At 42.6% G+C, this 57,671-nt stretch carries 51 protein-coding genes and 4 tRNA genes (2 of these 55 cut by a window edge); 37 read left to right on the top strand and 18 right to left on the bottom strand.

Annotated elements, in window-relative coordinates:
* Nucleotides 1-239, top strand: partial view of a DNA helicase Rep gene (gene rep / locus J6836_RS16155; RefSeq protein ID WP_219244978.1) — the final stretch only. Its footprint begins 1,786 nt before the window's first position; 239 of the gene's 2,025 nt are visible here — the last part of the coding sequence; the start codon falls outside the window, past its left edge; it ends in the stop codon at nt 237-239.
* A gap of 49 nt (nt 240-288) precedes the next feature.
* Here rep and gppA read toward each other — a convergent pair whose 3' ends face one another.
* Both gppA and rhlB read right to left on the bottom strand, forming a co-directional pair.
* Nucleotides 289-1,794 carry a guanosine-5'-triphosphate,3'-diphosphate diphosphatase gene (gene gppA / locus J6836_RS16150; RefSeq protein WP_219244977.1) on the bottom strand — a complete coding sequence of 502 codons (1,506 nt, stop codon included), beginning with the start codon at nt 1,792-1,794 and terminating at the stop codon, nt 289-291.
* A gap of 11 nt (nt 1,795-1,805) precedes the next feature.
* On the bottom strand, nt 1,806-3,092 hold the full coding sequence (gene rhlB / locus J6836_RS16145) for an ATP-dependent RNA helicase RhlB (RefSeq protein WP_219244976.1): 1,287 nt from the start codon (nt 3,090-3,092) through the stop codon (nt 1,806-1,808).
* Nucleotides 3,093-3,210: 118 nt separating this feature from the next.
* On the opposite strand from rhlB, the gene trxA reads away from it, so the two are divergent.
* From trxA to J6836_RS16050, 19 genes are all read left to right on the top strand, one after another.
* A complete protein-coding gene (gene trxA / locus J6836_RS16140; protein ID WP_219244975.1) occupies nt 3,211-3,537 on the top strand; it encodes a thioredoxin TrxA in 327 nt (108 codons plus the stop codon).
* A gap of 703 nt (nt 3,538-4,240) precedes the next feature.
* The gene (gene rho, locus J6836_RS16135) at nt 4,241-5,500 is read left to right on the top strand and encodes a transcription termination factor Rho (RefSeq protein WP_219244974.1); all 1,260 of its coding nucleotides are present in this window, start codon (nt 4,241-4,243) and stop codon (nt 5,498-5,500) included.
* Nucleotides 5,501-5,869: 369 nt separating this feature from the next.
* Entirely contained in the window at nt 5,870-6,898 is a 1,029-nt protein-coding gene (wecA, locus tag J6836_RS16130; protein ID WP_255586245.1) for a UDP-N-acetylglucosamine--undecaprenyl-phosphate N-acetylglucosaminephosphotransferase, read from the top strand.
* 29 nt (nt 6,899-6,927) lie between these two features.
* A complete protein-coding gene (wzzE, locus tag J6836_RS16125) occupies nt 6,928-7,986 on the top strand; it encodes an ECA polysaccharide chain length modulation protein (RefSeq protein WP_219244972.1) in 1,059 nt (352 codons plus the stop codon).
* Between the two features lie 98 nt (nt 7,987-8,084).
* The gene (gene wecB / locus J6836_RS16120) at nt 8,085-9,215 is read left to right on the top strand and encodes a non-hydrolyzing UDP-N-acetylglucosamine 2-epimerase (RefSeq protein ID WP_219244971.1); all 1,131 of its coding nucleotides are present in this window, start codon (nt 8,085-8,087) and stop codon (nt 9,213-9,215) included.
* Nucleotides 9,212-10,474, top strand: a complete 1,263-nt coding sequence (wecC, locus tag J6836_RS16115; RefSeq protein ID WP_219244970.1) for a UDP-N-acetyl-D-mannosamine dehydrogenase — start codon at nt 9,212-9,214, stop codon at nt 10,472-10,474. The genes wecB and wecC overlap by 4 nt, the downstream gene beginning before the upstream one ends.
* A complete protein-coding gene (gene rffG, locus J6836_RS16110; RefSeq protein ID WP_219244969.1) occupies nt 10,471-11,538 on the top strand; it encodes a dTDP-glucose 4,6-dehydratase in 1,068 nt (355 codons plus the stop codon). The genes wecC and rffG overlap by 4 nt, the downstream gene beginning before the upstream one ends.
* A gap of 8 nt (nt 11,539-11,546) precedes the next feature.
* A complete protein-coding gene (rfbA, locus tag J6836_RS16105; protein WP_219244968.1) occupies nt 11,547-12,428 on the top strand; it encodes a glucose-1-phosphate thymidylyltransferase RfbA in 882 nt (293 codons plus the stop codon).
* Nucleotides 12,406-13,146, top strand: coding sequence for a dTDP-4-amino-4,6-dideoxy-D-galactose acyltransferase (gene rffC / locus J6836_RS16100; protein ID WP_219244967.1), 741 nt, complete (start codon nt 12,406-12,408; stop codon nt 13,144-13,146). Before rfbA ends, rffC begins: the two co-directional genes overlap by 23 nt.
* Entirely contained in the window at nt 13,133-14,263 is a 1,131-nt protein-coding gene (gene rffA / locus J6836_RS16095; protein WP_219244966.1) for a dTDP-4-amino-4,6-dideoxygalactose transaminase, read from the top strand. The genes rffC and rffA overlap by 14 nt, the downstream gene beginning before the upstream one ends.
* Nucleotides 14,263-15,513 (top strand): lipid III flippase WzxE, encoded by a 1,251-nt coding sequence (wzxE, locus tag J6836_RS16090; protein WP_219244965.1) that lies wholly within the window; start codon nt 14,263-14,265, stop codon nt 15,511-15,513. Before rffA ends, wzxE begins: the two co-directional genes overlap by 1 nt.
* Nucleotides 15,510-16,592, top strand: coding sequence for a TDP-N-acetylfucosamine:lipid II N-acetylfucosaminyltransferase (locus J6836_RS16085; RefSeq protein ID WP_219244964.1), 1,083 nt, complete (start codon nt 15,510-15,512; stop codon nt 16,590-16,592). The genes wzxE and J6836_RS16085 overlap by 4 nt, the downstream gene beginning before the upstream one ends.
* Nucleotides 16,589-17,944 carry an ECA oligosaccharide polymerase gene (gene wzyE / locus J6836_RS16080; RefSeq protein ID WP_219244963.1) on the top strand — a complete coding sequence of 452 codons (1,356 nt, stop codon included), beginning with the start codon at nt 16,589-16,591 and terminating at the stop codon, nt 17,942-17,944. The genes J6836_RS16085 and wzyE overlap by 4 nt, the downstream gene beginning before the upstream one ends.
* 9 nt (nt 17,945-17,953) lie before the next feature.
* The gene (gene wecG / locus J6836_RS16075) at nt 17,954-18,706 is read left to right on the top strand and encodes a lipopolysaccharide N-acetylmannosaminouronosyltransferase (protein WP_219244962.1); all 753 of its coding nucleotides are present in this window, start codon (nt 17,954-17,956) and stop codon (nt 18,704-18,706) included.
* A gap of 312 nt (nt 18,707-19,018) precedes the next feature.
* Nucleotides 19,019-20,395, top strand: coding sequence for a bifunctional threonine/serine APC transporter ThrP (gene thrP / locus J6836_RS16070; protein ID WP_219244961.1), 1,377 nt, complete (start codon nt 19,019-19,021; stop codon nt 20,393-20,395).
* A gap of 167 nt (nt 20,396-20,562) precedes the next feature.
* A tRNA-Arg gene (locus J6836_RS16065) sits at nt 20,563-20,639 on the top strand.
* A 79-nt stretch (nt 20,640-20,718) separates the two neighbouring features.
* Nucleotides 20,719-20,794: transfer RNA gene (locus J6836_RS16060), tRNA-His, on the top strand.
* 16 nt (nt 20,795-20,810) lie between these two features.
* Nucleotides 20,811-20,896, top strand: a tRNA-Leu gene (locus J6836_RS16055).
* A gap of 30 nt (nt 20,897-20,926) precedes the next feature.
* Nucleotides 20,927-21,003 (top strand) — tRNA-Pro (locus tag J6836_RS16050).
* 734 nt (nt 21,004-21,737) lie between these two features.
* Here the strand turns inward: J6836_RS16050 and J6836_RS16045 are convergent.
* From J6836_RS16045 to hemC, 5 genes are all read right to left on the bottom strand, one after another.
* The gene (locus J6836_RS16045) at nt 21,738-21,965 is read right to left on the bottom strand and encodes a hypothetical protein (protein ID WP_219244960.1); all 228 of its coding nucleotides are present in this window, start codon (nt 21,963-21,965) and stop codon (nt 21,738-21,740) included.
* A gap of 302 nt (nt 21,966-22,267) precedes the next feature.
* Nucleotides 22,268-23,461 (bottom strand): protoheme IX biogenesis protein HemY, encoded by a 1,194-nt coding sequence (gene hemY / locus J6836_RS16040; protein ID WP_219249537.1) that lies wholly within the window; start codon nt 23,459-23,461, stop codon nt 22,268-22,270.
* Nucleotides 23,462-23,463: 2 nt separating this feature from the next.
* Nucleotides 23,464-24,708 carry a uroporphyrinogen-III C-methyltransferase gene (hemX, locus tag J6836_RS16035; RefSeq protein WP_219244959.1) on the bottom strand — a complete coding sequence of 415 codons (1,245 nt, stop codon included), beginning with the start codon at nt 24,706-24,708 and terminating at the stop codon, nt 23,464-23,466.
* A gap of 3 nt (nt 24,709-24,711) precedes the next feature.
* Complete coding sequence (locus tag J6836_RS16030; protein ID WP_219244958.1) at nt 24,712-25,467, bottom strand: uroporphyrinogen-III synthase; 756 nt, start codon at nt 25,465-25,467, stop codon at nt 24,712-24,714.
* The gene (gene hemC, locus J6836_RS16025) at nt 25,464-26,408 is read right to left on the bottom strand and encodes a hydroxymethylbilane synthase (RefSeq protein WP_219244957.1); all 945 of its coding nucleotides are present in this window, start codon (nt 26,406-26,408) and stop codon (nt 25,464-25,466) included. Before hemC ends, J6836_RS16030 begins: the two co-directional genes overlap by 4 nt.
* Before the next feature lie 594 nt (nt 26,409-27,002).
* Here hemC and J6836_RS16020 point away from each other — a divergent pair.
* Nucleotides 27,003-29,579, top strand: a complete 2,577-nt coding sequence (locus J6836_RS16020; RefSeq protein WP_219244956.1) for a class I adenylate cyclase — start codon at nt 27,003-27,005, stop codon at nt 29,577-29,579.
* Between the two features lie 48 nt (nt 29,580-29,627).
* Here J6836_RS16020 and cyaY read toward each other — a convergent pair whose 3' ends face one another.
* Nucleotides 29,628-29,945, bottom strand: coding sequence for an iron donor protein CyaY (gene cyaY, locus J6836_RS16015; RefSeq protein WP_219244955.1), 318 nt, complete (start codon nt 29,943-29,945; stop codon nt 29,628-29,630).
* Between the two features lie 225 nt (nt 29,946-30,170).
* On the opposite strand from cyaY, the gene lptM reads away from it, so the two are divergent.
* The 9 genes from lptM to J6836_RS15970 all read left to right on the top strand — a co-directional run bounded on the left by lptM (nt 30,171) and on the right by J6836_RS15970 (nt 38,110).
* Entirely contained in the window at nt 30,171-30,353 is a 183-nt protein-coding gene (gene lptM, locus J6836_RS16010; protein WP_219244954.1) for an LPS translocon maturation chaperone LptM, read from the top strand.
* A gap of 21 nt (nt 30,354-30,374) precedes the next feature.
* A complete protein-coding gene (gene dapF / locus J6836_RS16005) occupies nt 30,375-31,199 on the top strand; it encodes a diaminopimelate epimerase (protein ID WP_219244953.1) in 825 nt (274 codons plus the stop codon).
* A gap of 24 nt (nt 31,200-31,223) precedes the next feature.
* Nucleotides 31,224-31,928 (top strand): DUF484 domain-containing protein, encoded by a 705-nt coding sequence (locus J6836_RS16000; RefSeq protein ID WP_219244952.1) that lies wholly within the window; start codon nt 31,224-31,226, stop codon nt 31,926-31,928.
* Nucleotides 31,910-32,839, top strand: a complete 930-nt coding sequence (gene xerC / locus J6836_RS15995; RefSeq protein ID WP_219244951.1) for a tyrosine recombinase XerC — start codon at nt 31,910-31,912, stop codon at nt 32,837-32,839. The genes J6836_RS16000 and xerC overlap by 19 nt, the downstream gene beginning before the upstream one ends.
* Complete coding sequence (gene yigB / locus J6836_RS15990) at nt 32,839-33,555, top strand: 5-amino-6-(5-phospho-D-ribitylamino)uracil phosphatase YigB (RefSeq protein WP_219244950.1); 717 nt, start codon at nt 32,839-32,841, stop codon at nt 33,553-33,555. Before xerC ends, yigB begins: the two co-directional genes overlap by 1 nt.
* A 59-nt stretch (nt 33,556-33,614) precedes the next feature.
* Complete coding sequence (gene uvrD / locus J6836_RS15985; RefSeq protein ID WP_219244949.1) at nt 33,615-35,777, top strand: DNA helicase II; 2,163 nt, start codon at nt 33,615-33,617, stop codon at nt 35,775-35,777.
* 152 nt (nt 35,778-35,929) lie between these two features.
* A complete protein-coding gene (locus tag J6836_RS15980) occupies nt 35,930-36,673 on the top strand; it encodes a hypothetical protein (RefSeq protein WP_219244948.1) in 744 nt (247 codons plus the stop codon).
* 243 nt (nt 36,674-36,916) lie between these two features.
* Nucleotides 36,917-37,501, top strand: a complete 585-nt coding sequence (locus tag J6836_RS15975; RefSeq protein ID WP_219244947.1) for a 2OG-Fe(II) oxygenase — start codon at nt 36,917-36,919, stop codon at nt 37,499-37,501.
* A gap of 180 nt (nt 37,502-37,681) precedes the next feature.
* On the top strand, nt 37,682-38,110 hold the full coding sequence (locus J6836_RS15970) for a hypothetical protein (protein WP_219244946.1): 429 nt from the start codon (nt 37,682-37,684) through the stop codon (nt 38,108-38,110).
* Between the two features lie 52 nt (nt 38,111-38,162).
* Here the strand turns inward: J6836_RS15970 and prfH are convergent, their stop codons facing one another.
* Complete coding sequence (gene prfH / locus J6836_RS15965; RefSeq protein WP_219249536.1) at nt 38,163-38,774, bottom strand: peptide chain release factor H; 612 nt, start codon at nt 38,772-38,774, stop codon at nt 38,163-38,165.
* Nucleotides 38,774-39,907, bottom strand: a complete 1,134-nt coding sequence (locus J6836_RS15960) for an RNA ligase RtcB family protein (RefSeq protein WP_219244945.1) — start codon at nt 39,905-39,907, stop codon at nt 38,774-38,776. The genes prfH and J6836_RS15960 overlap by 1 nt, the downstream gene beginning before the upstream one ends.
* A gap of 519 nt (nt 39,908-40,426) precedes the next feature.
* Between J6836_RS15960 and J6836_RS23365 the strand changes: the two genes are divergently transcribed.
* Together J6836_RS23365 and J6836_RS15950 are read left to right on the top strand one after the other, a co-directional pair.
* Entirely contained in the window at nt 40,427-40,603 is a 177-nt protein-coding gene (locus J6836_RS23365) for a Hok/Gef family protein (protein ID WP_219244944.1), read from the top strand.
* A gap of 297 nt (nt 40,604-40,900) precedes the next feature.
* Nucleotides 40,901-41,044, top strand: coding sequence for a Hok/Gef family protein (locus tag J6836_RS15950; protein WP_219244943.1), 144 nt, complete (start codon nt 40,901-40,903; stop codon nt 41,042-41,044).
* Nucleotides 41,045-41,206: 162 nt separating this feature from the next.
* Here J6836_RS15950 and J6836_RS15945 read toward each other — a convergent pair whose 3' ends face one another.
* The 4 genes from J6836_RS15945 to J6836_RS15930 all read right to left on the bottom strand — a co-directional run bounded on the left by J6836_RS15945 (nt 41,207) and on the right by J6836_RS15930 (nt 46,970).
* Nucleotides 41,207-42,925, bottom strand: a complete 1,719-nt coding sequence (locus J6836_RS15945) for an amidohydrolase (RefSeq protein ID WP_219244942.1) — start codon at nt 42,923-42,925, stop codon at nt 41,207-41,209.
* Nucleotides 42,926-43,032: 107 nt separating this feature from the next.
* Nucleotides 43,033-44,385 (bottom strand): APC family permease, encoded by a 1,353-nt coding sequence (locus J6836_RS15940; protein WP_219244941.1) that lies wholly within the window; start codon nt 44,383-44,385, stop codon nt 43,033-43,035.
* A 1,050-nt stretch (nt 44,386-45,435) separates the two neighbouring features.
* On the bottom strand, nt 45,436-46,329 hold the full coding sequence (gene rarD, locus J6836_RS15935) for an EamA family transporter RarD (protein WP_219244940.1): 894 nt from the start codon (nt 46,327-46,329) through the stop codon (nt 45,436-45,438).
* A gap of 170 nt (nt 46,330-46,499) precedes the next feature.
* Nucleotides 46,500-46,970, bottom strand: coding sequence for a thioesterase family protein (locus J6836_RS15930; RefSeq protein ID WP_219244939.1), 471 nt, complete (start codon nt 46,968-46,970; stop codon nt 46,500-46,502).
* Between the two features lie 156 nt (nt 46,971-47,126).
* On the opposite strand from J6836_RS15930, the gene pldA reads away from it, so the two are divergent.
* The 5 genes from pldA (at nt 47,127) to J6836_RS15905 (ending at nt 52,852) form a co-directional block, all read left to right on the top strand.
* Nucleotides 47,127-48,020 carry a phospholipase A gene (gene pldA, locus J6836_RS15925; RefSeq protein WP_219244938.1) on the top strand — a complete coding sequence of 298 codons (894 nt, stop codon included), beginning with the start codon at nt 47,127-47,129 and terminating at the stop codon, nt 48,018-48,020.
* 111 nt (nt 48,021-48,131) lie between these two features.
* A complete protein-coding gene (recQ, locus tag J6836_RS15920) occupies nt 48,132-49,958 on the top strand; it encodes an ATP-dependent DNA helicase RecQ (protein ID WP_219244937.1) in 1,827 nt (608 codons plus the stop codon).
* A 19-nt stretch (nt 49,959-49,977) separates the two neighbouring features.
* Nucleotides 49,978-50,973, top strand: a complete 996-nt coding sequence (gene pldB, locus J6836_RS15915) for a lysophospholipase L2 (protein ID WP_219244936.1) — start codon at nt 49,978-49,980, stop codon at nt 50,971-50,973.
* A 13-nt stretch (nt 50,974-50,986) separates the two neighbouring features.
* Complete coding sequence (gene yigL, locus J6836_RS15910; RefSeq protein WP_219244935.1) at nt 50,987-51,796, top strand: sugar/pyridoxal phosphate phosphatase YigL; 810 nt, start codon at nt 50,987-50,989, stop codon at nt 51,794-51,796.
* 252 nt (nt 51,797-52,048) lie between these two features.
* Complete coding sequence (locus J6836_RS15905) at nt 52,049-52,852, top strand: tetratricopeptide repeat protein (protein ID WP_219244934.1); 804 nt, start codon at nt 52,049-52,051, stop codon at nt 52,850-52,852.
* 11 nt (nt 52,853-52,863) lie between these two features.
* On the opposite strand, the gene J6836_RS15900 is transcribed toward J6836_RS15905, so the two are convergent.
* The 4 genes from J6836_RS15900 to rsgA form a co-directional block, all read right to left on the bottom strand.
* Entirely contained in the window at nt 52,864-53,193 is a 330-nt protein-coding gene (locus J6836_RS15900; RefSeq protein WP_219244933.1) for a hypothetical protein, read from the bottom strand.
* Nucleotides 53,194-53,201: 8 nt separating this feature from the next.
* Entirely contained in the window at nt 53,202-56,543 is a 3,342-nt protein-coding gene (gene mscM, locus J6836_RS15895; RefSeq protein WP_219244932.1) for a miniconductance mechanosensitive channel MscM, read from the bottom strand.
* Between the two features lie 33 nt (nt 56,544-56,576).
* Nucleotides 56,577-57,473 carry an archaetidylserine decarboxylase gene (gene asd, locus J6836_RS15890; RefSeq protein WP_219244931.1) on the bottom strand — a complete coding sequence of 299 codons (897 nt, stop codon included), beginning with the start codon at nt 57,471-57,473 and terminating at the stop codon, nt 56,577-56,579.
* A gap of 182 nt (nt 57,474-57,655) precedes the next feature.
* Nucleotides 57,656-57,671, bottom strand: partial view of a small ribosomal subunit biogenesis GTPase RsgA gene (rsgA, locus tag J6836_RS15885; protein ID WP_219244930.1) — the 3' portion only. It continues 1,037 nt past the right edge of the window; only the last 16 of its 1,053 coding nucleotides appear in the window; the start codon falls outside the window, past its right edge — the gene reads right to left on this strand; its stop codon occupies nt 57,656-57,658.

The raw sequence follows: 57,671 nt of genomic DNA, 5'->3' as shown, positions 1-57,671 counted from the left end.
CGTATGTGGGGATCACTCGAGCACAAAGAGAGTTATTTTTCACGCATTGCCGCGAACGTCGTCAATATGGAGAGTTAATTCGCCCTGAGCTGAGTCGCTTCTTGCTTGAGTTGCCGCAAGATGACCTTGAATGGGAGCAACAGCGAAAAGTGGTTAGCGCCGAAGAGCGCATGCAAAAAGGGCAATCTGCACTCGCTGATATTAAAGCGCGGCTAGGGTTAAGTAAGAAAAGTGATTGATAACAATTAGTTGAATTTCCACACTAGAATGGCTCTAGTGTGGAATAGCTTAGCAATTCGAACTGTTACGTTCTTCTAGCTCTAATACCCAGTTCACATAACCTTGCCATTGAACTTCCTGCTGCAAGTTTTCTGCGCGCAGTGGATGCTCAGATAACCAGTGGTATGGCAGCATAATGGTGAGTCTGTCTGTGCTGACATTTAGCCTTAAGGCCGGTAATGTATCATCACGTCGGCGGCTTGCAAAAATAATGGCTAATCGAAGCAAACGACACAAATAGTAGGCTTGTTGCACAGGCAGAGCATTTTGTTGGCTGAGAGGCGCTAAATCGACAGGGCCTTGCTGATTTTTTAACAACGCCGCCAATAACCGTTTTTGAGCTGGTGTATAGCCAGGTAAATCCAAGTGAGTGATCAAGTAGCTGGCGTGCTCAGGGCCCCTACGAAAATCGACACTCAGGCCAATTTCATGCAATGCACAGGCGCTTGATAATAAATCGCGGCAACGAGTATCTAATTGCCAATCTTTTGCAACTTGCAGGTAAAAATATTCAGCTAATTGGCGAACACGGCTAGCTTGTTCGATATCCACTTGGAAACGGCGCTGGATATTGCGTACGGTGCGAGCACGAATATCTTGCTCAATCGGCAATTCCAGCATGCCATAAACCAAACCTTCTCGCAGAGCACCGCCAGCAAGTGTCATGTTATCGATATTTAACGCTTCAAATATGGCAATTAAAATCGATAAGCCACTCGGGAAAACCAGTGCCCGTTCAAACGTTAAGCCTTCAATTTCAAGCTCTTCAAGTTTTTGGCACAAAATGGCTTTGCGTTTTAGCTGCTGCAATTTAGGTAAGGTGATAAGTTCATCCATGCCTTGTGCAATCATGATTTCTTGGATTGCTTGCACAGTACCTGACGCGCCAACACAGATTTTCCAACCGTGAGTTTTTAAGGCTTCAGCAACAGGCTCGATCACTTTTTTTGCGGCGGCTTGGGCGGCTGAGAAATTTTCTTCCGTTAAGCTTCTATCACTAAAGTAGCGCTCAAGCCACGTGACACAACCCATTTCAAGGCTGTAGAGTTGCTCCGCTTTTGCGCCAGTTCCTGTCACAAGCTCGGTACTCCCTCCACCAATATCCACCACCAAGCGTTGGTCGGGGCCACCTGTCGTATGTGCGACGCCTTGGTAAATTAAGCGAGCTTCTTCTTCCCCTTGAATGACTTTAACGGAGTTTCCTAGGATTTTACTGGCTTTTTCGATGAAAATGTCAGCATTTTTTGCTAAACGCAGTGTTGCAGTCGCGACAACACGAATTTGTGTGTTCGGAATATCTTGTAGATGTTCCGAAAAAAGTCGTAAGCATTGCCAACCACGTTCCATTGCTTGCTCAGAAAGAAGGTTATTTTTATCTAACCCAGCAGCAAGGCGAACTTTCCGCTTAACCCTAGAAATAACCTGTATGCTGCCAGCTGTTTCACGTACAACAAGCATGTGAAAACTGTTTGAGCCTAAATCGATAGCAGCATAGAGAGAAGAAGATTTCAGCATAGCGTTTTTACTCAGCCTGGACGTTTATGGTTATTACGCGGACCATTGTGGCGACGCGGTGCATTTGAATTGCGACGCTGGCCTCCAGGGCGTGGGCGATGACGGCGTTTAGGTGCTGGTAAGTCACTCAATAACGCATCGCTGTTATATTTGCTCACAGGGATCGAATGTTGAATGTACTCTTCGATAGCAGGCAAGTTAAGCGCATATTCTTCACAAGCCAGACTAATTGAGTTACCACTTTCCCCAGCACGGCCAGTTCGGCCAATACGGTGAACGTAATCTTCACAGTCGTCAGGTAAGTCATAGTTAAAGACGTGAGTCACAGATGGAATGTGTAATCCACGTGCTGCAACGTCAGTAGCGACTAAAATGTCCAGCTCGCCTTGTGTGAATTGCTCTAAAATACGTAAACGTTTTTTCTGTGCAACATCACCTGTCAATAAGCCAACACGGTGACCGTCAGCCGCTAAATGCGCCCAAACATCATCACAGCGGTGCTTCGTGTTAGCAAAAATAATGCAGCGCTCAGGCCACTCTTCTTCGAGTAGGGTCTGTAGCAAACGCATTTTTTCTTCGTTAGAAGGGTAAAATAACTCTTCTTTAATACGATGGCCGGTTTTTTGTAGAGGCTCGACCTCAACATATTCAGGGTTATTCATTTGCTCAAAGGCAAGTTCTCTTACGCGATAAGACAACGTCGCAGAGAATAGCAGGTTCAGTCTGTCCGCAGCCCCTGGCATACGACGGAATAACCAACGAATATCTTTAATAAAACCAAGGTCGTACATACGGTCAGCTTCATCAAGCACGACGACTTGAATCGCAGCTAAGTCCACATGGCCTTGTTTTGCATAATCAATAAGGCGGCCTGTCGTTCCAATAAGGATGTCGACACCGTTTTGTAACACTTTTAGCTGCTCATCATAGCCATCACCGCCATAAGCGAGACCCATTTTCAGACCCGTGTATTCTGCCAATTCTTTGGCATCAGAGTAGATCTGAACAGCTAATTCACGAGTCGGCGCCATCATGAGTGCACGCGGCTGATTCGCTTTTTTCCCTTCGATAGCAGGGTGGGTTAATAGATAATGAAACGTTGACGTTAAGAATGCTAACGTTTTACCTGTACCTGTTTGCGCTTGTCCCGCAACGTCTTTGCCTTCGACAGTGAAAGGCAACGTTGACGCCTGTATTGGCGTGCAATAATTGAAGCCTTTCTTGTTCAGAGCTTCAATGACTTTAGGGTGCAATGCGAAGTCGGAAAACTTCTTTTCTGTCAAGTGTGCTTTACTCATAGTATGTTAGAATATCAGTTAACGGTTGGTTTACGAAAGTGTATCTTTTGAAATAAAGCATACTGCTGCCAATAATGTTACACTTAGTCTGCAAAAAGATGATTCTTTGGAGTACAACATGAGCGACAAAATTATACATATAACTGATACAAGCTTTGAAACTGCAGTTCTGAAATCAAATTCACCTGTTCTCGTCGATTTTTGGGCTGCATGGTGTGGTCCTTGTAAAATGATCGCGCCTATCCTTGATGAAGTTGCTGACGAATATACAGGCAAATTGACCATCGCAAAACTGAATATTGATGATAATCCGGCTACCGCACCAAAATACGGAATTCGTGGTATCCCGACACTGTTATTATTCAAAAATGGTAGTGTTGCAGCAACAAAAGTTGGCGCATTATCTAAAACGCAACTGAAAGAATTTCTAGACGAAAATCTGTAAGTTATCGTTATATGTGATCTAAAACGTTTAGCGGTGTATCTATTTTATCAAGAGAGCCGCTAGACGTCCTCATCTAAGCATGATAAGTTATCACTATTCCTCGTGTAGCACCCGTATGAATTACTCTGTATTCCATTGCTCTTATCTTAATATATCAAGCAAGTTAGTTCAGTATTATCATGATTTTCAACGATAAAAACTAATGGCGCAATGATTTTAAATATGAAAACTGAAAACATAGGCATTGAGTTAAGCACCTGCTAGATTCAGTATTGTTGTTTCACATAAATTTTTCATATACCTTAAAGATAGCGCATAAGCAGCAGTAATGACATAAAACGTCTCTAGATCTTCGGATGTAAAAACGTATCGGGAAAATTTAGCATTCAGTAAAATGTGTTTTTAAATGCGAAACTGAAACTAAACTTGCGATATTGGGATAAATGTTGTCCTAAATGTACAAAAAACTATTGCTAATGTTGTGTGTGTTTCTAATAATATGCTGTACATCGTTCAGATGAGTCATGGTCATATGTTAAAACAAGCTTAGCAGTGGCTAGCACAAATTTTATGCGTTGTTGTTGGCTTTTATTAAGTTGGCTACCAACAGGGCAGTTAAGTTAAACTGGCACTTAATAAAATAAGTTGCCGTCAATTAACGTTCATAGTTCGAGAATTACCCCGAGTTAAAGAACCCACCATTATGAATCTTACCGAATTAAAGAATACGCCAGTATCAGAATTGATTACGTTAGGCGAAAATATGGGGCTAGAAAATTTAGCCCGTATGAGAAAGCAGGATATTATTTTTTCCATTTTGAAGCAGCATGCGAAAAGTGGTGAAGATATTTTCGGCGATGGCGTACTGGAAATATTGCAGGATGGATTTGGTTTCCTCCGTTCCGCAGACAGTTCTTACCTCGCAGGTCCTGATGATATCTACGTTTCTCCTAGTCAAATCCGCCGTTTTAACCTACGCACAGGTGACACCATTTCAGGGAAAATTCGCCCACCTAAAGAAGGTGAACGTTATTTTGCTCTCCTGAAAGTCAATGAAGTCAACTTCGACAAACCTGAAAACGCACGTAGCAAAATCCTTTTCGAAAACTTAACCCCATTACATGCAAATAATCGTCTGCGTATGGAACGTGGTAACGGTTCAACAGAAGATTTAACGGCTCGTGTTTTGGACTTAGCTGCACCAATTGGTCGTGGCCAACGTGGTCTGATTGTTGCTCCGCCAAAAGCGGGTAAAACGATGTTGCTGCAAAATATTGCCGCTAACATTGCACACAATTATCCAGATTGCGTTCTGATGGTTCTGTTGATTGATGAGCGTCCTGAAGAGGTAACGGAAATGCAGCGCTTAGTTAAAGGTGAAGTTATCGCTTCTACTTTTGATGAGCCAGCTGCGCGTCACGTTCAAGTAGCAGAAATGGTTATCGAAAAAGCAAAACGTCTGGTTGAGCATAAAAAAGACGTTATTATTTTACTCGACTCCATTACGCGTCTTGCTCGTGCGTATAACACCGTAGTTCCTTCATCTGGTAAAGTTTTAACGGGTGGTGTGGATGCTAACGCCTTACATCGTCCTAAACGTTTCTTCGGTGCTGCACGTAATGTCGAAGAAGGCGGAAGTCTGACAATCATTGCAACCGCACTGGTTGATACAGGTTCGAAAATGGATGAAGTTATTTACGAAGAGTTTAAAGGTACAGGTAATATGGAACTGCATCTTTCTCGTAAAATTGCCGAAAAACGTGTCTTCCCAGCGATTGATTACAACCGTTCAGGTACACGTAAAGAAGAATTACTCACATCTCAAGATGAGCTACAAAAAATGTGGATCCTGCGCAAAATTATCCACCCAATGGGTGAGATTGACGCAATGGAATTCCTCATTAGCAAACTTGCGATGGCAAAAACCAACGAAGAGTTCTTTGACTTTATGAAGAGAGCTTAGTTGGGTAGGTAAAATAACTACTTATATTATCGAAAAAGGCCACTTTCTTAATTGAAGTGGCCTTTTGTTTATCTAGCAGGTTTTGTGCTATGTCTTATACTTAAATTATTTCTTAATAAACATTATTTTCTTAAGCATTAATCAAGATATTTTTAAACATACTTGTTTTTAACTCTGGTTGGCATGGATATTGCTTATTTTTAATTACATGATAATAGCTGAATGAAGCTATTCATTATTGGCGTAGTTTATTTTAAGTAACACACAAGAGCATTGATGTGTAATTCAAATAGAATAATGAGAGAGTGACTTGTGGATAGAGCACATTTTTTTACTAATCTTCTTTACGTATTGATATTTACGTTTTGTATGATTTTTATTGCTCGACTTGTAACAGCAAAAATTGGTTTGGTTGATAAACCGAATTTCAGGAAAAAACATGAAGGTTTAGTACCACTCGTTGGTGGAATTTCTATTTTTATAGGGATATGCTTTGCATTTTTCATCACAAATGAGTATATCCCACATAAGTGGTTGTATTTACTATGTGCAGGTACCTTGGTATTTGTTGGTGCTTTGGATGACCGTTTTGACATCAGCGTTAAATTTAGAGCTTTCGTGCAAGCTTTTGTCGCCGTTTTGATGATGACTGCGGCGGGACTTAAGTTAAATTCACTGGGGCATGCATTTGGTCCTTGGGAGCTCGTTCTTGGGCCATTTTCATACATAGTGACATTATTTGCAGTATGGACGGCAATAAATTCTTTCAATATGATTGATGGAATTGATGGCCTATTAGGTGGCGTTGCGAGCGTTGCCTTCGGTGCATTAGGGCTTTTATTATATTTGAATGGTAATATGGCGTTAGCATTTTGGTGCTTTGCTTTTATTGCTGCGATTATCCCATACCTTGTTTTGAATCTTGAATTATTAGGCCGTCGGTTTAAGGTTTTCATGGGGGATGCGGGAAGCACTTTAATCGGGTTCACCATTATTTGGATTTTGGTTGCTTCGACACAGGAAGAGGTTCATCCAATCAACCCCGTCACTGCGTTGTGGATCATCGCAATCCCACTCATGGACATGGTTGCGATAATGTACCGTCGGATCCGTAAAGGAATGAGCCCGTTTTCACCTGACCGTCAGCACATTCATCATCTGATTATGCGTTCTGGCTTTACACCGAAAGGGGCTTTTGTACTGATTACGTCGTCAGCTGCATTTTTGGCATGCATTGGTATTATCGGTGAACGCTTAACATTTGTGCCAGAATGGGTAATGTTGGCATTATTTTTGCTTGTATTTATGATGTATGGTTATTGCATCAAACGAGCTTGGAAAGTCGCCCGTTTTATCAAACGAGTGAGGCGTAAAGCGCGTAGAGGTGCAGTACGGTAACTGAAAAACGAAAATAGAGGTTCTGTGCAGTGAATAACTCAGAAACACAACCGAGTCAGTATCAAACGCCAATAGAGCCAGAATTGGATATCCGTGGTTTATGTCGTTCCTTGTGGCAAGGTAAAATTTGGATCGTTGCATTTGCTGTCATTTTTGCTGCAATTGCGTTGGGAGCGTCCTATTTTATGCAGCCAAAATGGAGTGCGACGGCGATTACGGATTTACCTACTGTGAATAACTTGGGAAGTTATTATTCTCAGCAACAGTTTCTGCGCAACCTCGATTCCCGTATTAATGTAACGGGGCAAGAAGGGCAGTTGCCGACAATTGCTAAAGAAGCTTATCAAGAGTTTACTAAGCAACTCGGCTCTTATGACACCCGTCGTCAATTTTGGCTGAGCACAGATTATTACAAACAACGGTTAGAAAATGATCCAAAAGCGGATGCTGCATTATTGGATGAACTCATTAATGATATTGAGTTTACACCCGCTGATGAAGTGAAAAATCTAACAGATAGCATTAAATTAGTGGCTGAAACATCAACAGATGCAAACCAGTTATTACGTCAATACACGCAATTTGCGAATCAACGTGCGACTGCAAATCTGAATGATGAAATTAAAGGCACTTGGGCAACCAAAATGCAATCCATGAAAGCGTTAGTTAAGCGTGAAGATATGGTGGCAACCGCCGCTTATGAAAGACGTTTAAATGCGCTGGAGCAAGCACTTAAAGTTGCTGAAAAACAAGGTATTGTACGCAATCAGAGTGCGACACCGGTGGATGAAATTCCAGATTCTAAAATGTTTATGTTAGGCGTGCCGTTATTACAAGCACAAATTGAAACATTAAAAGCTACGGGCCCTGATCATGACTCCGATTATGATCAAAACATCGCTATGTTATCAACATTAAGCGTAGGACCTACTCTCCAAGATAATTTTCAAGCATACCGCTACTTGCGCACGCCTGAAGATCCTGTCAAACGCGATAGCCCACGTCGAGCCTTTATGATGGTTCTATGGGGGGCTATAGGCTTGTTAGTTGGTGCCGGAGTGGTACTTTCTCGCCGCCGCCCATCTTGATTTTGGGATAAGCCACTGATGACTTTATCAGTGGCTTGATAAAGTCATTAAGATTAAATAAGCAGCACACTGCATAAGATAAATATAAGAGAGTCACTGTGAAAGTATTGACTGTATTCGGCACACGACCAGAAGCCATCAAAATGGCACCGTTGGTTCATGCACTGGCGAATGATGCAGATTTTGAAGCAAAAGTTTGTGTCACCGCACAGCATCGTGAAATGCTCGATCAAGTACTGAAACTGTTTGAGATCACACCAGATTACGATCTCAATATTATGAAGCCAGGGCAAGATTTAACCGATATTACTTGTCGTATCCTTGAAGGTTTGAAAAGTGTTTTTGCAGATTTTCAGCCTGATGTTGTTCTTGTTCATGGGGATACAGCAACTACTATGGCAACGAGCCTTGCTGCGTTTTACCATCGTATTCCTGTTGGGCACGTTGAAGCTGGCTTACGTACAGGAAACCTATATTCCCCATGGCCTGAAGAAGCTAACCGCAAAATTGCAGGGCACTTAGCGATGTATCACTTTGCGCCAACGGAAAACTCACGCCAAAACCTGTTAAAAGAATCGATTCCTGACAGTCATATTTTTGTGACAGGCAACAGTGTAATTGATGCGTTGTTATGGGTACGAGACAAAGTCATGAGCGACCAGCACATGATGGAAAAATTGGGTGCAAACTACCCGTTTATTGACCCCAATAAGAAAATGATTTTAGTTACAGGCCATCGCCGTGAAAGTTTTGGAGGTGGTTTTGAGCGTATTTGCCACGCATTGGCGGAAATTGCACAGGCACACCCAGATGTACAGGTGGTTTACCCTGTGCACTTGAACCCCAATGTCAGTGAGCCTGTAAAACGCATTTTGCATGATATCGATAATATTATTTTAATTAGCCCTCAAGAATACCTTCCATTTGTCTACTTAATGAATCATGCCTATTTGATTCTGACAGATTCAGGGGGAATTCAAGAAGAAGCCCCTTCTCTTGGCAAGCCAGTTTTGGTGATGAGAGATACTACTGAGCGACCTGAAGCGGTTGACGCTGGTACAGTTCGCCTAGTGGGAACAGATACACAAAAAATTGTTAACGAAGTTAATCGGTTACTGACAGATGATGCGGAATATCATGAAATGAGCCGCGCACATAACCCATATGGTGATGGTCATGCTTGTCAGCGTATTCTTACAGCATTAAAAAGTAATCAGGTGAAATTATGAGTTTTGAAACTATTTCTGTTATTGGCCTTGGTTATATCGGTTTACCAACAGCGGCAGCCTTTGCATCACGTAAAAAACAGGTTGTCGGTGTAGATGTTAACCAACATGCGGTGGATACCATTAATCAGGGAAAAATCCACATTGTGGAACCTGAACTTGATATCGTGGTGAAAAAAGCCGTTGAAGAAGGTCATTTGAAAGCCTTTACAAAGCCACAGTCAGCCGATGCTTATTTGATTGCTGTTCCTACGCCATTTAAAGGTGATCACGAACCCGATTTAGCCTACGTTCGTTCTGCCGCGGAGTCGATTGCGCCTGTGCTGAAAAAAGGGGACTTAGTCATTCTTGAGTCTACTTCTCCAGTGGGCACAACCGAGCAAATGTCCCAATGGATGGCCGAAGCACGCCCTGATTTAACATTCCCGCACCAAGCAGGCGAAGATGCAGACATCGATGTGGCTTATTGCCCAGAGCGTGTATTGCCAGGTCAAGTGATGGTCGAATTAATTAAAAATGACCGTGTAGTTGGCGGTATGACACCAAAATCTTCACTGCGTGCGAGTGAGCTATACAACATTTTCCTTGAAGGCGAGTGTGTAATTACGAACTCAAGAACTGCAGAAATGTGCAAATTAACGGAAAACAGCTTCCGTGATGTCAATATTGCATTTGCCAACGAATTATCATTAATTTGTGCAGAGCAAGATATCAACGTGTGGGAGCTTATCAGCCTCGCAAACCGCCATCCGCGCGTGAATATTTTACAACCGGGCCCTGGCGTTGGTGGTCACTGTATCGCTGTTGACCCATGGTTTATTGTTGCTCAAAACCCGAAACAATCACGTTTGATCCACACTGCACGTTTAGTCAATGATGGCAAACCAATTTGGGTGGTTGACCAAGTGAAAGCCGCTGTTGCTGATTGCTTAGTGGAAACGGGCAAAAAAGCCAGCGAAGTGACCATTGCCTGTTTCGGCCTTTCGTTTAAACCGAACATTGATGATTTACGTGAAAGCCCAGCAATGCACATCACAAAAATGATCGCGAATTGGAACCCGGGTAAAACTTATGCTGTTGAGCCACATATCGAAGAATTACCGACCTCATTGAAAGGTATTTCTGAGTTAGTTTCCATTGAAAAAGCGGTAAATGAAGCGGATGTGATCCTGTTGTTAGTTGACCACAATGTCTTTAAAGGCATTCAAGGTTCAGCAATCCCACAAAAATGGGTTGTAGATACAAAAGGAGTCTGGCGTTGAAACGCATTTTAATCACCGGAGGCGCGGGTTTTATTGGCTCCGCAGTGGTTCGTCATATCATTGAGAACACGAACGATAGTGCGATTGTTGTTGATTGCCTGACTTATGCTGGCAACCTCGAATCTCTCGCGCTTGTCGCGAGCAGTGAACGTTATGCGTTTGAGCAAGTCAATATCTGCGACCGACAAGCGCTTGACAGTGTTTTTGCACAATATCAACCAGATGCAGTGATGCATCTGGCGGCAGAAAGCCACGTTGACCGTTCTATTGATGGACCAGCCGCTTTTATTGAAACCAATATTGTGGGTACTTACACACTGTTAGAAGCCGCTCGCCACTATTGGTCTACGTTAGATGAAGGGAAAAAGGCTACATTTCGTTTCCACCACATCTCGACAGACGAAGTGTACGGTGATTTAGATGGCCCAGAAGGCTTTTTCACAGAAACAACGCCTTATGCGCCAAGCAGCCCATACTCTGCCTCTAAAGCATCCAGCGACCACTTGGTGCGTGCGTGGCAAAGAACTTATGGTTTGCCAACCATGATCACCAACTGCTCAAATAACTACGGGCCGTATCATTTCCCTGAGAAATTGATCCCCTTAATTATTTTAAACGCTTTAGCGGGCAAACCACTGCCCGTATATGGCAAAGGTGAGCAAATTCGCGATTGGTTGTTTGTGGAAGACCATGCACGTGCTTTACATTTAGTGGCAACAACGGCGCAGGCTGGCACCACTTACAATATTGGTGGGCACAACGAACGCCGCAATATTGACGTTGTTGAAACCATTTGTGAGCTGCTTGAAGAACTTCATCCGCAGAAACCACAAGGTGTGGCACATTACCGCGATTTAATTACCTATGTGAAAGACCGACCAGGTCACGACATGCGTTATGCCATTGATGCTGCAAAAATTGAGCGTGAATTGGGCTGGAAACCCGAAGAAACGTTCGAGTCTGGCATTCGCAAAACGGTCTTATGGTATTTGAATAACGAAACGTGGTGGCGTCGTGTACAAGATGGCTCTTACGCAGGTGAACGCTTAGGCCTTGGCAATTAGGTGAAACCATGAAAGGTATTATTTTAGCAGGGGGATCGGGAACGCGTTTGCACCCAATTACCCGCGGTATTTCCAAACAATTATTGCCTATCTATGATAAGCCAATGATTTACTACCCGCTTTCAGTTTTGATGTTAGCGGGTATTCGCGAAATTTTAATTATTTCAACGCCAGATGATTTACCGATGTTCAAACGCCTATTGGGTGATGGGCATGAGTTTGGTATTGAACTGAGTTATGCAGAGCAACCGTCACCTGATGGATTAGCACAAGCCTTTATTATTGGTGAAGAATTTATCAATGGCGATAGCTGTTGTTTAGTCTTAGGGGACAACATCTTCTTTGGCCACTCGTTCAGCCCGAAATTGAAATCCGTCGCAGAGCGCACCCAAGGTGCGACAGTATTTGGTTATCAAGTGATGGATCCAGAGCGTTTTGGTGTGGTGGAATTTGACGATAATTTTAAAGCCTTATCCATCGAAGAAAAACCTGTAAAACCGAAATCCAACTGGGCCGTCACAGGGCTGTATTTCTATGACTCTCAAGTGGTTGAATTTGCTAAGCAAGTTAAGCCATCTGAACGTGGTGAGTTAGAAATTACCTCCATCAACCAAATGTATTTAGAGCGTGGGCAGTTAAATGTTGAGCTCCTCGGCCGTGGTTTTGCATGGTTGGATACAGGTACTCACGACAGCCTGATTGAAGCGGGCACATTTGTACAAACCGTTGAAAAACGCCAAGGTTTTAAAGTCGCCTGCTTAGAAGAGATTGCATGGCGCAATGGCTGGTTAACAGATGAGCAAGTTGCCGAATCTGCACAGCACCTGAAAAAAACCGGTTATGGGCAATATTTAGAGGATTTACTTCGTGTCCGTCCGCGCCAGTATTGATGGGTTACAGTGGGAGAGCGACTTTTTTCATCGCTCAACTGCAAAGTTAAATTTTTCGGGGGGAAACCTCGAAACTCTCCTTGCTTATCAAATGGATGTGTACGATATCGTCCAAGCTAAGGTTGCCGCGTCTGAAACACAGTTGATTGATGACTTAACCAGTATGGGTTTTTCATTTGTTGAAGGTGAAACGGACTTTGCACTTACTATTGGCACAGAAAATGCTTATCTAAAGGCGGGTTTAACGGCGGCAGATAGCGTTGTTGCAGCACAAGTGGATGAAGTCCCTTTACTACAACAAGCAGCTGCCTCTGTCTTTAGCAATAGCCGCTTTCGTGCTCCTTGGTATCGTGAAGGGGATAGCGGGCGGTTTTACGCTTTGTGGATAGAAAAAGCCGTGCTAGGTACGTTTGACCATACTTGCTTGTTAGTCAAAGACGCCTCAGGCCGCATTTTAGGCTTTGTGAGTTTGCGCCATATTGACGATGATACTGCACGCATCGGGTTATTAGCAAAAATGCCTGAAGCGCAAGGGCAAGGGATTGGCCGCAAGTTGATGTCTGCGGCGTTCGACTGGTGTGTGCAACACCAAAAAAGACAGTTAAATGTTGCCACTCAAATCAGTAACGTTGCGGCATTAAATCTTTATTCACGTAGCGGTGCGGCAATTGCCAGTACCGCCTATTGGTTATACAGGGGACAACATGATTCCATTTAATAAACCACCCGTTGTAGGTACTGAATTAGAGTATATGAGACAAGCCATGGAAAGTGGCAAACTGTGTGGTGATGGTGGCTTCACTAAACGTTGTGAAGAGTGGATGGAAAAACGTTTTAACTGCCCGAAAGTACAGTTGACGCCATCTTGCACGGCGTCATTAGAAATGGCGGCAATCCTGATTGATATTAAGCCTGGCGATGAAGTGATCATGCCAAGCTTTACCTTTGTATCAACCTCAAACGCATTTGTTCTGCGCGGCGCAAAAATTGTTTTTGTGGATATCCGCCCAGACACCATGAACATTGATGAAACCAAAATCGAAGCGGCGATCACTGAACGCACGCGTGCGATTGTGCCAGTTCATTACGCAGGTGTTGCGTGTGAAATGGACACCATCATGAATATTGCTAAAAAGCATGATTTATTCGTTATTGAAGATGCGGCGCAAGGCGTGATGTCAACCTACAAAGGCAAAGCGTTAGGGACTATCGGCCATATTGGTTGCTACAGTTTCCATGAAACCAAAAACTACTCTTCTGGCGGGGAAGGTGGTGCGACCTTAATCAACGATAAAGACTTAATCAGCCGCGCTGAAGTCATTCGTGAAAAAGGCACGAATCGTAGCCAGTTCTTCCGTGGACAAGTGGATAAATACACGTGGCGTGATATTGGCTCAAGTTACTTGTTATCTGACTTACAAGCTGCGTACCTGTGGGCTCAATTGGAAGAAGCAGACAAAATCAACGAACGTCGTTTACTGCTATGGAAACGTTACTATGAAGCACTACAACCGCTGGTGGATGCAGGCCGCTTAGTATTAGCCACTGTGCCTGAAGGTCTGGTTCACAACGCCCATATGTTCTACATCAAATTGAAAGATGTGGAAGAGCGCACTGAATTCAATGAATTTATGAAATCCCACGGTGTGTTAACGGTGTTCCACTACGTTGCACTGCATACAAGCCCTGCAGGGCTGGAGTTTGGTCGCTTCCATGGTGAAGACAAATACACCACAAAAGAAAGTGACCGTCTGGTGCGTTTGCCGATGTTCTACAACATGACGGATGCCGAACAGCAAACAGTTATCGAGCACATTAAGGCGTTCTTTGCCTAATGTCGTTAGCTAAAGCCTCCGTTTGGACAGCTGGGTCTACCCTGATTAAAATTGGGGCAGGCCTGCTTATCGTTAAATTGCTGGCAATTGCATTTGGCCCGAGTGGCGTAGGGTTGGCGGGGAATTTCCGCCAATTGATTACTGTTCTTGGTGTGTTGTCTGGCGCGGGGATTTTCAATGGTGTCACAAAATATGTGGCAGAGCACCATCAAGACCCGGTCAAACTTCGCGCCGTTTTAGGGACATCATCAACGCTAATTCTTGGCTTCTCAACGTTATTAGCCGTTATTTTCTTGCTATTTAGTGGCGCTATCAGTCAGGTATTATTTGATAGCCCTGATTATGCCTCTGTGATTTATGCGGTAGCATTTATTCAGATGGGGATTGCATACGCAAACTACTTCTTAGCTATCTTAAAAGGTTATAGAGACGCATCAGGCAACGCGCAAGCTATCATTTTAGGGAGCTTAGTGGGTGTTGTTGCCTATTATTTGTGCTATACCTTGGGGGGATATGAAGGCGCGCTTGCGGGCTTAGCCCTTGTGCCAGCCTTAGTTGTCCTACCCGCAGGTTTGATGATTATTCGCCGCAAACAATTTGCACTGTCAATGCTGAAACCCGCGTGGGATAAAGCCATTGCAACGCACTTAGGTAAATTTACCATCATGGCGTTGTTAACGTCGGTGACGTTACCTGTCGCTTACATCATGATGCGAAACCTATTAGCGGAGCGTTATAGCTGGGACGATGTTGGGTTATGGGCTGGGGTGAGCACGATTTCGGATGCTTACTTGCAGTTTATTACCGCGTCATTTTCGGTGTATTTATTGCCGACACTTTCCCGTTTACAGCATAAAAGCGAAATTTCATCTGAAATTATTAAAGCCTTAAAATTTGTCTTACCCGCTGTTGCTGTCGCCAGTTTTATGGTGTGGCTCCTGCGTGATTTTGCTATTTGGCTGCTATTTTCTGAAAAATTTACAGGAATGCGTGACTTATTTGCTTGGCAGCTTGTGGGCGATGTACTGAAAGTGGGCGCGTATGTGTTTGGTTATTTGGTGATAGCCAAAGCTGCATTACGTTTTTATGTCCTAACAGAACTGAGTCAATTTGTGTTGCTGATGGGCTTTGCTCACTGGCTTATCCCTGAGCATGGCGCAGTTGGCGCGACACAGGCCTATATGGCTACTTATATCGTATACTTTACTTTATGTTGTTGCGTATTTTTGATTTACCGTAGGCGAGCATGACAACTTTAATACATGTATTGGGATCGAATCTCCCACATCATAACCAGACGGTTTTAACGTTTTTTAATGACGTTATTAGCCAAGAAATGGCACCGTCACAAAAACCGCATTTTATGGTCGTAAGCGATGATGCGGGGCTTGCTGACGCTTATCCGCAGCTCGAAATTGACGTTTTTGCAAATAAAAAATCCATCGCAAACAGTGTAATAAAGCGAGCAAAAGCAGATCGCCGTACTCGTTTCTTCTTCCATGGGCAATTTAATGCACCAATTTGGCTGGCACTGTTATTTGGCCAAATCAAGACTCACCAGTTTTGGTGGCATATTTGGGGTGCAGACCTGTACGAAGAGTCTAGTTCACTGAAATTCAAGCTGTTTTATGTTTTGCGTCGTTTGGCGCAAAAAAAAGTGGGGCATGTTTGTGCGACACGGGGCGATTTATGTTATTTCCACCAGTCGAACCCTAAAGTGCCTGCTTCCGTGCTGTATTTCCCGACACGGATGGATCCTGCTTTAACGGTAAGCGAACGTAAGCCACGTGAAGGCGAGCAACTGACTATCCTGCTCGGTAATTCGGGTGACCGTTCTAATCGCCATGTAGAGGCTCTGGGGGCGATTAAACAGCAATTTGGTGCCAAGGCTCGTGTGATTATCCCAATGGGGTATCCCGCAAACAACCACGTTTATATTCAACAAGTGGAAGAGGCGGCAAATAGCGCATTTTCAGCGGGTCAGGTCGAGATACTCAAAGAGCGTATGGCATTCAGCGATTACCTTAATTTGTTGAAAACCTGCGACCTTGGTTATTTTATTTTTAATCGCCAGCAAGGGGTTGGTACCGTTTGCTTATTGATTCAATTCGGTATTCCGTTTGTGATCAGCCGTCAAAATACGTTTTGGCAGGATTTAACGGCGCAAAATGTGCCCGTATTTTTCTATGGCGATGAATTGACAACCTCGCTGGTGGATGAAGCACAGCGCCAAATGACGTTGTTGGATAAAGCCAATATTGAATTTTTTGCTCCAAACTTTACTGAGGGTTGGAAAACCATCCTTAGCGTTGCGGAGGGGCGAGCATGACGCTAACGGAGTTAGGTGGCTTAGCATTGGTCTACCTGATATCAATCATTTTTATCGGCACCTTGCTGTATAAAGAGTTTTTACGTGTTCGTTTTAACTTCAACATTTTCTTTTCAATGTTGTATTTATTGACGTTTTATTTCGGTTTTCCGTTAACCTGTGCCTTAGTGTTCCAGTTTGATGTGGCCGTCGTGACAGCGGATTATCTTTTGTATGCGCAGCTTGCGGCGACCAGTTTTTATGCCATCTATTATGTAGCCTATAAAACGCGTCTGTCGCGCAGAGTCGATACTTCACGGCGTGCGCTGTTTAGCATGAACAAAGTCGAAACCAACCTCACTTGCATGTTATTAATCGCTATCGCGGTCGTGACGGTGGGGATCTTCTTTATGCAGAATGGTTTTTTACTGTTTAAGTTGAAATCCTACAGTCAAATTTTCTCCAGCCAAGTTTCAGGGGTTGCATTGAAGCGGTTTTTCTACTTCTTTATCCCTGCCATGTTGATTGTGTATTTTCTACGCCCAACGCAAAAACGCTGGATTTTCTTCCTTGTCAGTACCGTAGCCTTTGGTTTTTTAACTTATGTTATCGTGGGCGGAACACGAGCGAATATCATCATCGCCTTCGCACTATTTTTGTTTATCGGTATCGTCAGGGGCTGGATCACTCTCTGGATGCTGGGTGCGGCAGGCGTCGCCAGTATTGTCGGGATGTTCTGGTTGGCATTAAAACGTTATGGGCTGGATGTGAGCGGCTCTGAAGCGTATTACACCTTCTTGTATCTGACCCGAGATACGTTCTCGCCATGGGAAAACCTCGCCTTATTACTCAGTCATTATGATGAGATGGATTTCCAAGGGCTTGCGCCGATCATTCGCGATTTCTATGTATTTATTCCATCGTGGGTATGGCCTGAGCGGCCAGATACTGTGCTGAACTCAGCGAACTATTTTACTTGGGAAGTGTTGAATAACCATTCTGGCTTAGCCATTTCCCCGACCTTGATTGGCTCATTAGTGGTGATGGGCGGAGTCATTTTCATTCCACTTGGTGCAATCGCAGTGGGCTTGATTATTAAATGGTTTGACTGGATTTATGGCATGAGCTTGCAAGAGCCAAACCGCTATAAAGCCGCGATTATGCAGGCATTTTGTTTCGGTGCGATTTTCAACATTATTGTATTAGCGCGTGAAGGCGTCGATTCTTTTGTCTCGCGGGTGGTTTTTTTCTGCTTAATCTTCGGGTTATGCCTGATTTTGGCAAAACTCCTGTATTGGTTATTTGAAAGTGCGGGGCTTATCCGCACAAAAACGGCTTCTTTCTTGAGAAGCCAACAACGTGAAAGTCGTTAAGGAAGCATCATGGAACCGTCATCAACTCAATCTTCATCTGTTCCTCAGTACTCGATTCGTGGACATAATATTTGGGGCTTTAAAGATATGGCCCACTTTTTGGATTATTTGTTTGCAGATGGTGAGACCAAAACGGGGACTTTAGTCGCAATTAATGCGGAAAAAGTGATGATTGCGGAAAAAGACGCCGCGCTAAATACCTTATTAGGCCAAGCCGAATATCTGTATGCCGATGGGATCAGCATTGTGCGTGCGATCCGCCGTAAATACCCAAAAGCTCAGGTTTCCCGCGTTGCAGGCGCAGATTTATGGGAAGGGCTGATGGAAAGAGCAGGGCGTGAGGGTACGCCTGTATTCTTGGTCGGAGGTAAGCCTGAAATCCTCGAGCAAACCGAAAGTAAACTGCGTGCCCAATGGAATGTGAACATTGTTGGCTCGCAAAATGGCTATTTTACCGCAGAAGACCGCGGTGCTTTATTTGAACGCATTCATGCAAGCGGTGCCAAAATTGTCACGGTTGCAATGGGGTCACCAAAACAAGAACTTTTTATGCGTGATTGCCGTGTTGTTCACCCAGATGCGCTGTATATGGGGGTTGGTGGGACTTATGATGTCTTTACTGGCCATGTGAAGCGCGCCCCGAAAGTGTGGCAAAACTTAGGCTTAGAATGGTTGTATCGCTTGTTATCCCAACCTTCGCGTATTACTCGTCAGTTTAAGTTGCTGAAGTTTTTAGGCTATTACTACGGTGGTAAGCTATAAGTTTGCTTCCAAGCAATGGCTGACGAATAAAGCGGGATAAAGGTTGACTTTTCCCGCTTTATTTATCACGTTTATTTCCCCTCCATACTGATTGCAGAGTCATTCATCTGCGTATTCGCTGGTCTCTTTCCTCAAATATTTCTATAATTCATCAAAAATAAATGTAGATCATAGTTTTTATCTCTAATTTGGGTCTATGACATGCTTTTCAGTCGAAGTTTCGACTGTTTTTAATAAATTACAGTGGTTATGACTAATTTCGTTCCAATTCACACTGTGATTTAACGATAATAATTGATGACAGGGGTATTTATGGGGAATCCACAACAGGGACTTCAGCGCGGGCTAGAAGCTCGGCACATTGAGCTTATTGCGCTAGGTGGAACAATTGGTGTTGGGCTATTTATGGGCTCAGCCAGTACGTTAAAATGGGCAGGGCCTTCCGTGCTGCTGGCATACATCATTGCCGGTATTTTTGTGTTCTTCATCATGCGTTCTATGGGGGAGATGCTGTTTCTTGAGCCTGTCACAGGGTCGTTTGCCTCTTTCGGTTATAAGTATTTGAGCCCATTTTGGGGATGCCTCACCGCGTGGGGTTATTGGTTTATGTGGGTGGCAGTTGGGATTTCCGAAATTACCGCCATCGGTGTTTACGCCGAATATTGGTTCCCAGATGTACCTCAGTGGGTATTTGCCATTGTCGCAGTGGTTTTAGTCGCATTGGCCAACCTTGCCGCCGTTCGCTTGTATGGTGAGTTAGAGTTTTGGTTTGCGATGATCAAAGTTACCACGATTGTGGTGATGATCCTGATTGGCTTGGGGTTAATCTTTTTCGGCCTTGGAAATAACTTTGAGCCGATTGGCCTAGGTAACCTGACGGAACACGGCGGCTTCTTTGCAGGGGGCTGGAAAGGCTTCTTATTTGCGCTGTGTATCGTTGTGGCTTCCTATCAAGGCGTTGAGTTAGTTGGGATCACGGCTGGTGAAGCGAAAAATCCGCAAGTGACGCTGAAAAAAGCTATTAATAACATTTTATGGCGCATTTTGATTTTCTACGTGGGGGCTATCTTTATTGTTGTTACCTTATTTCCATGGACTGAAGTCGGGCAGCAAGGGAGCCCGTTTGTGTTAACCTTTGCGAAAGTGGGGATTGTCTCTGCGGCAGCCGTAATCAACTTTGTGGTGCTCACTGCGGCGCTGTCTGGATGTAATAGTGGCATGTACAGTGGTGGCCGCATGTTGTACGCGTTAGCGCAAAATAAGCAGCTCCCGAGTGGGTTACTGAAACTCACGAAAAATGGCGTTCCCGCACGCTGTGTTGGTTTTACGATATTGTGCCTTGTCGCGGGCTCTAGCTTGAATTACATCATCCCGAATCCAGAAAAAGTGTTTGTGTACGTGTACAGTGCAAGCGTCTTACCAGGGATGGTGCCATGGTTAGTTTTGCTCACCAGTCAAATTCGTTTTCGCCAGCAAAATAAAGAAAAACTAGTCGGGCATCCATTTAAGTCAATTTTATTTCCATGGGTCAACTATGCCACGTTACTCTTTTTGGCCTGTGTCTTAGTCGGAATGGCGATAAACCCAGATACGCGGATGTCATTAATTGTCGGTGCACTCTTTTTAGGGACAGTTTCCCTGCTTTATTTTTTAATTCAGGCATTAAACGGCCACAGTAAAAAAGCCTAGGGAAGATATTTTTTCGGCAATTTTATGGGCGGCGCGCGAAAAAGAGGGCAAAAATGCTCTCTTTCTCGACGAAATGGATAAAAGGCAAGCAATCGATATTTTTATTTCAAAAAGGACTAGACAGCGGGTAGATAAATCCGTACTATCCTCTCCCGCAACGGCGTTAAGCGCCCGTAGCTCAGCTGGATAGAGCGCTGCCCTCCGGAGGCAGAGGTCTCAGGTTCGAATCCTGTCGGGCGCACCAGTTTTAGCGCGTCGCTACGGTTGGCAAAATGACGTTGTATGTAGTATGATAGCAACGCTTTGAAAAAAGTGAAGTTATGGTGGCTATAGCTCAGTTGGTAGAGCCCTGGATTGTGATTCCAGTTGTCGTGGGTTCGAGTCCCATTAGCCACCCCATTTTTTTTGTGACATTGCGAGGGTGGCGGAATTGGTAGACGCGCTAGCTTCAGGTGTTAGTGTCCTATGGACGTGGGGGTTCAAGTCCCCCCTTTCGCACCACGAAAAAAATTGATGTGAAGCAGTACATTTCGGCGAGTAGCGCAGCTTGGTAGCGCAACTGGTTTGGGACCAGTGGGTCGGAGGTTCGAATCCTCTCTCGCCGACCAATTTAAAGAACCCCGCTTAATAGCGGGGTTTTTGCATTCTAACGGTATTGAAATTTTAATATTCACCACTGAGCTAGTCTGTTAACTCTCTTTTAAACATCTTCTTTTTCTCTATTCTTTCTATTTAATTGCCTATATCAAATAGCATCCTTTAACGTATTGTTTTTTATATAAAAAAATAAGTGTCGTGATTTTTATACAAACCCATATTTCAATGTCTCCAAAAAGAGACGTTTTACTCATTGATTTATAATAATAAATTTATAACCTCATTAAGATGTCTCTATATTGAGACAAAGATATGCGCTTTAATTCGTGTTAAAGGTTAGAAAAGTAAAGTGAGGGGGGCGTGCAAACTTTCTGGGCTAAAAATACCCTGTAAAACGGAGATATACAGAAATATTGGGAATAGTAGTGAGAAAAATAGGATGATGGAAAAAGTTGGCACGCATCCTGCATTATTAAATATGTAGATGCTCATCTCACTTCTTATGATAGCAATGCTTCATAAACCCAGAGATGACGCAAAGCCGATTATCGGTGCCTATTGTCCAGCTTAGATGATCAAGAGCTCATCCTCTTACCATCAACGAACGGGCGAAACGTTGAGTGAGGCACCATCCGTCTGTAGACCTGATTGTATTTTACACCTGCCTAGTGCAGGTGTTTTTTTTGCATTTTTTATGATATAGCCCCTTATTGATGAAAATAAGAGGCAAAATTAAATAGGAAGACTAATTTTTACCTTTGCTAAACCATTTACTGATCCAGCGAGTGATATAGGTATAACAAAGAATAATGAACGTAATGATGAAAATATCTTTACTGAGATCTTCAGTATTAAAACCAATGATCATAATAAAAACAAAAGGTGATAAAACTAGCAGTAGCAAGTCAAAAAAGATTTGCAAACGGTTTGGTGTCGCGATGATCCAGCGCCAAATGGCTTTAACTACATTCATATAGATTTCCTAAATTCATTCAAAGAAAAAATGCATATAGTGTTTTATACACTATGTATTTGTTTTATGACATAGCTGCGCTTGTTTTGTTTACAATGAATTTATTATGTTTTTTGGGGATATCCATTTTTTCACGCGCTATACCGACGATAATACTTTCTTTGTCGTTTTTGGATATTAATGAGATAACAAAGCGGGGCAGAATGCTACTTTTTTGTGTCTTTATCGGTTGTTCGAGATGAAAAATAAAAACGCCACTTCAGTGAGTGGCGTTTTTATTGGGTGCGAATATACGTAAATGCTTAAGTGCGTTCTTGCTTCAATGAATGGGTTAAGGCTTCTTGGCGAACCTTAGCGGCTTCATTTGGTTTATGCAGCTTATCGTAAGTATCTGCGAGCCATGAAGCATCTTGAACATCAAAGCGCTGTGCTAACGCGGCTTTAAAATAAGATTCTGCTTTTTCCCACTGGGCATTATGTAACGATAAAACACCTAATGTACTGTTTAATAAAGGTGTGGCGCCATTTTGTTTTTGCAGATGCAATAACGTTTTCTCGATAGCTTCAGGGTGATCGCTGTTAATTTTTGGTACTAATAGCAGTAAGCGCTCATCGTATTGCTGCTTTAACCCATCAATAATCATTTTTTCTGCGCTTTTTGTATCACCACACTCAATTAAGTGCTCAGCTAAGAAGGCTTGAAGTGCGGTTTCATGGCGAACACGGCGAGGTTGTGATTTCCACCAATCCTTCAGGCCATCACTTCCACCTTCAGCCATACATTGGCTCATTAACCCTTTGTAAGCTTTCAGTTTTAATGCATCGAGCTCATCTTCGTTATGGAACTGTACTTTTGCCATTACGGGTAATAGCTCGATCAGTGCTTGGTAAGCGCCAGAACGTAAGTAAGCTTGCTCGGCAAGACGTAAAACTTCAGGGTGCCTTGGGGCTTTATCTATCAGTTTATCGATACCATTACGAGCGGCGTGGACTTCTCCTTCAGCAAGCTGAATACGCACGCGGCAAATATCGACAGGGAGTTGGTCTCTACCCGCGGCTTCCGCAGCACGGTCTAAATACTGGTGAGTACGGTACTCATCACCGCGCTGTTGTGCCGCTTCAGCAGCCATCAAATAGTTAATCACCGGCTGTTGAGAGAAATCAGCGTGCTTACTCATCAGCTTTTCAACTTGCTCAAAGTCGCCTTCAGCTAATTTCAGCAAGGCTTTTTGAGTTTGGGTATGCGCTTTATGGTATTTACGACCACTCACCCATCCTTTTGTGCGCGAAGTGGTACTCATAAAACGGCGATAACACCAGCCAAGGAACAACAGCACAAATTGCAGTAAGATGAAGCCTAAAACTAAGCTAGTGACACTAGTGGTAATGTCATAATTATCTGTACGAATAAAGACATAGCCTTGGTGACCTGCCAATAGCGGCCCTAAGATCACACCTGCAATCAGGACCAGAAAGAGGATTAATACTTTAATCATCATTACCCCCTATTGCCAGCAGGCTCTGCGGATTCAAAAGGGTGTTCTGTATCCGGCGTTTGTGCATCAGTAGCTGGTACCGCATTTTCCGCGGCTTTTACTGCTTCAGCGGCGGCATCAACTGCGCCATCAGCGGTGTTGTTAATGTCAGTCTGTGAAAGCAAACTACGAACGCGCGTTTGCATCAGTTTTTCCAGTTTTTCTTGGCTTTCAAGTGCTTCTGGCATTTCAACATCAATTGGCTGATTGATTAGCTCATCGATGGTTGATAAAAAAGCTTTTGTTGCTGGTGCTTCAGTATCGAAATAGGCTCTGACCCAGGTCGAAGCTTGTTCTAATGACTGTTTATACGTTTCTTCTTGGTAACGAGGAACCGCTTGAGCAGCAATTAAAAGCTGTGAGCGAATATTTTCACGTAAATAAATATCTTGGTTTGGTGCCAATAATGGGGCTTCTGAACCGTCACGAGCACGAACGGTAATAAAGTCATTGGTAAAGCTCTTCCAACTGCGTGACAGATTTTGTTTCCAATCAGCAACATCGTCACTTACATCACTATTATTATCATCTGCTGCATCACCGCTATTTAAATCCGCGAGACGTAAGTTATCAACTTCATTACTGAGCTGATTTAACTGTAAAATAATGCCGTCATAGTCAATTTGGTTAATTGCAGCCAGTTTTGCCATGTCATTATTGATGGATTTACGAATATCAAGCAGGCTTGGGTCGTTCATTTCCGCTAAGCTGGAGTCCGCGCTTTTTAGCAGAACTGCCGCAGTCACAGGGTCATGATCATTCCATAATTTGCGGCCAGCCATTTTCACCATGAAATCGGCTTGGGCGATTAACCAGCTTTTGACATCGGTACTTGAAAGTGCCGTAACATGGGCTTGCAGCTCTTGCATACGACGGTTTAATCTATCTTCGTATTCAAGTGCATGATTTTTTATGTCTTTATTGGCAGCAATCAAGGCATCAACACGCTGCCTATCTGAGTTTTGTTGGTCAATTAAATCACTTAGCTGCTGTTTTAGTTCGTTGTTTTCATTGACTAATTTGGCATTGCTTTGTTGAGTGAAATAATAGAGCCCGCCACCAATGGCGATGATAACCGCAATAGCAATAATTCCGCCTACGAGACCAGAACGTTTTTGTTCCGAAGAGGGTTTGGTTCCGCGGTGAACTGTTGATTTTTCACCTGTTTCTGGCGTCACCGTCTCGGTCGTTTTATCGTGTTCCGTCATAAATTAGCATCCCATATCGGTTGAGATTAATGCTTCAATTAAAGCATTATTATCTGCGCTATTCGCTACACAGACCTTCTGCCACCCACTTTGGCGGGCGAGATCTGCAATCCGTTCACTGACAACAAGCAGGCGGCGGGAAAACCACCATACCCGATATTCATCGGTGATTAAATCTTCAAGCAAGGCTAACATTTGCCCGCTAGTGATCACGACATCAGTAATCTCGGTTTGCACCCATTTCTGATTGAATTGTATTTTGTCGTAATTTACAGGCAACCGTGCATAACATTCGCAATAATCAACGTGAGCACCACGTGAGCGTAATGTTGACGCAAGAAGCTCTCGCCCACCATTACCTCGCAATAAAAGGGCACGTTTGCCTTCTAAAAATTGGAGCTCAGGAAGGGTCAGAAGTACTTCACTGGTTTCCCCATGGTCAGCCCAACGAGCTGTTTGCCCAGTTGTGCGCTGAAAATATTGCCCAGTAGAGCGACCTATTCCATAATAAGATAACTTATCAGACCAGCTACGCTCCATTTGTTCAAGCGTTAAATTTGCGTACTCGACTGCATTTTTGGACAAAAGAAAGACCAGATCGTTCGTTTCTAGTGCATCGAGCTGAGAAGCCAAGGTATTGAGCTCAGCACCTGGCCCAATACGGATTAAAGGAGAGGCGTAAGCTTGCCCACCGATTGAGGTAATTGCCGTTATCAGCTCTGAGCCCGAAGGTTCAGGGCGTGTGACAAGGACTCTCATGCAGGCGGGTTTCCTTTATACACTTCAGCTAAAATTTCTCTCGCACCTTGCGCTAATAGCTCTTCAGCCAGCGATACACCAGCTTGGCTAGCCTCTTGTGGAGCGATAAGGCGTTCACCGCGAATAATCACGCTGCCGTCGGGCGCACCGACAAGGGCACGTAACCAAATTTTGTCATCCTGCCAAATAGCATAGCTGCCGATAGGGACTTGGCATCCGCCTTCTAAGCGCATATTCATCGCCCGCTCTGCGAGGACACAAATTGAGGTATCAGTATCGTTCAGTGCAGCAAGTAAATCACGGGTTACCGCATCATCTAAGCGGCATTCAATACCAACAGCACCTTGGCCAACAGCAGGTAAACATTGCTCAGGTTCAAGTGCAGTACGAATACGCGCTTCAAGCCCTAAGCGTTTTAGGCCTGCAACGGCTAGGATAATGGCATCGTATTCACCGTTATCGAGTTTTGATAAACGAGTACCCACATTACCGCGTAAATCGCGAATAACTAAATCAGGGCGAAGCTCTCGGAGTTGGCACTGGCGGCGTAAACTTGATGTGCCTACGACACTGCCTTTTGGCAAGGCATCAATATTGTCGTACTGGTTAGAGACAAAGGCATCGCGAGGGTCTTCGCGTTCGCAGATAGTGACTAAGCCGAGCCCTTCAGGGAATTCAACAGGCACATCTTTCATTGAATGAACGGCAATATCCGCACGTCCTTCTAATAGCGCAAGCTCCAGCTCTTTAACGAATAACCCTTTTCCACCCACTTTTGCCAGTGGAGTATCAAGAATGATGTCACCTTTTGTCACCATAGGGACAAGTTCAACCTGTAAATTGGGGTGAAGCTGCTCTAATTTGTCTTTGACAAAATGCGCCTGCCACAAGGCGAGAGGGCTTTTACGCGTTGCAATACGCACGATATTTGTTGATGTCATTTTGCTGTTTTCTCTGGCGAAAATTGCCGTGTATTAACCATACAATTGGCATTAGTTTTAACATGTTAAGGATTTTTTTTCCAGTTGGGCACTAAATCGCCATCTAGATTATTTGTAACAGGTTTATATTTGCGACCATGATGCAGGAAAGTAATTCAAAAGATGATGACCTAAGATAGCAATTGAGTTATTTCTTTAGCTTATCGTGCTATTTACACCATTGTGAGGGGAGGGATTTACATAAATTTGTGTTGAAGCGTGCAAGCACAGGCGCTGTGCGTATTGTACTTAATATCTTTTTGAATTGTCATTTTGTTAAACAATTCCTATGAGTGATATTATTCCATTGAAAAACAAGGGATATTCTACTGAGTTAAAAAATAAAAAGTCTTTTTATACAATATGTTGAAAAGCATTTTGTATCAAAAATAAGCGTATAAAATTATGTGATCTACTTTACCCTTTTGCTCCAAGGTGTTAAATTGATCACGTTTCCAACAATTCATTTGAAAACTTTTTTAAATCTATCTCTATCTGTTGGGTGCTGGGAAATTTCCAGATTTGTATTACATTCATTACAGTCAGGCGTAACCTTTGTATCTCTATATTGAAACCTTAAAGCAAAGACTTGATGCGATAAACCAATTACGGTTAGAGCGCGCGACGGCGTCTATGAGCGAAACCTTTTCACAGGTTTATAGCTTGCTGCCAGTCTTGTTTCATTATCATCATCCTATGATGCCTGGTTTTATCGAAGGTAGCGTCCCTCATGGTGTGTGTTTTTTCTCCCCAGATTCAGAGCAAATGAAATGGCTAGGGCAATTTGAACGCTTCTTACCTATAGATTCGAGTGCAAATGGTGAATTACCTATCACTGGAATTTATTCAATGGGCAGTACCTCTTCTGTTGGACAAAGCCACTGTTCTGATATTGATGTGTGGGTTTGTCATCCATCATGGCTCGATCACGAAGAAAAACGCTTTTTGCAAAAAAAATGTACGTTAATTGAGCAGTGGGCAGCGTCTTTAGGCATTGATGTCACCATCTTTTTAATCGATGAAAATCGTTTTCGTCACCATGCCAGTGGGCATATTGGTGGGGAAAATTGCGGCTCAACGCAGCACATTCTGTTATTAGATGAGTTTTATCGTACCGCAGTGCGTATGGCGGGAAAACGGTTGCTGTGGACGATGGTGCCTGTTGAAGAAGAACAGCATTACGATGAATACGTTATGGGGTTATATGCACAAGGTGTATTGACGCCTAACGAGTGGCTCGACTTAGGTGGCTTAGGTGAGCTGTCTGCCGCCGAATACTTTGGCGCTAGCTTATGGCAGCTATATAAAAGTGTCGACTCACCTTATAAAGCTGTTTTGAAAAGCATTCTACTTGAGTCTTATTCATGGGATTACCCACACGGTAAATTGCTAGCAATGGAATTTAAACGCCATCTACATGCAGGCGAAATCGTGAGTTACGGTTTAGATTCATACTGTTTGATGTTAGACCGCGTTACGCGCTATCTCACCGAAATCAATGACTCCACTCGCCTTGATCTGATCCGCCGCTGTTTTTACCTCAAAGTCTGTGAAAAACTCTCCGAAGATGATGGTAATACATGTTCTGGTTGGCGTCGCGATGTGCTATCTCAACTCGTTGAGTCATGGGGATGGAGTGCGGAACGTTTAGCGTTGCTTGATTCACGTAATCAATGGAAAATTGAACGTGTTCGTGAAGCGCATAATGAATTACTCGACACGATGATGCAAAGCTATCGAAACCTTATTCGTTTTGCGCGTCGAAATAATTTAAGTGTTAGTGCAAGCCCACAAGATATTGGGGTATTAACACGTAAGTTATACGCGGCTTTTGAAGCCTTACCGGGTAAAGTGACCTTAGTGAATCCACAGATTTCTCCTGATTTAAGTGAATCACATTTAACCTTTATCTATGTCCCTGCGGGACGTGCTAATCGCAGTGGTTGGTATCTGTATAACCAAGCCCCAAATATTGACGCGATTATTGGTCATCAACCCCTTGAATATAACCGCTATTTGAATAAGTTGGTTGCATGGGCGTATTTTAACGGATTACTGACTGAAAATACGCAAGTGTATATGCACAATGGGCAATCTCAGTGTGATGAGCGAAAACTGCTTGAGTTAATGCATGACGTTTCTAACCATTTCCCAATTCGTTTGCCTGCACCCACACCAAAAGCGCTGTATAGCCCATGTGAAATTCGCCACCTTGCCATTATTGTTAACTTAGAAAAAGACCCGACTCAGGTTTATTCTGAACAAGTGGTGCACGTGGATTTCAGAAAGCTGGATATTTTTAGCTTTGGCGAGTCACAACAATGCCTTATTGGCAGCATTGACTTATTGTACCGCAATTCATGGAATGAGGTGAGAACCCTGCATTTCAGCGGCGAGCAATGCATGTTAGAGGCATTAAAAACCATCTTAGGTAAAATGCACCAAGATGCAGCACCGCCAGAAGCAGTTGAAGTCTTTTGTTATAGTGAGCACTTACGTGGTTTGATTCGTACCCGTGTGCAACAGTTGGTTTCCGAGTGTGTTGAGCTGCGTTTATCCAGTAATCGCAATGACCCAGGGCGTTTCAAAGCATTACGTATTGCAGGCCAAACGTGGGGGCTGTTCTTTGAACGCCTAAACGTCTCAGTACAAAAACTTGAAAATGCAGTTGAATTCTATGGGGCAATTTCCCATAACAAATTGCACGGTTGGCCAGTCAAACTGCAAGCAAAAAGCGATAATCACTTACCTGCGGTCGTTGATGGCTATGCAAGTGAAGGTATTGTGCAGTTTTTCTTTGAAAACACCCCAGACAATACCGGTTTTAATATCTATGTCTTAGATGAAGCTAACCGTGTCGAAATCTATTCCCACTGTGAAGGCTCGAAAGAAGATTTAGTGCGTGATGTGAGTAAATTCTACTCCTCTTCCCATGACCGTTTCACTTATGGTGCTAATTTCATTAATTTTAACTTACCTCAGTTTTACCAAATTATTAATCAAGAGGGTAAAAACCAAGTGGTGGCGTTTTCTGGCGCGACATGGCCGTTTGGTGCCGAAGATGAAAGTGATGAAATTGGACATGACATGCGCTTAATGCCACAAGGGCAGCAACAAGCGCATTATTATTGATTTCTTCATCGCGAGCAGGTTTTTGGCCTGCCTGCGGCGTTATGTTTCTTAGAAAGAAAATGGTTCTTGGCTTTGAAACGCGATGGCTTCTGCCAATTTTGTTTTAAACTCATGACCTGAACGGTCACAAATCCAATTTCCATCTTGATAGTCATAGTGATACCCACCTTGTTTGGTGGCTAACCACATTTGGTGAAAAGCTTCTTGTTTATTGATAATGATCTTGCTGCCATCTTCAAAGCTCAAGGTCATCACACCGCCATTAATCTCACAATCAATATCGGCATCACCATCATAATTATCTAAATGCTCTTCAATTGCGCTAAGCAGCGTTTCCGCTAGCTGATGAAATTCGCTGTCATTCACGGTTAAGTTCCTGTTTGCTCACGATTAGTTGATTGAAATTATTATAGTTAATGAAAATTATAGGGGGGAATGCGAGAGGAGGGAAGCCTTTAAAATTTTCAGATTAAATTTAGCCTAAAGTATATAATGCCAACATGCTTGATAAACAGACGTGATTTGCGGGTTCAGTCCTGTTATTGTGTAAAAATATCAGATGTTAAAAGTAAGTATTACAGGCGAAGAAGAATGAAAAAAAGTTTAGTTGGGCTTAGCGCACTTGTTGTTTTATTTACCCTTTCTGGCTGTGGTTTAAAAGGCCCTCTTTATTTTCCACCAGAAGAGAATGCTGCATCGGCGCAAGCATCTGATGTGCAACCTACTGCACCAAGCAGCTCAGCAAAAGAGCCTGCTCAAGCAACTAATCAGTAAGTTGCCACTATGGAGCGTGAAATGCAATTCTCTAAAATGCATGGCTTAGGCAATGACTTCATGGTGGTTGATGGAGTAACCCAAAATGTGTATTTCTCCCCAGAAATGATTTGTCGCTTAGCCGATAGACATACTGGGGTTGGTTTTGACCAACTTTTGTTGGTTGAAGCGCCTTATGACCCAGATCTTGATTTTCACTATCGTATTTTTAATGCGGATGGTAGTGAGGTTTCCCAATGTGGTAATGGGGCGCGTTGTTTTGCACGTTTTGTTCGCCTCAAAGGTTTAACCAATAAGCAAAAAATTAAAGTGAGCACTCAATCAGGTCGCATGACATTAACCATTAATGAAAATGATGATGTCAGCGTGAATATGGGTGAACCTGATTTTGAGCCGCAGAGAGTCCCATTTCGCGCTGTTAAGGAAGAAAAAACCTATATTATCCGTGCACAAGAACGTACAGTGTTGTGTGGTGTCGTTTCAATGGGTAACCCGCATTGTGTTATCCAAGTGGAAAGTATCCATACTGCGGAAGTGGAAATATTAGGCCCTGCGCTTGAAAGTCATGAGCGTTTTCCTGAACGTGCTAATATTGGTTTTATGGAAATTGTTAGCGCAGAGCATATTCGTTTGCGTGTTTATGAGCGCGGTGCGGGGGAAACTCAAGCGTGTGGTAGTGGTGCATGTGCCGCCGTTGCTGTTGGGATTTCTCAAGGTTTATTAGCTAAGCGGGTTCGTGTGGATTTACCCGGCGGTTCCCTTGCTATTTCTTGGGATGGGCCTGGAACACCTCTCTATATGACGGGGCCTGCGGCACACGTTTATGATGGAGTGATCCAGATATAATCTTGAAAGGGCAAAGAGGATAGTATGGATAAAACTGAAAAAGCATCCAAGCAGATTCATCAAATGGATGAAAATGACGTGGTGCAGTACTTAAAGGAAAATCCTTATTTTTTTCTGCGCCATCCAGCGCTTGTTGAGCAAATAAACGTTCCTCATGTGGTGAACGGGGCGGTTTCCTTACCTGAGTTATTGATGAGCCGCCAACGGATAAAAATTAAAGAACTTGAGCAAGATATCCGTTTTATGGTTGAGCAAGCGCATGAAAATGTGGAGCTTTTTGATGAGTTATTACTGCTGGTGATTGAAATGTCATCATCAAAAAGCTTACAAGAAATGCTGCAAGTACTGAACCGCTGGGCGAAAAATCTCGGCTTGTCAGGTGCATCTGTTCGTCTATTTAGTGATAGTTGGCGCTTGTCAGCACCTCTTGATGCACACCAATTAGTGATTTCCCGTCGTGTTTTTGAACCCGTGAGAATTCAACGGTTTGGTGAAAGACAGAATTATCTTGGGCGCTTAAATGGCCCTGAAATTCAGTTACTGTTGCCGGAAGCATTGAATGTGGGATCCGTGGCAATTTCATTATTTGGTCACCATGGTGAATCAGGTATGGTGATTTTTACCAGTCGCTCCCGTGAACATTACCAATATGGGATGGGCACCGTGATGTTAGAAAAAGTCGCTCAAATTCTTCCGAGGTTATTAAGCCAATGGATAGAACGCCTGTAGATACTCAGCCTGATGGGCTGATGATCCAAGTTGAAGCATTCTTGCGTTATTTACGTGTTGAGCGTCGGTTAAGTCCCGTCACTATCACAAATTACCGTCGCCAGCTCAGTGTGATTGTTGAAATGCTGGTTTCAATGAAAATGGATGAATGGCAAAAGCTTGATACTACGCTAGTTCGCAATATTGCGGTAAAGAGCCGAAAGTCAGGGCTTCAAGCAGCCAGTATGGCGCTACGTCTTTCATCCTTAAGAAGTTTTTGTGATTGGATGGTTCACCAAGGTGAACTACCAGCAAACCCAGCCAAGGCGATTCAAGCACCGAAGGCCAAAAAACGCCTACCAAAGAACATGGATGTGGATGAAGTTTCCCAGCTTCTGAATATGGACAGCGGCGATCCACTGGTTGTTCGTGATAGAACTATGTTGGAAGTGATGTACGGTGCAGGTCTACGTTTGTCAGAACTGGTCGGGTTAAATGTCCGTCATCTTGATTTAGCAATGGGTGAAGTCAAGGTAATGGGTAAAGGTAGTAAAGAACGCAAAATCCCATTGGGGAAAACGGCGGTGAGCTGGTTGCAGCGCTGGTTAGAAATGCGCGAATTGTATGAACCTGAAGATGATGCTGTATTTATTTCAACGCAAAGTGGCAAGCGAATTTCGAATCGAAATGTTCAAAAACGGTTTGAACAATGGGGCATCAAACAAGGGGTTAACAGCCATATTAACCCACACAAATTACGCCACTCTTTTGCGACACATATCCTTGAATCAAGTGGGAATTTACGTGGAGTGCAGGAACTTTTAGGCCATGCGAATTTATCAACAACACAAATCTATACGCACCTAGATTTTCAGCACTTAGCAAACGTTTATGATGTGGCTCATCCGAGAGCAAAGAGGGAGAAACCTTAATGCATTTTTACCGCCCGCTATCGCCAATTAAAGCGATTACGTTTGATTTGGATGACACGCTTTACGATAACCACCCTGTTATTGATAAAACGGAAGAGGAAGTTTTACGTTTTGTGCGTGAATATGACCCGCAATTCAATCATTTTAGTAATGATGATTTGTATGCTTTTCGCCGTTTAGTGGAAGAGCAAGAACCTGAAATTTTTCATGATATTTCACGTTGGCGCTGGCTTTCATCAAAAATGATGTTTTGCCATCATGGCTATTCGCGGGAAGATGCTGAAAAGGGTGCGGATGATGTCATGGCGCATTTCACCTATTGGCGTAACCAAATCGATATTCCTGAATCAACACACAAAACTTTACTTCAGCTTGCTGAAAAAGTGCCATTAGTGGCGATTACTAATGGTAATGCGCAGCCTGACGCGTGTGGTTTGGGGGATTATTTCCAGTTTGTTTTAAAAGCGGGTCCGGATGGGCGCTCGAAGCCTTTTTGCGATATGTACCGACTAGCCGCGCAGCGCTTAAATATCGAACCACAATTTATTTTACATGTGGGAGATAACTTGCTCACCGATGTCGAAGGTGCGATTAATAGCGGTATGCAAGCCTGCTGGATAAACCCAAGCCAAAAAACACTGATGGAAGAAAAAGACGTACGCTTATTGCCGCACGTTGAAATTTCCCAGTTGGAATCTCTCTTATCATTGGTATAATCATTTTTCATGTATAAAAACACAGTGGTATTTGCCACTGTTTTGCTTTGATGGTAACTATGGACGTCTCTTATCTGCTCGAAGGTCTAAACGACAAACAGCGCGAAGCGGTTGCTGCCCCGCGTACCAATTTACTTGTTCTTGCGGGAGCTGGAAGTGGGAAAACGCGTGTATTGGTGCACCGAATTGCATGGTTGATGTCCGTTGAGAATGCCTCGCCATTTTCGATTATGGCAGTGACCTTTACCAACAAAGCTGCGGCTGAAATGCGTCATCGAATCAATCAATTGATTGGCAGTAGCGAAGGTGGCATGTGGATTGGCACATTCCATGGTTTGGCACACCGCTTGTTGCGTCAACACTACATGGATGCCAACCTGCCGCAAGATTTCCAAATTTTAGATAGTGACGACCAATACCGCTTAATTCGTCGGTTACTTAAAGCCATGAACCTTGATGAAAAACAATGGCCACCGCGCCAAGGTATGTGGTACATCAATGGTAAAAAAGATGAAGGGCTTCGTCCACAACATATTGAAAGTTATGGTAACCCTGTAGAGGCAACGTGGTTAAAAGTCTACCAAGCTTACCAAGAAGCGTGCGATCGCGCTGGGCTGGTGGACTTTGCTGAATTGCTACTGCGTGCTCACGAGTTATGGCTGAATAAACCTCATGTGTTGCAACATTACCGCGAACGTTTCACCAATATTCTAGTGGATGAATTCCAGGATACAAATAGCATCCAATATGCATGGATCCGCGTGTTGGCGGGTGAAACAGGCAAAGTCATGATAGTTGGGGACGATGACCAATCGATTTATGGTTGGCGTGGTGCGCAAGTTGAAAATATTCAGCGTTTCCTCAATGATTTTCCTGGCGCAGAAACTATCCGCCTTGAACAAAACTACCGTTCAACCAACAATATTCTAAAAGCTGCGAATACGTTAATTGCCAATAATAGCGACCGCTTAGGGAAAAACTTATGGACGGAAGGCGGAGATGGCGAACCGATTTCGCTGTATTGTGCATTTAATGAATTAGATGAAGCTCGCTATGTGGTTGGGCGCATCAAGCAGTGGCAGGAAAATGGCGGTGCTTTACAAGATTGTGCCATGTTATACCGTAGCAATGCGCAGTCTCGTGTACTTGAAGAGGCACTAATTCAAAGCGCGATGCCATATCGTATTTATGGCGGGCAGCGCTTTTTTGAACGTCAAGAAATCAAAGATGCACTTTCCTATTTAAGGCTGATTGCAAATCGCAATGATGATGCCTCGTTTGAGCGAGTGGTCAACACACCGACACGTGGGATTGGTGAGCGTACGTTAGACACTGTTCGCCAAACAGCACGTGACCAGCAATTAACATTATGGGAAAGTTGTGAGTACTTACTTCGCGAGCAAGTCTTGGGTGGGCGTGCAGCAGCATCCATCGAACGCTTTTTAGAACTGATTGATGCGCTCGCGAAAGAAACCCAAGAAATGCCACTACATGTTCAGGCAGATAGAGTGATTAATGACTCTGGCCTGCGTGCAATGTATGAACAAGAAAAAGGTGAAAAAGCGCAGGCTCGAATTGAAAACTTAGAGGAACTCGTCAATGCGACTCGTGACTTCAGTTATCAAGAAGAAGACCAAGATCTCATGCCATTGCAGGCTTTTTTATCCCATGCAGCCCTTGAGTCTGGCGAAGGCCAAGCAGATGTTAGCCAAGATGCCGTTCAATTAATGACGCTACACTCCGCTAAAGGCTTGGAATTTCCAGTGGTCTTTATTGTGGGCATGGAAGAAGGGATGTTCCCAAGTCAGATGTCAATGGATGAAAGTGGCCGTTTAGAAGAAGAGCGCCGCTTAGCTTACGTCGGTATCACTCGAGCAATGGAAAAGCTTACCATCACTTATGCAGAAAGCCGCCGTTTATATGGTAAAGAAGTTTACCATCGGCCTTCGCGGTTTATTGGTGAACTACCAACGGAATGTGTGGAAGAGGTTCGCTTACGCGCCACGGTTTCACGGCCTGTTAGCCATCAGCGCCTTGGCACGCCCATCAGTCAAAATGATTCCGGCTATGCTTTAGGCCAGCGAGTGATGCACCCAAAATTTGGTGAAGGCACGATTATTAACCTTGAGGGAAGTGGTGAGCATTGCCGCTTACAAATTGCGTTTCAAGGGCAAGGCATTAAGTGGTTGGTAGCTTCTTATGCAAGGTTAGAAACCTTATAGATTTGTTCTCTTAACACCGCCGATTGGCGGTGTTTTTATATGAGCCTATTATTATTTAATAAAAAACCATAATAAATAAAAATTTGTTATTTTCTACTTTTCAATTTACTCTTTTTTAGCGTTAATTAATTTTTATTTATAAAGGAATGTATATGGAAAATACAGATAATATTAATAGAGTTTTAGATGAGTTAAAATTAAATTCCACGAAAATGGATGCATTATTAATAAACAGAAATGAAATTGCTAGGTCATTAATAAAAGCAATAGAATTTAATATTAACGATATAGAAGGGGAGAAGTTTAGGGGGAAGTCAGCATTTAAGAAGTCACTGGAGTTACTAAAGGTTAATGTAGAGGGGAATAGTGAAAACAAAGATAATTATATAAAGGAAAATTATTCAAATTTAAACGATAAAGTGTTAAACATAAATACAGAAAATTATACTGATTACAGTATGGGGGAAAACTTAGCCTATGCTAGGTCGCTTGGGAGACAAATTAACAATATTGACTCTTGGCATGCGCCAATGAAAAAGACTAAAACATTTTATTTAAGAAAGAGCTCGAAAGCCAATGCGGATCTACTGAATTTGCTTAAAGAGTATAATAATATTGAAGAAAATATAGCAAGTCTACAATGCGAGTCAGAAATACTGATCAATGATATAAATAAAAATCACCTCAATACCACTCTTTCTAAAGTTCAAACTAGCTTGGATCTTAACAACGAGTTGTATGACCCAACCTCGGTTCTTGCAGATTATGGTTCTGGCTTTGAGGTACTTCGGGAAGGAACGACTTTTGCAACATCTGAGCAATTCGCCAGAAGTTACCAACAAACAGGTAACCTTGGTTTGTCTATGCATAGAACGGCACAAGCAAGAGTCTGGTAACGCCATATTATTAATCAATTGATTTAAAAGTAGAGAGGCCTGCGAATAGGGTCTCTCTTCATTCAATATTTATGGTTTTCTAAGAACATATTGTTTTTAGAAGTAAAATTTTCATATCGATTCAAATTGCTTAGTCTTTAAGTTTGATTTAATCAGCTAATCATCAAGATTTAAGTTTTTAATTTTATTTTTTAATTTTCTTGCCGTATAAAGTTTTACCGAATAACCTTCCTAATATACATCATGTCAATTAATACACTTATTGATTCACTCTCCACACAGGGTTGGTATGTGTGGGACGATTTTCTGATCTCATCAGATATTCAAGAGATAAAACACTGCATACCAAACACACTGCAAGATGCCCGTATCGGTCATCGAGATTCATTGCAGGGCAATAGAGCGATTCGGGGTGACCAAACTGTATGGCTAGAACCTGAAATGGGGGTACCCATTGCCCTTTATATGGATAAAATGGAGGAAATACGCCAAGCACTGAATTACCAGTTATTTTTAGGTTTGCGTGATTTTGAAACACACTTTTGCCGTTACCCGAATGGTGGATTTTATAAAAAACACGTTGATAACCCGAGAGGTGTTGGTCGTCGCAAGATCACAACGGTTTTATATATGAATGAGTCATGGAAGTTAGGTGATGGTGGAGAGCTTGTTGTTTTTGATAAAAAAGATAATCATCTGTTTAAACTGGAACCTTTGGCAGGAAGAATGATCTTTTTTATGTCAGAAGAATTCCCTCATGAAGTTCTACCTACAGAACAAAAACGTGAAAGCATAGCCGGTTGGTTTTTAACCGAAAAAATTCTCTAGCGTTTACCCCCTCGATGCCGCCTCTGAAAGGAGGCAGGCAGCTAACTGTTCATCATGTAATAAAATAGATGTTGAATTTCGAAATTATTTGGCTATTTTAATTTTGTCATCTGCATACGGTTATAAATGGTGACTAATTTATCATTAATTTAAATTAAAATAATAAGGGTGGATTAAGTTATGAATTTATTTTTTAATAGAGATGAATATTTAAATATTTTAAATGAAGAAAAACAATATCGAAAAGAGCTTGAGGAATACATTGAATTTAATAAAAAGCAAATAAAAGATGAAATTGATTCAGATAATAAAGACACCAATTTAATTAACTATCTTGAATCAGAAAATAAAGATTACCAAGTGACGCTCGACGCAGTGAATAAAAAAATAGACGAAATTGAGTCAGCTTTTGAATTAATTTATCACACACCTTGTGACTTTAAACATGAATTAATGAAAGAAGACTTTATTCAGAAATCCAGCAATGATGCTGTACTAAGAGAGCAAATAGCCAGTTTTCCATTACAAGATAAATCCATGTTGGGCGGTAAAGAGTGCCATATTGCGGGGCAATCAATGGAGGCTTTCCCGATGCTGTATCAGCCATAATTAAGATCAGCCAGTTAGCCACCCTATAAATCAAGGGTGACTAATTTTTATATTATATCAACCGTTTAAACTCTTTACCTGAAAATATAATAGCGGCATTACCCCTTTCAATTTGGTAATGAGAATGGTGACGTTGCTTATCCAATACATTTAATTGTTGTGATTGATGTTCATTAAGCTTCCATTGTATCAATTGTTTAGCCAATTTTTTGTTTGCATGTTGGCTACGTTCAGATTGAACTTTTACAGTGATCCCCGTTGCCACATGCCTTGCTCTGACCGCAGATGAGGTTTTATTCACATGCTGCCCTCCTGCGCCTTGAGCTTTAGTGAATTCAAATTCGATTTCACTTTCTTCAATAGGTTGGATCGCTGAAAAACGGATCACACTCATAAACCAATTTTTTCGTTTATGGCGAGGGCGTAAAGGGCTCGGGCACTGCCATTGCACTGTCCCACACCAAGTTTGGACTAGCTGCTCTGCATGCTCTCCTTCAAGAGAAAGCAAGGCAGATTTTAATCCATGTTTGGATGGGAATGACTCTAGAATATCAATGGTGACACGAAGATTTGTTGCCTCTTGTAAAAAACAGGCTAGTGCTTTTTCAACAGCAATACAGCATTCTTCAGGGCCTTGTGCAGAGGAAAATTGTAATAACATAATTAACATTCTCCACTGGTTTTGTAGGTGATAACAGGTTTTAGCCGAGCCACGACCTGAATAACACCAATATTCACCATACTTTCAATCACAGTATCAATAGACTTATAAGATTGCGGGGCTTCTTCGTAAATCAATTGTTTGTTTGCACAGATAACACGGCTACCTAATGCTGTTCGAGATAATTGAAGCGGCGTGTAACGATGTGACAATCGCCCTTTACACTCAGTTCTCATCCACTTGCGACCCGCTCCGTGAGCAAGGGAATTTAGACAAACGTCATTTGGTTGAGGTGATACCAAGTAGCTGTAATCACCTCGTGAGCCAGGGATAATCACAAAGCCACGGTCAGAAGGTGTGGCACCTTTGCGATGAAGCCAGCCATCAATGCCATTGATATTGCAAGGCTCGACTAAATTATGATTAATATCTAAGCTCAGCTCCCCGGCAGCTTTAACTTGCTGCAACATACGTAAACCAATCAAGCGACGATTTATTTGCGCAAAATTAAGCGCATTTTGATGCGCATGTAGGTATTCTTTTGCATCATCAGAGCCTTCACAAAGCCCATTATGACTGTGGCGCTCCACATGCTGACGTAAGATAGATTGACCTAAACCACGAGATCCACTGTGAACAAGCAACAGTAATTGTTGTTTATTTAGACCGCTTTTAGCAAATAATTCAGGCTGTAATATTTCATCGATTGATTGAAATTCAGCAAAATGGTTACCACCGCCAATAGAACTTAGTGATGCCATAAAATCATGTGATTTCATGTTATTAGGAACATGTTCATTAAGCCATGTTAATGAGGCATGGTCCGGCATCTCAGAAAGTTGTTTTTCGAGCTTATCAAGATTAACTTTTGATTTTTTAATATTCGTTTGAAACAAACTCATTCCGCAGCCAATATCATTTCCGACAAGGGCGGGATAGAACCGTTTGGTGGAAAAAAATGCTGCACCAATTGGGTATCCACGACCAGGGTGGAGATCTGGCATACCAACGACGGATACCATATTGGGTAGGTTTGCAGTAGTTTGTAATTGTTGGATTGCTTTACTTTCAATCCAAGTTGTTTCCGTGGCGATATAACTGACGTGTTCGCTCACAGAATGAAAAGTATTGCCCATAAGTCATTAACTCATTTCTAATTAAAAAATAAGGTGAATTAGCAGGCAAAACTGAATAGAGAGGAAACCTAGTATTGAGTATGCCCGCAAAGAGTTTGATTAGTTGTTGTCATGATAAACCTCCTTGCAGTTTGTTATTGGATAGAAAACGCAGCGGATATTAGCTGGATGTATTTTTGTTTGCAAGTGTTATTTTTTTTAATGAAAATTTTAGTCTTTTTCTTAAATTTAAGAGTTTAAATAACGGTTTAAAAATAGATTTTTATTTTAAATCCTATTTAATTATTTTTCTAATAATATCTAAATAAAGCGTTTTTAATAAGCATTTTTATGAGGTAAAACGTGCGTCAAATATAAAACTTTGCTACTCTTTGGTTGGGTGCTTGAGCCTTTCTGGTTCAAGTCACTTATTTTGGATCAGAAATGAAAAAGCCCCGTTAGTTATTATTCACCAACGAGGCCTGATCCAAAACTGAGCAGTTAGGATTGTGCCTCTTAACAATTAAGAGGTCAAGGGAAATGAGCAAGTTCGCAGTGATTGCGTTTGTATCGGCGTGTATTACCGTGTTAGGTGTTTCGTTATTAATACGCGACAGGTTATGTTATGTCGTGATTAGTCATGGGAATACAGTTGTTCAGACAATATTTTCTTACGAAGAATTATGTTGTATTACGAGGGGGTTAATCCCCTCGTAATTTCTCTTTTTAATTGTTTGGTTTGTGGTATCAAGCACCCAAACTATTTTATCTTTAATTAATGGCGGAATTATAATTAGAAATCAAAGTTAAAAAATAATGTTATTTTAATATTGTCGCGTGCGTAAAATATAAAGCTTTGCTACTCTGCAATTGGGTGCTTGAGCCTTTCTGGTTCAAGTCACTTATTTTGGATCAGAAATGAAAAAGCCCCGTTAGTTATTATTCACCAACGAGGCCCGATCCAAACCTAGACAGTTAGGATTGTGCCTCTTAACAATTAAGAGGTCAAGGGAAATGAGCAAGTTCGCAGTGATTGCGTTTGTATCGGCGTGTATTACCGTGTTAGGTGTTTCGTTATTAATACGCGATAGGTTATGTTATGTCGTGATTAGTCATGGGAATACGGTTGTTCAGACAATATTTTCTTACGAAGAATAATGTTGTATTACGAGGGCGTTAATTCCCTCGTAATTTCTCTTTTTAATTGTGTTAGGTTTTGGCATTAAGCACTCAATTAAAAACACCCCAAGATTTGATTTAATCTTTGGGGTGTTTGTTTTGTTTAATTACTTTATTTTAAATTATTAAATAAAGAGCTGACTAAGCAATATGAACTGTTTTTCCACCAATAATTGTACGTAGTACTTTTACATTTTCAATATCGTCCGCAGGGATTTCAAATACATTACGATCCAACACAATCATATCAGCGAATTTACCTGCTTCTAATGAACCAAGAACGTCTTCTCGATGCTGTGCATAAGCAGAGTCAATCGTTGCGCTGCGAAGAACTTCAGTCACGGTCAGGTCACGGTCATTATCTAGTCGTGGTGCTTGTTGGCCATTAATATCACGGCCTCGGCGTGTTGCTGCCACTTTTAAGTCATACCACTCATCAAAGTCATCGATAGGCCAGTCGCTACCAAATGCGACAACTGCACCAGCATCAACAAATTTAGCGATTGGCTCTAATTGCTCAAAACGCGTTTCACCTAGCATATTTTTCTCGAATGCAGCCAGCTCAGGCGTTGGTGCAGCCCACTGGAAAGACAAGCAAGCAATGGTTTTTAAACGTGCAAAGCGTGCGTAATCATCCGCATGAACAAGTTCGTTGTGCGCTAAACCTGGGCGAATATCTTTTTCAGGGTGAGCCGTACGCATTTTTTCGATGGCATCTAAAACAATAGAAACTGCGCCTTCACCAACGGTATGCAAGTGTGGGTCATAGCCTGCCGCTGCAATTTTTTCCATTAGCTCGTCTAGGATTTCAGCGGTGAAATAGAGGTCGCCATAGTTGTCGGTCTCAACCCAATTTGGCGCATCATCGGTGCCTTGGTTAATGCGATAAGGCTGTAATAATGACGCTGTCATGGTTGGGAATTGCATCACACCATCAACAAACATCTTAATATTATTTAAACCGATACCCGGTGTTGGAACCCAATCAGCTTGGTGCCACTTTTTAGCGAATGCAACCGCTTTATCAACCGCCGCAGCAACAGATGCCACATTAGGGGTTTCGTCTGGTGTGATTTCGCGAGCCGCTTGGAAACGAATTGTGAGGTCACCGCGTTGTTGTAATTGTGCAAATGCTTCGAGTTGTTGCTCAGAAACACGGGCGTCCATCACCATGGTAACACCTTGCTGGTTAAGCACTTTTTGCACTAGTTCAGCAACTTCAATCGCTTGATCGTCACGAATAGAAGGGATGCTATCAGCAGCGCGCATCGCAGGAGCATCTTCTAAAATACCGTTAAGTTCACCATTTTCATATTTACCAATTTTACCATCTGGTGGCTCAGGGGTATCTTTAGTAATACCGAAAAGCTCAAGAGCACGGCTATTGGCAAGCAGTGTGTGGCAATCGTTTGAAAAGAGCACGACAGGGCGTTTGGTATTCAGTTTGTCCATGTCTTCGCGGTACATATCAATACCTGCGGGGATCATGCCTTGGCGCAACCAAGCCGTGACTTTTAACCAATCATTTTCACCAGTACGTGGGTCTTTATCTAAGTGATCTTGTACACGTTCGAGAATTTGATTAATGGTCAGTGATTCATAGTTTAAATGGCAGCCGAATAATTGAATTCCACCCCAAAAAGGGTGCATATGGCCATCAATGATGCCAGGCATCATCATTTTGCCTTCTAAGTCGATACTTTCTGTTTCTGGCCCAACGTATTGATGAAGTTCATCAGACGTACCTGTGGCTAAGACATAGCCATCACGAACAGCAATCGCATCAACGACGCGGTCTTGAGTATCTGCAGTATAGATATAACCGTTAAAATAAATAACGTCAGCAAATTGATTATTCATTGTAAACCAAACCGTCTGTATCAGTGGCGCTTGAGAAGAGCCAGAGCTAAAAAAACAACGGGGAAGGCTAATGCTTTCCCCGTAATCATTTATTAGGCTTTGAATGATTAGTTAATAATCATCTCAGTCTCATCGTCAGAAATTGCAGGTGGACGACGAGTAAAGCCATGGGTTAGCAATGCCAAATAAACGGCACCTGCTGCTAACCACCATAAACCGACCTTAAAGGCTTCGCTATCAAGGCTTGTCCACAACCATAAGGTAAGAACAACACCAATAGAAGGCATAATAAGGCAAGTAATAACTTTTGTATTATCTAATGACGCTTTACGGTCAATATAAAAATGCTTAATGACCGATAGGTTCACAAAGGTGAAGGCGATAAGTGCACCAAAGCTGATCATCGATGCGACCATGCTTAAAGACAGCACCAGTGACAACAAAGACGCAACCGCAACAAAGATAATTGAGTAAATCGGTGTATTCAGTCGTGGGTGCAAATAAGCAAACAGCGAACGAGGTAACACACCTTCACGGCCCATGGCATAGAAAATCCGCACGATACTGGCTTGTGATGTCATGGCTGAAGCAAACACACCAATAACATAAGCGGTAATAAAGCTGGATGCCATCATCGCACCGCCAACTTGTTTCATAACCGCAAGGCTAGCAATATCCGTGTTCGGAATAAAATCTTGCCACATTGGGTACACTAAATGTGCGCCATAAGAAATAACGACAAATAAGGTACCTGCGATAAATACGGTGTATAAAATCGCTTTTGGTAGTGCGTTGCGTGCATCTTTAGTTTCTTCAGCCATAGTTGAAATGGCGTCAAAACCTAAGAATGCTAAGCATAATACCGCTGCACCAGCAAACAGCCCTGGGACTTGATCTGCCATAACGGTAATCGGCGCTAATAAAGCATCAGTATCCAATACAAATGATGTTTTAAAACTTAAGTATAAAAATACACCAATAAAGATAATTTGCATCAGGATGATTAGCATATTCATTGAGGAAACTAATTTAATTCCCAAAATATTCATGATGCTAACAATCGTGATGGTGCTACAAATAATCACATACATTGGAATATCAGGAAAAGCTTCATGGACGAAGATCCCAATAGCAATGTAGTTGATAATCGGTAGGAATAGATAGTCGAGCAATTGTGCCCAACCCACTAAAAAGCCCAGTGTGCCGCCAAAGGTTTTTTGCACGTAAGAGTAAGCCGACCCCGAAAGTGGGAGCGCGCTAGTCATGCGGCAATAGCTCATGGCAGTGAAAAAGACGGCAGCTAATGTAATTAAATAAGCGACAGGCAAATGCCCTTCACTTAATACAGTGACTTGCCCATAGGTGGTGAAAATCCCGAGTGGCACCATATAAGCCAACCCGAAAAAAACTAACGCAGGAGTGGTCAGTACACGTTTCATTTGAACGGTATTCTGTTGCATTTTGAAGCCCTTCCCAAAAGCCCTTAACAACGTCAACTCTGTCTGAATGCACAGGCGGAGCGAACCTAAAATGCAGCCGTACTCGTCATACTTCGAATCACAACGTTGTTGGCTTTGCGCGTTCGCACTAGTCGCATACTTTTGTATGCTCCCAGCGACTCTCTTGCTTGCCGCCTAGTTGTGTTTTCGAATTATTTAGAGTCATACTCGTCATATTTCGAATTGCCACGTTGTTGGCTTTGCGCGTTCGCACTAGTCACATACTTTTGTCTGCGCCTAGCGATTCTCTTGCTTGCCGCCTAGTTGTGTTTTCGAATTATTTAGAGTCATACTCGTCATATTTCGAATTGCCACGTTGTTGGCTTTGCGCGTTCGCACTAGTCGCATACTTTTGTATGCTCCCAGCGACTCTCTTGCTTGCCGCCTAGTTGTGTTTTCGAATTATTTAGAGTCTTACCGCTACATGATTGTATTAAATTAAATTTTAGAACCGACTGTATTCAATTTCAGAAAACCTCGCACCAGGACATCTTAAATTGAATGTCATCGTGCGCACTTTAATGAAACGTCAGTGATGAATCGGACCATCACCATCCGCTGGGGTGAATACAAGCGGCGTACAATATAATTACCAAGTTCCTATTAAGCAATCATTAATTGAAAAAAATAAACAACTACTTTTATTTCAATAAGTTGTTTAGTGGATGAGATATTAGTTGAAGTGAATTTAAGATAAGTTAAATGATAGTCATTTTTAGAAGAAAATCAAGCTTGATTGACCTTTTCTAACCTATTGATTTTGCTTTTTTATTTTAAATAATGGAATATAAACAAAAATGCTTAATGATAATTAATCTATTTAATTTAAAGTTATTTAAAATAAAACGCATAGAGCATTAAAAATTGAATTAGTGAGTTTTTCATTAATGAAATTAATTGTTTTGGTTCCATATAATGAAACACCAACGCTACTTTAAATATAAAATAGACGCTGGTGTTTGAACTTAAGGCTAATTAACGGCTATTTGAGACACAAGAATACAATAAGCGTTATTTCTTTCTCAGTTTTTGTTGAGTGTATAATGCATCTAATGTAAATAAAATTAATGCAACCCAGATAAACCCAAAGGTGATTAGCAGTTCAGAAGTTATGACTTCACCATACATAAAGACGGCCAATAAGAACATAATACTTGGTCCCATGTATTGGAAGAAACCGAGTGTGGATAGTCTTAAATGGTTAGCCGCTTCTGTAAATAGCAGTAATGGCACAGTAGTAATGACCCCAGCAGCAATTAATAATGCGTTAAGATGCCAATCATTCATTGCCATGTTGCTAGTTGGACTATCTGCAAAGAATAATAGGAAAATAATGCCGACAGGGAGCAACCAAAGTGTTTCAAAGGTCATTCCAATTTGGGCATCCACTCCCAGTTTTTTACGTAATAACCCGTACGTCGCGAAAGTCACTGCAAGGCTTAAGCCAATCACAGGGACAGAACCGAATTGCCATAGTTGGATTAAGACGCCAGTTAAAGCAAGGCCTACGGCTACCCATTGCATGCGGCGAAAACGTTCTTGTAGAAATAGCATCCCAAATAAGACGTTAACGAGTGGGTTGATAAAATAACCGAGGCTGGCTTGTAGCATATGGCCATTATTAACAGCCCAAATATAGATTAGCCAGTTACAGGCAATTGTCGTTGCGGTAACACCTAAAATTAATATTTTCTTGGGCTGTTTGAGAATTTGGCGTAAATAGCTCCAGTGACGCGTCACCGTTAATAACAAAAGCATAAAGAAAAATGACCAAATAATACGATGAGTCAGGATTTCTTCTGCGGGCACTTCTTGGATGCTTTTAAAATAAATGGGTGCGACACCCCAAATAAAATAGGCGCCTAAGGCACATAATACGCCTTTGGTAGTATTTTGCTGGCTCATTGTTGGCTCTGAAATTGAATTAAAGACAAATAAAGAAACTTATACAGAGATAACGAGCCGTAGATTATGCAGATCATGCGGCTCGATTTTTGATGCTTCTAATGTGACATTGCTCATGTTTTTTTACAAGCTATTAGTTTACTAGGTAACTAATTATTTACAAGAATGGTTTATCCTACGAGATAAGTCGCTGTTGCTGTTGCAATATGTTGATTATTTTCATTATGTAGTTCACAACGTGTGACGGCAATCTTATTACCATCTCGCAGTAAGCTTGCACTCGCTGTAAATAGCTCTCCACGACCTGGACGCAAATAATCGACACGTAAATCAATGGTGCCCATTCGTGACATTTTATCGACAATTTCAGTATGAGTGAGGGGGGTAATGCGCTGTAAAATGCGGTTAATGCACACCATGCCACCGGCGACATCCAAAATAGAGGCAATCACGCCACCGTGAAGGATATTTTGTGTAAAATTGCCGATTAATTCTTGGCGGTTTTCAATGGTGAGTTGAACAAAATCGTCATTAATGTGAGCGAGTTTAATGCCGAGTAGCTGATTAAAAGGCATTTTATAGATAAATGCGTGGCTCATTAATTTACTGGCTTCTTCTAAAGTATAAGTACGGTCATTCATTGGTTTCATCCCTTAAATAATATGTAAATAGAAAGTTAACATTATGTTTTAAATATGTCTCTAACAAACATATGAATAATCTTTCAACAGTGGTCGCGTTTTGTGTGTAAAATAGGACAAATTTTATTTTTACGATGATGAAAATAGGAATGACTAATGCGCGCTTTACCGATGTTGATAAGTGCAGTGCTCTGCTTTTGGTCTGCTTCACTGTTTGCCACTGAAAATACAGGTGTTCAAACCGAACAGAATATAAAAGATAATACGCCAATTCGTGGCAGTATTATTTCTGGCTTATTGCAAAATTACGATAATCCATTTGTTTTGTATCCTTACGAATCTAATTACATTATTTATACCTATACTTCCTCGATGAATAAAAACGCGATTTCCAGTTATAACTGGGGGGATGATGCGTTAAAGGATGAAGTTAAATTCCAATTAAGCTTGGCGTTTCCACTTTGGGCGGGTATCGCTGGGGATGATTCTATTTTAGCGGTTTCGTATACCCAGCGCTCTTGGTGGCAGCTTAGCAATAAAAAAGAATCCTCTCCTTTTCGAGAAACCAATTACGAGCCCCAAGTATTTGTTGGCTGGCTAACGGATTATCAATTTGCGGGTTGGACTTTACGTGAGTTTGAAACAGGGTTTAACCATGAATCAAATGGTCGCTCTGACCCAACATCTCGCAGCTGGAACCGTATTTATGCACGGGCCATGGCGCAAAATGGCAATTGGCAGGTTGACCTCAAACCGTGGTATCGCATTCATGAAAGCGAAGGCAGCGATGATAACTCGGATATCACAAAATACATGGGGTATTATCGCGTAAAAGTTGGTTATGCATTGGGAGACAGTGTTTTTACCACCACGGGTCGCTATAATTGGAATACGGGTTATGGCGGAGCAGAGTTAGGTTGGAGTTATCCAATTAGCCAACATGTGCGATTTTATACCCAGTTGTTTAGCGGTTATGGCGAGTCAATGATAGACTACAATTATCGCCAAACACGTTTTGGTATTGGTGTTATGCTAAACGATATGATGTAGTTTAGACGCCATCGCCCCGATATTATCTGACAAGGCGAAATTGCCGTGTCATAAATCAACAATTTCGCTGCTCAAATGGGCAGCGACTTGTTTTAGAGATTGAGGAAGTTTGTGTCCACTGCTTGTGTCATTAACCAACTTTCACTGGCTGAAAACGTACTGAATAGCACGTTTGGTTATCAGTCATTTCGTCCCGGCCAAGATGCGGTCATCGGGGCTATTTTAGATAACCGAGACTGTTTAGTATTAATGCCAACAGGCGGCGGAAAATCCTTGTGCTACCAAGTACCTGCACTGGTGAAGCAAGGTGTGACGTTGGTGGTTTCTCCGCTCATTTCTTTGATGAAAGACCAAGTTGACCAATTGCGTTTGCATGGTGTGAATGCGGCGTGTTTAAACTCATCACAAACACCGTTAGAACAGCGTCAAATCATGGAGCTATGCAGTAATGGTGAGATTAAATTGCTGTATGTTGCTCCTGAGCGGCTATTAACTGAGTATTTTCTTAACCAGCTCTCAAGTTGGGACATCACGTTATTAGCGGTGGATGAAGCTCATTGTATTTCCCAATGGGGCCATGATTTTCGGCCAGAGTATCGTGCATTAGGGCAGCTGCGCCAAGCGTTGCCCAATGTGCCTGTTATGGCGCTAACAGCAACGGCCGATGAAACTACACGAACCGATATCATCCGTTTATTGGAACTTCATGACCCACTCGTCCATGTGAGTAGTTTTGATAGGCCAAATATTCGTTACACACTCGTCGAAAAATATAAGCCATTGGACCAACTTTGGTTTTTTATTAAAGGCCAAAAAGGCAAAGCGGGTATTGTATATTGCAATAGCCGCAGTAAGGTGGAAGAGACTGCAGAGCGCCTACAAAAGCGCGGTTTGAGTGTTGCGGCATACCATGCAGGGCTCGATAGCCAACAGCGTGAGTGGGTGCAAGATGCTTTTTTGAAAGATAACTTGCAAATTGTGGTCGCGACCGTCGCGTTTGGTATGGGGATCAACAAATCAAACGTCCGTTTTGTCGCGCATTTTGATATCCCGCGTAATATTGAAGCTTATTACCAAGAAACAGGGCGAGCAGGGCGTGATGGCGTTGAAGCCGAAGCGGTTTTATTTTATGACCCTGCAGATATGGCGTGGCTGCGCCGTTGTCTTGAAGAAAAGCCCGCAGGCATGCAACAGGATATTGAGCGGCACAAACTTAATGCGATTGCCGCCTTCGCTGAAGCACAAACTTGCCGTCGCTTGGTGTTGCTCAATTACTTTGGCGAAAATCGCCAGCAACCTTGCGGGAACTGCGATATTTGTTTAGATCCCCCAAAACAATACGATGGGTTAATTGATGCTCAAAAAGCGCTGTCTTGTATTTATCGTGTTGGTCAGCGCTTTGGTATCGGCTATATTGTTGAAGTATTGCGCGGGGCGAATAACCAACGTATTCGTGATTTAGGCCATGATAAATTACCGGTTTACGGTATTGGTAAAGATCAAAGTAATGAACATTGGATAAGCGTAATCCGTCAATTGATCCACTTAGGGATGATCACCCAAAATATTACTCATTTTTCCGCGCTGCAATTGACGGAAGCGGCAAGGCCTATTTTACGTGGGGAATCTGCGTTACAGCTTGCCGTACCGCGTGTTTTAGTCACAAAAAGCCGTAATCAACAAAACAAAGTTTACCATGGCAATTATGATAAGAAGCTGTTTGCCAAACTGCGAAAATTACGTAAATCGATAGCGGATGAGGACAACATCCCACCATTTGTGGTGTTTAATGATGCCACATTAATTGAAATGGCAGAGCATGTTCCGACAACATCCGCCGAATTACTGTTAATTAATGGCGTTGGTGAGCGCAAACTTGAGCGTTTTGGCGAGTCATTTATGACTCTCATCCGAGACCACCTTGAAGGTTATGAATGAATAAATAAGGAACAATAGGATGACGCCTGAAAGCCTAAAAAAGCGCTGGTTAACTCGAGAAACACAGTTTTCAGCTTTTGCCAATGGCCCACTTTTAGACTTTTGGCAGCGCCGTGAAGAACTGAGTTTTCAGGGCGTTGATGATATCTCTATTCATTATGTTCGTTTTATTCATCCAAAGCATCATAAAGCCATTGTCATTTCACCGGGCCGCAGCGAAAGTTATGTGAAATACCCCGAAGTAGCGTATGATTTTTATCATTTAGGCTATGATGTTTTTATTCTTGATCATCGCGGGCAAGGGCGATCGGGGCGCATGTTAGCGGATCCCCAAAAAGGTCATGTCGAAAAATTTACCGACTATATTGATGATTTTGAACAATTTATTGAATTAGAAGTTAAGTATCGTCACTATCCGAAATGTTATGCACTAGCCCACTCAATGGGGAGTGCGATTTTAGCGGGCTACCTACTGCGTGATAATGTGACCTTTGATGCAGCAACGCTGTGCGCACCAATGATTGGCATTAATTTGCCGATGCCACGCTGGATGGCGAGCTTTATCGTCGATAGAGCCGAGTCACGTGAAAGCGTACGTAATGATTACGCAGCATCGACGGGTAAGTGGCAGCCTTTACCTTATTTAATCAACGTATTAACCCATAGTTCAGAGCGTTATAGGCGTTATTTGCGTTACTATGCAGATTACCCAGAATTGCGACTTGGTGGCCCAACATACCACTGGTTACGCGAAAGTTTTGCGATTGGCGATGAGCTGATTGCGAAAGCGGGAGAAATTGATGTACCACTGATGGTGTTAGAAGCAAGTGAAGAAAAAGTGGTCAGCAATAAAGAGCTACAAGCTTTTTGTCAAAGTCGGCAAAAAGCGCAAATAGGACGAGAAGAAAAATTACCCCTCATTATCGAAGGGGCTCACCATGAAATCCTATTTGAAGTGGATGCGTTAAGAGCTATGGCGCTCAATGCTATCTGTGATTTTTTTGACCAGTATTAGTTAGGGTTCGAATATGAAATATCCGTTAGTGGCTTCCGATTTGGATGGGACACTGTTATCGCCCAACCATGATTTAACGTCTTATACCAAAGACACATTAAAAGAACTTGTCGCAACGCAGAATGTGCATTTTGTGTTTGCAACGGGTCGTCATCATGTGGATGTTGCACAAATTCGTGATGGATTAGGCATTGATGCCTATATGATTACCTCTAATGGGGCAAGGATCCATAATACCCAAGGGGATTTAATTTTTGAGCACAATGTGGATCCTGAAATCGCCCATGAGCTTTGCCTGATGGAGTTTGATAATCCAGAACTTATCACGAATTACTATCATGGTGATGATTGGTTTATTAACCGTGAAAGTCCTGAGCAAAAAGAGTTTTTTAAAGAGTCTGTCTTTAATTATCAATTATTTGACCGTCATGATTTTGTGAAATCTGAAGTGTGCAAAGTCTACTTTACCAGTGAAGATCATGACCTGTTGGTGGATTTACAACAACGTATTCAAAACCGTTGGCAAGACCGAGTGAATGTTACTTTCTCACTGCGTAGCTGCTTAGAAGTGATGGCAGGGGCGGTTTCTAAGGGAGAAGCCCTCAAACAAGTCGCTGCGCTGCATGGTTTGATGGCTAATGACAGTGTTGCGTTTGGTGATGGCATGAACGACAAAGAAATGCTGACCATCGCAGGAAAAGGCTGCATTATGCAAAATGCTCATCAGTTGCTCAAAGACGCCTTACCACAAATGGAAATAATTGGCTCAAATGCGGATGACGCTGTTGCGCGTTATTTAAGGCATCAATACCTTAATCAGTAATAATCCATTTTTATGTGATAAATAAGCCAGATAGACTCAATGTTTGTCTGGCTTTTTTCGTATATCTGGATTAAAAATGAAGATAACTCAAGTGTTATGCAGCGAAACGTGCTTTTTGTGAAAATTAGGCCACTTTTCCTATTTTTTCCTACTTAAACTGAATTTACACTAGGGGAATGAGTGTTCGAGTCGATATTAATGGATAGCGCTGTGTTCACAGTTAGCAAATTGCACTGTTGAGGGTTTCTTAGGATGAAAAAAGTTGCGTTAGCACTGTTGTTGGGGTCTGTTTGCTTTAGTTCTATCTTAACCGCTAAGCCTGTCGTTGCACCGACAGCGGCTTCATCAACGCAACAGCCTACCCTGGAGCAAATCACACAGTTAGCGCAAAAAGGTGACCCAACCGCTCAATTTCAACTGGGTGAACGTTATTTCAAAGGCCAAGGTGTTTCCCAAGACTCTAAAATTGCTGCTGAGTGGTTTATTAAGGCAGGAAATCAAGGTAATTCTGATGCCCAATTTAGGTTAGGTACCATGTTTGTGAATGGTTTTGGTGTTCGCCGAGACTATGACAAAGCGATGCTGTGGTATGAACAAGCGGCAGACAACGGCGATACACGCGCAGAAACCAATATGGCAATGATGTACGCGCAAGGCCTTGGCGTGACGCAGAATTTAGAAAAAGCCGCATTTTGGTTTAGAAAGGCGGCACAAGGCGGAAATGTCATCGCGCAATTTCATATTGGCCAAATGTATTCAATTGGCAGTGGTGTTGATTTAGATGATGAAAAAGCCGTGTTTTGGTTCCGTAAAGCGGCGAAACAGCAAGATGCTAAATCCCAAGACCGCCTCGGAGTGATGTATTCTGAAGGGCGTGGTGTGAAGAAAAACTTATTACAAGCCTACGCTTGGCTATCAACAGCCGTGTATAGCGGCAATGCGGAAAGCCATCGCCTACAAGAGAAAATCGCAGCACAGTTAAGCTCAACGGAATTAGAGCAAGCACAAAAGCTGGCGGAAGGATATATTCAATCCTACGGGCACAAAGATAGCTAAAAGTTAGCACACTAGCGGGAGAACAGCTGGGCTCCCGCCATCACAATGATAGACAACGAAAGGTAACACCAACTCAACCGATAAAAACGGTTATATCCCCATCCCCGCCTGATCTCTAATTGCAATGGCTTAGTTGAAAGCTTGGCGGCAATTATCCGAAATACCCCAATATAAAACAGACAATAAACTTGCCAGAGATAGAGCGTATTGAAGGCAAATGTTTTTCCGATGATTAATAAGATAATTAATGGGATCAAAAAGAATAAAATCGACCCAACTCGTTCCAGTTGGGTGATTCGCAATACAATGCTTTCGTCTTTTTCACTTAAACCTTGCGCCATAATACAGTCTATAGCTCACCCGATTTACGTGAAGGATTCCGCGCAGAAAGATTGTTCGTCGCACTTTGCAGCGAGTTATCGCGCACATCCACTCTTGCTTGGAATGGTGGGAATGGCAAGGTAATACCTTGTTCTGCAAAGGAGGCTAAAATATTTTGGTGAATTTCATGACGAGCTGGCAAGCGATGTCCCATTTCTGCCGCATACACACGTAATTCAAATATTTGAATACCTTGTTGTAAATCAACCAGATAGACCTCAGGGGCTGGGTTATCTAAGATCATCGTGGAGCGTTTTGCGGCCCGTAAAATAGTATTGGTGACCAATTCACTGTTCGCATCGGAGGGGGCAGGGATCGTCATGACAATACGAGTAACCGTGTCAGAGAGCGACCAGTTAATAAATTGCTCAGTGATAAAGGCCTTATTTGGCACAATAATTTCTTTTCTATCCCAGTCCGTTAAGGTCGTGGCGCGAGTATTGATCTTCGTGATACTGCCCGTTAGGTTACGAATAGTGACGGTATCGCCGATTCGAATAGGTTTTTCGAATAGGATCATCAAACCAGAAATGATATTGGCGAAGATCTCTTGTAAACCAAAACCAAGCCCAACCCCCATTGCAGCAACCAGCCATTGCAGTTTAGACCACTCGATACCCAGCATTGAGAAACCAACAATGGTACCAATAATGGTAATGGTGTATTTCGTCAGTGTACTGATGGCGTAGCCTGTGCCTGGGGTTAAATCTAAATGCTGCAATACGGCTAATTCAAGTAGTGCGGGCAGGTTTCGAACCAACTGTGCAGTGACAATAATGGTTAAAATCGCAATAAAAATGGAGCCCATCGTAATCGGTTGTACGGTGTCCACACCATTGATGGTGGATGTCACATCCCAGAGGCGAATGTTTTCAAGGAAAGAAAACGCCGTATGCAATTCAGACCACAGCCAAATCAAGGAAACCAAGGCTATCATGGTTAAAATCGAGCGCACTAAGCCAACAGATTGGGTACTGATAGTATCGAGGTCGATAACCTGTTCCTCAATATCAATATTCCCTTCGCTACTGCCGCTTGATTGTGCGTTATCGTCTTCCCCTTTTGCTCGTTGTGCAAGAATTTCAGCACGGCGCTGTTTTGCCCGTTCAAAGGCTAATTTACGGCGCTGCATCGACATCCAACGGCGAATGGTGTGATAGACAATTAAAATCACAAACCAAATCGCCACAGAGGTTTCTAAGCGGGCAAGTAAGGCTTGTGATGTTGAGAAATAGCCGAGGATTGAGAAGAATGCCGCCACAATAGGGGCAAGCAAGATCATCCACCACAGGCCTTTATTAACAACATTATCCCCCGAACTGTGTCTATCCAAATAAAGAGGAATTTGAGAGCGGCGTAAGTTATTGGTAATTAAGCTTAAAGCTACACAGAGGAGAATAAAGCAGAAGCGGCCAACACTGGCAGCGAATTCGCGGTCGCTATAGTGTTCGAAGGTAATAATTGACATGACCAATGGGACGATAACAAATATCGCCATACGGTAATAACGCATCGCCCGTTTTACTGCGTCTTTATCCCAGCCAAAATGGGCAATAAATAAACCTGTCGGGCGAGAGAACGTTTCGCTGATCATAAATAGCCACAGTAGTGGCGTAGTCGCACTGACCCCGTAGCCAATTGCGGCTGCCATTGGGTATTGCCATGCACTTTGCAACCCATAACCGATTGCAGACCACATCATTGGTAATGGTAAGGCAACGATAATTGACCAGAAAATAGTTCGAATAGTGAGATAAAAACGGTCTTGGGTAACTTTACCGATACGCAAACTGGAGCGATCTAAGAATGCTTGATAATGCTTGCGTGTGCTCACGCTGAAGATGACTAATATGATAGAGCCCAATAGATACAAAAAGGTATTTTGGCTCGTGAGCATAACATTCAGCGCTCCCGCCACTTGGGAGAGGGTATCCAGTGAGAGTAATTGTGTTATATCCGTGACTAATAATACGGGGTAATTGATACTGATAGGAGGTACATCGGCCACCCAGAATAGATAGCGGTTTGATGCATCTTTAACTTCTTTAAGTGCATCCGTTAGCTGGCCTGTGGCCACATTGAGCTTTGTGAGTTCCAACATTTCAGCATCTAGGCCTGAAATCAAGGATGTTAGTAGCTCTCGCCGCGTTTTGATCAGCGATTGATATACTTGAACTTGCGCGGGATTAAGCGCGTGCTCAGCCTCTTGCTCTGTGGTATCAATTTTACCTAATCTATCAAGGGCATCTTCGTAATTTAAGCGTTGGACACGTAAATCTGCCATTTCGCGGTCAAGCTGCTGGCTTTTGGGAATTTCTGGCAAGCGTGATAATTGTGACCTTAAGGCTTCCCCGAGAGTGCTTGAGCTACTAATCCACTGGGCTTGTTCACGGATGGTCGTCAGTGCTTGGCGAGCATTGCGAATGCTGGTGGACATTTCAGTTTGACTGGTATTAATCGCGCTCATGCGTTGAGCTTGCTGAGTCAGCTCTTGAGACATTTTGCGGTTAATATCTAATTCTTCGGTTAAGAAGGGGGTTAGCTCCCCTTGTGCCGCCAACATTTCCGTGTGTTCAAGTGCCAAAATCGCTTTTTGCTGGCGCTGAGTATTTTGGAAATCCCGCAGGTTTTGTAATTCAAGTTCCATGCGTTGATAGCGTTTTTTATACAGCTCCAACGTTAGGCGTGATATTTCTTGGCGGTTATTGGCAGAAAGCTGCGCCATTTCCAGTTCATTTACCGTAGACTTGCGAGCACTTACTTCGGCTTGAGCTAAGGTATATTGGGCATCGGATAACGGTGTTGAAGGCGCACTGAGGGATTGAAAACGGGAAGTTGCTTCGGTGAGCAAGCGCCTTGCTTCAGACAATTGTTGAGGCAATATGCTCAATGATTCACTGATTTCACGGCCTTTATCTTGTTCTTGCTGCGTTAAACGGCTTTGGTCCAGTAACTGGCTGCTCAGCTGGATAATGCGCTGCTCAAGTTCACCTAAATTAATCCCAACAGGAATAGGGTTTGGATCATCACTTTCATTGAGTAACTTTTGGCGTATTTCTTTGATAATTTTAGGGAAATTATCAATGGCTTCTTGGTAAGACTTGGCTTTGGCATCGGAGTCGCGAGTTTCGCTCATCCAATTCAGTGCCCCTTGTAACGCCTGAGCAATTTCGGCGTCTTTCGGATTAGTGCTCGATTCAAGCTGTTTGAGCTCCTGCTTAATCTGTGCTTCATCCTGCGATGCTGTCGGAGCCGCAACAGAAGAAAAAGCGATTAACAAGCTAAGTACAAAACTGATAATCAAACGCACAGTGAGGAGCTCCTTCAAGGTCATAACCGTAAATTAAACGTCGACAGATTCGTTGTGAGTCTCAACGGAAACCGTCTCGGCAAGCAGTTCCCCCATACGTGTTGCATAACCTGGGATCAGCGAGGAATTAAAGGTGACTTTGTTTGGTTCAAACAAGTTAATCACGGTGGAGCCTAATTTAAATAGCCCCATTTCTTCACCTTTTTTCAGGAATACAGCACCTTCAGAGTCTAATTCAGGGTAAACCCAACGCTTGATAACACCTTCACGGCTAGTATTTACGCAGCCACTCCAAACTGTTTCAATGCTACCCACAATGGTGGCACCGACTAAAATTTGCACCATAAGGCCAACAGGAGTCTCAAAGACACAAATTAAGCGCTCATTACGGGCAAACAGGTTTGGAACGTTTTGTGCCGTTAATGGATTTACAGAAAATAAATCACCCGGAACATAAATCATCTCTTTCAGTAAACCATCGCATGGCATGTGAACACGGTGATAGTCACTTGGCGAAAGGTAAGTGGTAATAAACTCGCCGCCACGAAAACGTTCAGCTAATTGATATTGACCCGCTAGTAAGGCTTCAACGGTATAACTATGGCCTTTTGCTTGGAAAATTTGGTCATCATTGATAGAGCCTAATTGGCTCACCGCACCATCTGCTGGCTGTGCCAATTGGTTGTCTTTTTCAACAATTGGGCGAGCGTCTTCTTTTAGTAGACGAATAAAAAAGTCATTAAAGGTTGTGTACGCAGTGAGATCGCTTTTTTGCGCTTCATTCATATTCACTTTATAGGCTTTAGCAAATAGCTTAATTGCCCATTGCGTCATAAACCTAGCGTTCCGGCTTGCAAACCAGCCTGCAAATTCAGTAAGGCATTGTTTTGGAAGCATATATTGCAAGCGGATTTTAAATTTGTCTAGCACGTTAACCTCTGATTTTTAAAGGTATGTTAGCGAAAAGGCCGCTATTGTACACAGTTTACTCGTTGTATTTCAAACTGCCGCATGGATGGTTTATTCCCACGCAACAGCTTGAACTATTTAGCGCAAATTAGCGTCAAGTAGAGCAAAGAATTGAGCAATAAAATTGTAAGTGCTTACTAACTTTATTTCTCTTTTCCG

It is taken from the genome of Providencia sp. R33 (assembly GCF_019343475.1).
Classification (GTDB): Bacteria; Pseudomonadota; Gammaproteobacteria; order Enterobacterales; family Enterobacteriaceae; genus Providencia.
This window is presented reverse-complemented; position numbering and strand designations above follow the sequence as displayed.

Coding starts and splice junctions, on each gene's coding strand:
- gppA (WP_219244977.1), bottom strand. CDS start 1,794: ATGCTGAAATCTTCTTCTCTCTATGCTGCTATCGATTTAGGCTCAAAC.
- rhlB (WP_219244976.1), bottom strand. CDS start 3,092: ATGAGTAAAGCACACTTGACAGAAAAGAAGTTTTCCGACTTCGCATTG.
- trxA (WP_219244975.1), top strand. CDS start 3,211: ATGAGCGACAAAATTATACATATAACTGATACAAGCTTTGAAACTGCA.
- rho (WP_219244974.1), top strand. CDS start 4,241: ATGAATCTTACCGAATTAAAGAATACGCCAGTATCAGAATTGATTACG.
- wecA (WP_255586245.1), top strand. CDS start 5,870: ATGATTTTTATTGCTCGACTTGTAACAGCAAAAATTGGTTTGGTTGAT.
- wecC (WP_219244970.1), top strand. CDS start 9,212: ATGAGTTTTGAAACTATTTCTGTTATTGGCCTTGGTTATATCGGTTTA.
- rfbA (WP_219244968.1), top strand. CDS start 11,547: ATGAAAGGTATTATTTTAGCAGGGGGATCGGGAACGCGTTTGCACCCA.
- rffA (WP_219244966.1), top strand. CDS start 13,133: ATGATTCCATTTAATAAACCACCCGTTGTAGGTACTGAATTAGAGTAT.
- wzxE (WP_219244965.1), top strand. CDS start 14,263: ATGTCGTTAGCTAAAGCCTCCGTTTGGACAGCTGGGTCTACCCTGATT.
- J6836_RS16085 (WP_219244964.1), top strand. CDS start 15,510: ATGACAACTTTAATACATGTATTGGGATCGAATCTCCCACATCATAAC.
- wzyE (WP_219244963.1), top strand. CDS start 16,589: ATGACGCTAACGGAGTTAGGTGGCTTAGCATTGGTCTACCTGATATCA.
- wecG (WP_219244962.1), top strand. CDS start 17,954: ATGGAACCGTCATCAACTCAATCTTCATCTGTTCCTCAGTACTCGATT.
- thrP (WP_219244961.1), top strand. CDS start 19,019: ATGGGGAATCCACAACAGGGACTTCAGCGCGGGCTAGAAGCTCGGCAC.
- J6836_RS16045 (WP_219244960.1), bottom strand. CDS start 21,965: ATGAATGTAGTTAAAGCCATTTGGCGCTGGATCATCGCGACACCAAAC.
- hemY (WP_219249537.1), bottom strand. CDS start 23,461: ATGATTAAAGTATTAATCCTCTTTCTGGTCCTGATTGCAGGTGTGATC.
- hemX (WP_219244959.1), bottom strand. CDS start 24,708: ATGACGGAACACGATAAAACGACCGAGACGGTGACGCCAGAAACAGGT.
- J6836_RS16030 (WP_219244958.1), bottom strand. CDS start 25,467: ATGAGAGTCCTTGTCACACGCCCTGAACCTTCGGGCTCAGAGCTGATA.
- hemC (WP_219244957.1), bottom strand. CDS start 26,408: ATGACATCAACAAATATCGTGCGTATTGCAACGCGTAAAAGCCCTCTC.
- lptM (WP_219244954.1), top strand. CDS start 30,171: ATGAAAAAAAGTTTAGTTGGGCTTAGCGCACTTGTTGTTTTATTTACC.
- dapF (WP_219244953.1), top strand. CDS start 30,375: ATGCAATTCTCTAAAATGCATGGCTTAGGCAATGACTTCATGGTGGTT.
- J6836_RS16000 (WP_219244952.1), top strand. CDS start 31,224: ATGGATAAAACTGAAAAAGCATCCAAGCAGATTCATCAAATGGATGAA.
- xerC (WP_219244951.1), top strand. CDS start 31,910: ATGGATAGAACGCCTGTAGATACTCAGCCTGATGGGCTGATGATCCAA.
- yigB (WP_219244950.1), top strand. CDS start 32,839: ATGCATTTTTACCGCCCGCTATCGCCAATTAAAGCGATTACGTTTGAT.
- uvrD (WP_219244949.1), top strand. CDS start 33,615: ATGGACGTCTCTTATCTGCTCGAAGGTCTAAACGACAAACAGCGCGAA.
- J6836_RS15980 (WP_219244948.1), top strand. CDS start 35,930: ATGGAAAATACAGATAATATTAATAGAGTTTTAGATGAGTTAAAATTA.
- J6836_RS15975 (WP_219244947.1), top strand. CDS start 36,917: ATGTCAATTAATACACTTATTGATTCACTCTCCACACAGGGTTGGTAT.
- J6836_RS15970 (WP_219244946.1), top strand. CDS start 37,682: ATGAATTTATTTTTTAATAGAGATGAATATTTAAATATTTTAAATGAA.
- J6836_RS15960 (WP_219244945.1), bottom strand. CDS start 39,907: ATGGGCAATACTTTTCATTCTGTGAGCGAACACGTCAGTTATATCGCC.
- J6836_RS23365 (WP_219244944.1), top strand. CDS start 40,427: ATGAGCAAGTTCGCAGTGATTGCGTTTGTATCGGCGTGTATTACCGTG.
- J6836_RS15950 (WP_219244943.1), top strand. CDS start 40,901: ATGAGCAAGTTCGCAGTGATTGCGTTTGTATCGGCGTGTATTACCGTG.
- J6836_RS15945 (WP_219244942.1), bottom strand. CDS start 42,925: ATGAATAATCAATTTGCTGACGTTATTTATTTTAACGGTTATATCTAT.
- J6836_RS15940 (WP_219244941.1), bottom strand. CDS start 44,385: ATGCAACAGAATACCGTTCAAATGAAACGTGTACTGACCACTCCTGCG.
- rarD (WP_219244940.1), bottom strand. CDS start 46,329: ATGAGCCAGCAAAATACTACCAAAGGCGTATTATGTGCCTTAGGCGCC.
- J6836_RS15930 (WP_219244939.1), bottom strand. CDS start 46,970: ATGAATGACCGTACTTATACTTTAGAAGAAGCCAGTAAATTAATGAGC.
- pldA (WP_219244938.1), top strand. CDS start 47,127: ATGCGCGCTTTACCGATGTTGATAAGTGCAGTGCTCTGCTTTTGGTCT.
- pldB (WP_219244936.1), top strand. CDS start 49,978: ATGACGCCTGAAAGCCTAAAAAAGCGCTGGTTAACTCGAGAAACACAG.
- yigL (WP_219244935.1), top strand. CDS start 50,987: ATGAAATATCCGTTAGTGGCTTCCGATTTGGATGGGACACTGTTATCG.
- J6836_RS15905 (WP_219244934.1), top strand. CDS start 52,049: ATGAAAAAAGTTGCGTTAGCACTGTTGTTGGGGTCTGTTTGCTTTAGT.
- J6836_RS15900 (WP_219244933.1), bottom strand. CDS start 53,193: ATGGCGCAAGGTTTAAGTGAAAAAGACGAAAGCATTGTATTGCGAATC.